This is a genomic window from [Mycobacterium] fortunisiensis (genome assembly GCF_019050325.1).
Taxonomy (GTDB): Bacteria; Actinomycetota; Actinomycetes; order Mycobacteriales; family Mycobacteriaceae; genus Mycobacterium; species Mycobacterium fortunisiensis.
In genome coordinates this window covers 1-44432 of the sequence record NZ_VOMB01000011.1, presented here as the reverse complement: position 1 = coordinate 44432, position 44432 = coordinate 1, and the positions used below count along the sequence as shown (strand labels likewise).

37 protein-coding genes are annotated in these 44432 nt (G+C 68.0%); 17 read left to right on the top strand and 20 right to left on the bottom strand.

Annotated features, from left to right (window positions below; all coding sequences use genetic code 11):
- Positions 1-72: 72 nt before the first annotated feature.
- Both FR943_RS26350 and FR943_RS08525 read right to left on the bottom strand, forming a co-directional pair.
- Entirely contained in the window at positions 73-366 is a 294-nt protein-coding gene (locus FR943_RS26350; protein WP_217156009.1) for a DUF3017 domain-containing protein, read from the bottom strand.
- A complete protein-coding gene (locus FR943_RS08525) occupies positions 363-1235 on the bottom strand; it encodes a bifunctional methylenetetrahydrofolate dehydrogenase/methenyltetrahydrofolate cyclohydrolase (protein WP_217156008.1) in 873 nt (290 codons plus the stop codon). Before FR943_RS08525 ends, FR943_RS26350 begins: the two co-directional genes overlap by 4 nt.
- 38 nt (positions 1236-1273) lie before the next feature.
- Here FR943_RS08525 and FR943_RS08520 point away from each other — a divergent pair, with 38 nt between their 5' ends.
- Positions 1274-2497 (top strand): NADH:flavin oxidoreductase, encoded by a 1224-nt coding sequence (locus tag FR943_RS08520; RefSeq protein WP_217156007.1) that lies wholly within the window; start codon positions 1274-1276, stop codon positions 2495-2497.
- 7 nt (positions 2498-2504) lie between these two features.
- Positions 2505-3419: a diphosphate--fructose-6-phosphate 1-phosphotransferase gene (locus tag FR943_RS08515; protein ID WP_217156006.1), complete on the top strand. Its 915-nt coding sequence runs from the start codon at positions 2505-2507 to the stop codon at positions 3417-3419.
- Here FR943_RS08515 and FR943_RS08510 read toward each other — a convergent pair.
- Entirely contained in the window at positions 3407-5158 is a 1752-nt protein-coding gene (locus tag FR943_RS08510) for a BamB-related PQQ repeat family beta-propellar protein (protein ID WP_217156005.1), read from the bottom strand. The genes FR943_RS08515 and FR943_RS08510 overlap by 13 nt on opposite strands.
- Before the next feature lie 76 nt (positions 5159-5234).
- Here FR943_RS08510 and FR943_RS08505 point away from each other — a divergent pair, with 76 nt between their 5' ends.
- On the top strand, positions 5235-7862 hold the full coding sequence (locus FR943_RS08505) for an FHA domain-containing protein (RefSeq protein WP_217156004.1): 2628 nt from the start codon (positions 5235-5237) through the stop codon (positions 7860-7862).
- A 106-nt stretch (positions 7863-7968) separates the two neighbouring features.
- On the opposite strand, the gene FR943_RS08500 is transcribed toward FR943_RS08505, so the two are convergent.
- Genes FR943_RS08500 through FR943_RS08480 form a run of 5 tightly spaced genes read right to left on the bottom strand, consistent with a single transcriptional unit; the run spans position 7969 to position 12937 of the window.
- Positions 7969-8532 carry a pentapeptide repeat-containing protein gene (locus tag FR943_RS08500; RefSeq protein ID WP_217156003.1) on the bottom strand — a complete coding sequence of 188 codons (564 nt, stop codon included), beginning with the start codon at positions 8530-8532 and terminating at the stop codon, positions 7969-7971.
- Positions 8533-8535: 3 nt separating this feature from the next.
- Positions 8536-9147 (bottom strand): GTP-binding protein, encoded by a 612-nt coding sequence (locus FR943_RS08495; protein ID WP_070945979.1) that lies wholly within the window; start codon positions 9145-9147, stop codon positions 8536-8538.
- Complete coding sequence (locus tag FR943_RS08490) at positions 9128-9493, bottom strand: DUF742 domain-containing protein (RefSeq protein WP_217156002.1); 366 nt, start codon at positions 9491-9493, stop codon at positions 9128-9130. Before FR943_RS08490 ends, FR943_RS08495 begins: the two co-directional genes overlap by 20 nt.
- 34 nt (positions 9494-9527) lie before the next feature.
- Entirely contained in the window at positions 9528-9935 is a 408-nt protein-coding gene (locus FR943_RS08485) for a roadblock/LC7 domain-containing protein (RefSeq protein ID WP_217156001.1), read from the bottom strand.
- Positions 9932-12937 (bottom strand): sensor histidine kinase, encoded by a 3006-nt coding sequence (locus tag FR943_RS08480; protein ID WP_217156000.1) that lies wholly within the window; start codon positions 12935-12937, stop codon positions 9932-9934. Before FR943_RS08480 ends, FR943_RS08485 begins: the two co-directional genes overlap by 4 nt.
- A gap of 329 nt (positions 12938-13266) precedes the next feature.
- Between FR943_RS08480 and FR943_RS08475 the strand changes: the two genes are divergently transcribed.
- Entirely contained in the window at positions 13267-13731 is a 465-nt protein-coding gene (locus tag FR943_RS08475; protein WP_217155999.1) for a tRNA (cytidine(34)-2'-O)-methyltransferase, read from the top strand.
- An 86-nt stretch (positions 13732-13817) separates the two neighbouring features.
- On the opposite strand, the gene FR943_RS08470 is transcribed toward FR943_RS08475, so the two are convergent.
- Together FR943_RS08470 and FR943_RS08465 are read right to left on the bottom strand one after the other, a co-directional pair.
- On the bottom strand, positions 13818-14471 hold the full coding sequence (locus FR943_RS08470; RefSeq protein ID WP_217155998.1) for a nitroreductase family protein: 654 nt from the start codon (positions 14469-14471) through the stop codon (positions 13818-13820).
- A gap of 149 nt (positions 14472-14620) precedes the next feature.
- The gene (locus FR943_RS08465; protein ID WP_217155997.1) at positions 14621-15193 is read right to left on the bottom strand and encodes an XRE family transcriptional regulator; all 573 of its coding nucleotides are present in this window, start codon (positions 15191-15193) and stop codon (positions 14621-14623) included.
- A gap of 294 nt (positions 15194-15487) precedes the next feature.
- On the opposite strand from FR943_RS08465, the gene FR943_RS08460 reads away from it, so the two are divergent.
- Positions 15488-16387: a hypothetical protein gene (locus tag FR943_RS08460; protein ID WP_217155996.1), complete on the top strand. Its 900-nt coding sequence runs from the start codon at positions 15488-15490 to the stop codon at positions 16385-16387.
- Between the two features lie 7 nt (positions 16388-16394).
- Here the strand turns inward: FR943_RS08460 and FR943_RS08455 are convergent, their stop codons facing one another.
- Both FR943_RS08455 and FR943_RS08450 read right to left on the bottom strand, forming a co-directional pair.
- Positions 16395-19679 carry an error-prone DNA polymerase gene (locus tag FR943_RS08455; RefSeq protein WP_217155995.1) on the bottom strand — a complete coding sequence of 1095 codons (3285 nt, stop codon included), beginning with the start codon at positions 19677-19679 and terminating at the stop codon, positions 16395-16397.
- Positions 19680-19710: 31 nt separating this feature from the next.
- On the bottom strand, positions 19711-20565 hold the full coding sequence (locus tag FR943_RS08450; protein ID WP_217155994.1) for a helix-turn-helix transcriptional regulator: 855 nt from the start codon (positions 20563-20565) through the stop codon (positions 19711-19713).
- Between the two features lie 86 nt (positions 20566-20651).
- Between FR943_RS08450 and FR943_RS08445 the strand changes: the two genes are divergently transcribed.
- A complete protein-coding gene (locus FR943_RS08445; protein WP_217155993.1) occupies positions 20652-21425 on the top strand; it encodes an SDR family NAD(P)-dependent oxidoreductase in 774 nt (257 codons plus the stop codon).
- Between the two features lie 80 nt (positions 21426-21505).
- Positions 21506-22438, top strand: a complete 933-nt coding sequence (locus FR943_RS08440; protein ID WP_217155992.1) for a hypothetical protein — start codon at positions 21506-21508, stop codon at positions 22436-22438.
- Between the two features lie 21 nt (positions 22439-22459).
- Here FR943_RS08440 and FR943_RS08435 read toward each other — a convergent pair whose 3' ends face one another.
- From FR943_RS08435 to FR943_RS08425, 3 genes are all read right to left on the bottom strand, one after another.
- Positions 22460-23998 (bottom strand): APC family permease, encoded by a 1539-nt coding sequence (locus tag FR943_RS08435; protein WP_217155991.1) that lies wholly within the window; start codon positions 23996-23998, stop codon positions 22460-22462.
- Entirely contained in the window at positions 23998-24894 is an 897-nt protein-coding gene (locus tag FR943_RS08430) for a universal stress protein (RefSeq protein ID WP_217155990.1), read from the bottom strand. Before FR943_RS08430 ends, FR943_RS08435 begins: the two co-directional genes overlap by 1 nt.
- Positions 24895-24996: 102 nt before the next feature.
- Positions 24997-25866 (bottom strand): MaoC/PaaZ C-terminal domain-containing protein, encoded by an 870-nt coding sequence (locus FR943_RS08425; protein ID WP_217155989.1) that lies wholly within the window; start codon positions 25864-25866, stop codon positions 24997-24999.
- A 69-nt stretch (positions 25867-25935) separates the two neighbouring features.
- On the opposite strand from FR943_RS08425, the gene FR943_RS08420 reads away from it, so the two are divergent.
- Together FR943_RS08420 and FR943_RS08415 are read left to right on the top strand one after the other, a co-directional pair.
- A complete protein-coding gene (locus FR943_RS08420) occupies positions 25936-27972 on the top strand; it encodes an SDR family oxidoreductase (protein ID WP_217155988.1) in 2037 nt (678 codons plus the stop codon).
- Positions 27973-27985: 13 nt separating this feature from the next.
- On the top strand, positions 27986-29035 hold the full coding sequence (locus tag FR943_RS08415) for a nucleoside hydrolase (RefSeq protein WP_217155987.1): 1050 nt from the start codon (positions 27986-27988) through the stop codon (positions 29033-29035).
- Between the two features lie 75 nt (positions 29036-29110).
- Here the strand turns inward: FR943_RS08415 and FR943_RS08410 are convergent, their stop codons facing one another.
- Both FR943_RS08410 and imuA' read right to left on the bottom strand, forming a co-directional pair.
- Entirely contained in the window at positions 29111-30679 is a 1569-nt protein-coding gene (locus FR943_RS08410) for a DNA polymerase Y family protein (protein ID WP_218045446.1), read from the bottom strand.
- 39 nt (positions 30680-30718) lie between these two features.
- Complete coding sequence (imuA', locus tag FR943_RS08405) at positions 30719-31426, bottom strand: DnaE2-dependent mutagenesis accessory factor ImuA' (protein ID WP_217155985.1); 708 nt, start codon at positions 31424-31426, stop codon at positions 30719-30721.
- A 297-nt stretch (positions 31427-31723) separates the two neighbouring features.
- On the opposite strand from imuA', the gene FR943_RS08400 reads away from it, so the two are divergent.
- The 4 genes from FR943_RS08400 to FR943_RS08385 are packed head-to-tail and all read left to right on the top strand — an operon-like array spanning position 31724 to position 35626.
- On the top strand, positions 31724-32023 hold the full coding sequence (locus FR943_RS08400) for a hypothetical protein (protein WP_217155984.1): 300 nt from the start codon (positions 31724-31726) through the stop codon (positions 32021-32023).
- 38 nt (positions 32024-32061) lie between these two features.
- Positions 32062-33690 carry a S53 family peptidase gene (locus FR943_RS08395; protein ID WP_246584930.1) on the top strand — a complete coding sequence of 543 codons (1629 nt, stop codon included), beginning with the start codon at positions 32062-32064 and terminating at the stop codon, positions 33688-33690.
- Positions 33687-34910, top strand: coding sequence for a zinc ribbon domain-containing protein (locus FR943_RS08390; RefSeq protein WP_217155983.1), 1224 nt, complete (start codon positions 33687-33689; stop codon positions 34908-34910). The genes FR943_RS08395 and FR943_RS08390 overlap by 4 nt, the downstream gene beginning before the upstream one ends.
- Positions 34907-35626, top strand: a complete 720-nt coding sequence (locus tag FR943_RS08385; RefSeq protein ID WP_217155982.1) for a hypothetical protein — start codon at positions 34907-34909, stop codon at positions 35624-35626. The genes FR943_RS08390 and FR943_RS08385 overlap by 4 nt, the downstream gene beginning before the upstream one ends.
- Positions 35627-35640: 14 nt before the next feature.
- On the opposite strand, the gene guaA is transcribed toward FR943_RS08385, so the two are convergent.
- The gene (gene guaA / locus FR943_RS08380; RefSeq protein ID WP_217155981.1) at positions 35641-37194 is read right to left on the bottom strand and encodes a glutamine-hydrolyzing GMP synthase; all 1554 of its coding nucleotides are present in this window, start codon (positions 37192-37194) and stop codon (positions 35641-35643) included.
- Positions 37195-37362: 168 nt separating this feature from the next.
- Here guaA and FR943_RS08375 point away from each other — a divergent pair, with 168 nt between their 5' ends.
- The 3 genes from FR943_RS08375 to FR943_RS08365 all read left to right on the top strand — a co-directional run bounded on the left by FR943_RS08375 (position 37363) and on the right by FR943_RS08365 (position 42351).
- Entirely contained in the window at positions 37363-38070 is a 708-nt protein-coding gene (locus tag FR943_RS08375) for a beta-phosphoglucomutase family hydrolase (RefSeq protein ID WP_308170504.1), read from the top strand.
- A 6-nt stretch (positions 38071-38076) separates the two neighbouring features.
- A complete protein-coding gene (locus FR943_RS08370) occupies positions 38077-40440 on the top strand; it encodes a glycoside hydrolase family 65 protein (protein WP_217156011.1) in 2364 nt (787 codons plus the stop codon).
- A gap of 423 nt (positions 40441-40863) precedes the next feature.
- Positions 40864-42351: a catalase gene (locus FR943_RS08365; protein ID WP_217156010.1), complete on the top strand. Its 1488-nt coding sequence runs from the start codon at positions 40864-40866 to the stop codon at positions 42349-42351.
- On the opposite strand, the gene FR943_RS08360 is transcribed toward FR943_RS08365, so the two are convergent.
- Positions 42352-42942 (bottom strand): TetR/AcrR family transcriptional regulator, encoded by a 591-nt coding sequence (locus FR943_RS08360; RefSeq protein ID WP_217155979.1) that lies wholly within the window; start codon positions 42940-42942, stop codon positions 42352-42354. It abuts the gene before it with no gap.
- A 73-nt stretch (positions 42943-43015) separates the two neighbouring features.
- On the opposite strand from FR943_RS08360, the gene FR943_RS08355 reads away from it, so the two are divergent.
- The gene (locus FR943_RS08355) at positions 43016-43897 is read left to right on the top strand and encodes a TauD/TfdA dioxygenase family protein (protein WP_217155978.1); all 882 of its coding nucleotides are present in this window, start codon (positions 43016-43018) and stop codon (positions 43895-43897) included.
- 18 nt (positions 43898-43915) lie between these two features.
- Here FR943_RS08355 and FR943_RS08350 read toward each other — a convergent pair.
- Positions 43916-44432 (bottom strand): phosphate signaling complex PhoU family protein (locus FR943_RS08350; protein ID WP_217155977.1); only part of this gene is annotated, 517 nt, incomplete at its 5' end.

The window sequence follows — 44432 nt, the reverse complement described above, 5'->3', positions numbered from 1 at the left end:
AGCCCACACCGGCATCGGCGGCCTCACCCCTATCGAGCGACTACGCGTTCACAACCTGGCCGGGAATTACAGCTAGCTGGTGCCCAGCGGATCGATGGTCCAGGCGATGTAGAGCACCGCGGCACTGACCGTCGCGGTGGTGACGAAGTCGATGGTCCGTGAGCGCACGACGAGAAGCCCGGCCCGGTCATCGGTCAACATCAACCGCAGCGCCGCGGCGGCACCCACGCCGATCCCGATCACCAGCGCGCCACGGCGCCAGTAGCCCGCCACCACCAAGGCGAACGCCGCGACAAAGAACAGCCCGACCAACAGGATCGGCCACTGCCCGGCAACCACCTTGCGGACGAACTCCTTTGCCGTCACGCCAGTTTCGACTCTTCGAGCTCGACGACGTTGGTCAGCAGGAAGGCCCGGGTCAGCGGACCCACGCCACCGGGGTTGGGCGACACGTGCCCGGCCACATCCCAGACGTCGGGCGCGACGTCACCGGTCAGCTTGCCCTCCACGCGGCTCACCCCGACGTCGACGACGGCCGCGCCCGGCTTGACCATGTCGGCGGTCACCATGTGGGGCACGCCGACCGCGGCGATGATGATGTCGGCCTGACGGGTCAGTGCGGGCAGATCGCGGGTGCCGGTGTGGCACAGCGTGACGGTGGCGTTCTCGGAACGACGGGTGAGCAGCAGCCCCATCGGCCGGCCCACGGTGACGCCACGGCCGATCACCACCACGTGAGCCCCGGCGATCGGTACGTCGAACCGGCGCAGCAGGTGCACGATGCCGCGCGGGGTACACGGCAGCGGCGCTTCTTTCCCGAGCACCAGCCGGCCCAAGTTGGTCGGATGCAGACCGTCGGCGTCCTTGGCCGGGTCGATGCGTTCCAGGGCCGAGTTCTCGTCCAGGTGCTTGGGCAGCGGCAGCTGCACGATGTAGCCCGTGCACTCCGGGTTGGCATTGAGCTCGTCGATGGTCTCGTCGAGCTGGGCCTGGGTGATGTCGGCGGGCAGGTCGCGGCGGATCGAGTTGATGCCGACCTTGGCGCAGTCGGCATGCTTGCCGCGCACGTAGGCCTGCGAGCCGGGATCGTCACCGACCAACACGGTCCCGAGCCCGGGCGTGCGGCCCGCGGCGGTGCCGCGAAGACTGCCCTCGGTCAACTTCGCGACGCGCTGCTTGAGGTCGACGAAGATCTCGTCGCGCGTGGCCTTACCGTCCAACACAATCGCACCCACGCATGTCATTGTGTCAGGTCGCATGGCAAGCTCGATCTATGAACACTCAGCCCAATGTGTTCACTGATGTTTTCAGTGAGGCCAAGCTCGGCCCGGTGACGTTGCGGAACCGCATCATCAAGGCCGCGACCTTCGAAGCGTCCACCCCGGATGCGCTGGTCACCGAGGATTTGATCAACTATCACCGGCTGCCGGCGGCCGGCGGCGTCGGCATGACCACCGTCGCTTACTGCGCGGTGGCCCCCGGTGGCCGCACCGACGGCTGGCAGATCTGGATGCGGCCCGAGGCGGTGCCCGGGCTGACCAAGCTCACCGAGACCATCCACGCCGAAGGGGCGGCGATCAGCGCCCAGATCGGCCACGCCGGCCCGGTGGCCAACTCGCGCACCAACAAGGCCCCGGCCCTGGCACCGGTGCGGTTCTTCAACCCGCTGTCGATGCGGTTCGCCAAGAAGGCCACCATCGACGACATCCGGGAGGTGACCGAGGCGCACGCCAACGCCGCGCGGCTGGCCATCGACTCCGGATTCGACGCCGTCGAGGTGCACCTCGGCCACAACTACCTGGCCAGCTCGTTCCTGTCGCCGCTGATCAACCGCCGGACCGATGAGTTCGGCGGCTCCCTGGAGAACCGGGCGAAGGTGGCCCGCGGCGCGGTGCGGGCGGTACGCGACGCGGTCGACAAGCACGGCGACCGCAAGATCGCCGTCATCGCCAAGCTCAACATGAGCGACGGTGTCCGCGGCGGCATCCCGATCGACGAGTCGCTGCAGACCGCCAAGTGGCTCGAGGAGGACGGTGGGCTGGATGCCATCGAGCTCACCGCGGGCAGCTCCCTGGTCAACCCGATGTACCTGTTCCGCGGCGGCGCGCCGGTCAAGGAGTTCGCGGCGAACTTCAAACCCCCGATCAGCTGGGGCATCCGGATGAGCGGCCACAAGTTCTTCCGTGAATACCCCTACCACGAGGCGTATCTGATGCGCGACGCCGAGAAATTCCGCGCCGAGCTGACGATGCCGATCATCCTGCTGGGCGGTATCACCAACCGCGAGACGATGGACCGGGCGATGGCCGCGGGCTTCGATTTCGTCGCGATGGGCCGCGCGCTGCTGGCCGAACCGGACCTGCTCAACCGGATCAAGGCCGAAGACGTCAAGGGTTCGGTCAAATCTCTGTGCACGCACTGCAACAGCTGCATGCCGACGATTTACAGCCACACGCACTGCGTGGTGACGGGAGCTCCGGACTCACTCGTGAGCTAATTGGGGCATGGTCGGCAACCACCCCAGCGACACCATGGTCACCTACCGCTACGTGCGGGTGGGCCTGGTGGCGCTGGTGGTGTTCCTGCTCTGCTCGCTGGCGCTGACCTGGGCGGACACCTGCCCGCAGGGGTCCATCAGCGCGTTCTTCTATACCCGCACCCATTCGGTGTTCCTGGCCGCACTCTGCGCGATCGGCATCTGCCTGATCGCCTACAAGGGCAGCCGGATCGGCGAGGACGCGCTGCTGAACTTCGCCGGGTTCATGGCGTTCATCGTGGCGCTGGTGCCCACCGGCCCCGGCGACCTGTGCCGGCCGTGGCTGCCGACCGTCGCCGACCCGTTCGGTGCCGTCGCCAACAACATCGCCGCGTTGTTCGTGGCCGTCGCCGCCGGCACCGGCATGTACCTGGGGCTGCAGCGGTGGCGCCGCCCGCAGCAACCGCCGGTGGCCTCGGCACCGTCGTGCGCGCAGGCCGCCACGCTGTGGAAGACCATCGCCACCGCGTTGCTGAGCGTCGAAAAGTGGTTTCCCGCAGCACTGTTGGTCATCGCCATTGCCGGGGCACCGATGATGCTGTGGGGCTGGTTCGCCGACCACGCACACGTCATCGCCGCGGTGGCGATGTTCCTGGCGATCACCCTGGTCGCGGTCTACCACGCGTGCTACGCCCGGGCCGCGGTGCGGGCCCGCCTGGCCCGGTTCTACGCCACCATCGCCGCCCTCATGCTGGCGGCCATCGTGGCCGGCCTGGTGCTGCTCGCCGTCGGCTGGGACTTCGGCGTGATCACCGTCGAACTCGCCCTGACCGTGCTGTTCGCGGTGTTCTGGGCCGTGCAGACCGCCGACGTCTGGGACGCTCAGGATCGCTATCCCGAGGAGTCCGTGCCCACCCTGGCCGACCCGCGTCAGCCGGTGTAGCCGTCGATCAGCAGCGTCTTGTCGTCACGGCGCAGCACCAACGCTGCGCCCGGCGCCGGGACGAAACCCTCGACCGATTCGACGGGCAACGCAGCGGTCTGGGCGCAGGTGTTCGCGTCGAAGGTGCGCAGCGAGCCGGGGACTGCGGGTCCGCCGTCGTCGGCGAGGACGAACCGGTCACCGAACGACAGGTAGGCCAGCCCACTGCCCTGACCGAGCAACCGGGTCTGCGTACCCCGAACATCCTGCGGGCCAACACATCTCTGCTTACCGTCCGCGCCGTACACCATGAGCTGCCGGCCCCCGTCACGACCGGAGAACACGAAATCGTCCGACGGCCCCACTGACGGTTCGGCGGCACCACGCTCAGGCAACGGCGTCACGGTGCGATCGGCGACGTTGACATAGGAAATCCCACGCGGGGCCCCGGCCCCGGCGAACTGCACGAAGACACCCACCGCATTGGCCGGCGTCGCGACCGCACCCGCATCGGGCCCACCGCTGAACAACTGGCTGTCCCAGACGGTTTCACCGGTCGCCGGATCCAGCGCGAGCACCCGGATGGCGACCCGCTGCTCGGCCGGGCACTGCAGCACCGACACCAGCCGGGACCGGGTGTCCACCGCGCGCGGCGGAAAATCACACTCCGGGTGCGGGGCCGGCACCGTCCACATCGGCTGACCGGTGCGGGTGTCGAAGCGCGACCACACCCGGCCGTCGCGGTACACCACGAACGGCGCGTCCAGGTTGTAGCCGGGCGCCTGCGACAACGCGTACATCATCGACTCGTCGGCATTGGTCCACAGTTGCTCGCCGGTGACGGCGTCGAGACCCACCAGCCCCTTGTCCAGCAGGGCCAGCACGGTGGCCCCGTCGTCGAACACCCGCATGCCGTTGACCGCCACGCTGCCCGGCCCGGTCCGGGCGAAGTGCCAGCGCTCGGCTCCGTCGGCGCCGTACGCGGTGATCCGGTGGTCCCCGTAGACCACGAATCCGGCACCGGCAGCGGCGATCTCACGAGTGGGCTCGAACCGGTCGCCCTCGAACGCGTCGGGCACCGACACCGTGAACGTGCGCTGCCCGATCCCGCCGGGCAGCGCCGGGACGTCGGTAGCTGCCGCCGTCGTCGCATCAAGGTAGCGCCCGTCGTCACCGGCGCGCCACGCGCCCACCGTCACCACCGCGGCAACCACCACCGCGATCGCTGCACCGATCCCCAGCAACTTCGCCGCGGCACGGTCCAGCCGGCCGAAGGCCCGCGCGGCCAACAACGTCAGCACCGCACCGCCCAGGCACAACCACCACGACGCCAGCCCGGCCGGCAGTGCCGCGGTGACCGGCGCGGTGTCCATCGCCGTGCGGTAGAACGCCGGAATGCCCTGGCTGAGATAGGCGATGACCAGCACTGCCGCCACCGCCGCCGTCCCCGCCGGAGTCGCGACCAGATCACGACCGGTACGGCCACGCCACACGCTGTAGAGCAGCGCCGCGATCACCACCACCGCGATCACCACGACGACCAGCGCCATCCGGTTCGGCAGCGCGTCACCCCAGCGGTGCAGGCTGATCACATACCAGGCACCCTCACCCCAGCTGCGGGGCGCCACCAACCGGGCCCACACCGCCAACAGCGCAGCCCACACCAGCAACACCACTGCCGCCCCGGCCAGCACGACGCCGACCGGCCGGAGCACGCCGAGCACCCGGCCGACCATCTTCTGCGCCCTCTCAGAACCCATGTGAGCCATCGTCACACGCCGCGACACCCCCGCAACGGCCGAGCCCCGGTGAGAAGTACCGATAGAGTTGAGCGCGATGAGCCCTGCGCTGACCGTTCGTTACGACGGATCGACCCGTACCTTCGCCCCGGGCAACGATGTCGTCATCGGCCGAGATCTTCGGGCCGACGTCCGCATCGCCCACCCCTTGATCTCGCGTGCCCACCTGGTGTTGCGCTTCGACCAGGGTCGATGGGTGGCCATCGACAACGGCAGCCTCAACGGCATGTACGCCAACGGCCGCCGGGTGCCCTCGATCGACATCCACGACGGTCAGGTCGTCAACATCGGCAACCCCGACGGTCCACAGTTGACCTTCGAGGTCGGCCGGCACGAAGGTGCCGTAGGCCGCACCCCGACCGCGGCGGTCCCGATCGGCAACCGGCCCAGCACCAGCTGGCCCACCCAGGCCCCGACTGCCGGGCGGCCGCCCTATGGCCAACCGCCGGCCCCGCAGCGTCCCGGCTACTCGTCCGGACCTCAACCGCGCTACCCGACCGCCCCCGCCGGCTACCCCAGCGGCCCGCAGCGCGGCTACCCGAGCGGACCACAGCCGCATCAGTCCCAACCGGTGCGCACCCCGGCCCCGACCCCCGCTCCGGCCTCATCGTCGCAGGCACCCACCACGATGGGCCCGGCTGCCGCGCGCGGCAGCAGCGAGGCCGGCGGCAACATCGCCACCAGCATGCTCAAGATCCTGCGGCCCGGGCGCCCCGCCCCGGCGCCGGCGGGTGCGGTGAAGATCGGCCGCGAGACCGACAACGACATCGTCATCCCCGACGTGCTGGCCTCGCGGCATCACGCCACGTTGATCCCGATGACCGGCGGCACCGCGATCCGCGACGAGCGCAGCATCAACGGCACGTTCGTCAACGGCACCCGGGTGGATTCGGCTGTCCTGCACGACGGTGACGTGGTCACCATCGGCAACGTCGACCTGGTGTTCTCCGGTGGCACCCTGGTGCGCCGCAGCGAGACCGAGGCCGACACCCGCACCGGCGGGCTCGAAGTGCGTGCGCTGACGTGGACCATCGAAGGCAACAAGACGCTGCTGGAGAACATCTCGCTCGACGCCCGGCCGGGCATGCTGACCGCCGTGATCGGCCCCTCGGGTGCGGGCAAGTCGACGTTCGCCCGACAGGTCGCCGGCCTGACCCATCCGACCAGCGGCACGGTCACCTTCGAGGGCCACGACGTGCACGCCGAGTATGCCTCGCTGCGGTCCCGGATCGGCATGGTGCCGCAGGACGACGTCGTACACGGTCAGCTCACCGTCCGACAGGCCCTCATGTACGCCGCCGAGCTGCGGCTCCCGCCCGACACCACCAAGGCCGACCGCGAACAGGTCGTCATGCAGGTGCTCGAAGAGCTCGAGATGACCAAGCACCTCGACACCCGCGTCGACAAGCTCTCGGGTGGCCAGCGCAAGCGCGCCTCGGTGGCGCTGGAGCTGCTGACCGGGCCGTCGCTGCTGATCCTGGACGAGCCGACCTCGGGCCTGGACCCGGCGTTGGACCGCCAGGTGATGACCATGCTGCGCCAGCTCGCCGACGCCGGCCGCGTGGTGCTGGTGATCACGCACTCACTGACCTACCTCGACGTGTGCGATCAGGTGCTGCTGCTGGCACCGGGCGGGAAGACCGCGTTCTGCGGGCCGCCCGACCAGATCGGCGAGGAGCTCGGCACCACCAACTGGGCCGACATCTTCAGCTCCGTCGCGGGCGACCCGGAAGGTGCCAAGCAGCGCTACCTCGCCAAGCACGGCCCGCCGCCGCCGAAGCCGCCCGCGGAGAAACCGGAAAGCCTCGGCGAACCGACCCACACCAGCCTGTTCCGTCAGCTCTCCACGATCGCCCGCCGGCAGGTCCGGCTGATCGTGTCCGACCGCGGCTACACCGCGTTCCTGCTGATGCTGCCGTTCATCATGGGTGTGCTGTCGTTGTCGGTACCCGGTGACGTCGGGTTCGGTCTGCCGGTACCGGCCATCCAGGGCGGCGAGGCACCCAACGAACCGGGCCAGATCCTGGTGATGCTCAATGTGGGCGCGATCTTCATGGGCACCGCACTGACCATCCGGGCCCTGATCGGCGAACAGGCGATCTTCCGCCGCGAGCAGGCTGTCGGCCTGTCGACGACGGCCTACCTGATGGCCAAGATCGCGGTGTTCGCGGTGTTCGCGGTGCTCCAGTCGGCCATCGTCACGGTGATCACGATCCTCGGCAAGGGCTGGGGACCGGGCGCGGCGGACAGCGGCGCCTTCATCAGCGGCCGCAACCTGGAGTTGTTCATCGACATCTCGATGACCTGTGTGGCCTCGGCTATGGTCGGCCTGGCGCTCTCGGCACTGGCCCGCTCGGCCGAGCAGATCATGCCGCTGCTGGTGGTGACCGTGATGAGCCAGTTGGTGTTCTCCGGCGGCATGATCCCGGTGACCGACCGCATCGTGCTGGATCAGCTGTCCTGGATCACGCCGGCCCGCTGGGGTTTCGCGGCCTCGGCATCGACCATCGACCTGACCCGCCTGGTGCCGCCACCGTTGCTGCCTGCCGACTCGCACTGGAAGCACACGCCGTCGGTGTGGCTGATCAACATCGGCATCCTGCTACTGCTCTGCATCGTCTACACCGGCTTCGTCCGCTGGCGGATTCGGCTGAAGGCCGCCTGATTTCCCGGCCGTTGTCACGCTAGCGTGACGCTCGCCGTCGACAGCCACGCCAGCGTGACAAGCGGCCGGACCCGCCCGCCCGACGAGCCGGCCCGACGAGCAATCCCTACCCGCCGTGGACGTCGAGACCGTGGGCGGCGGCATAGGCCAACGCCTGGGCGATGTCGACCTTGGCGCCACGCACCTTCGCGGTGGTCCAGAAGGTGGGGTCGACGCGGGCACCGCGCAGATCGGCCTCGTCGAGCTTGGCGCCCTGCACCCGTGCGCCGGTCAGATCCGCCTGCCGCAGCACCGCTTTGCGCAGATCGGCGCCCACCAGGCTGACCTCACGCAGCCGGCAGTCCGACAGGTCGACGCTGCGCAGATCGCAGCCGCCCAGCACCGCCAGGGTCAGATCCGATTCCACGATTTTGATCGGCCGCAGCCGGCACTCGGTGAAGGTCGATCCCAGCAGGCTGCAGTTGATGAACGTGCTGTGCCACAGCGTGGCCCGGCGAAAGGTGCAATTGCGGAACGCCGAACCGGAATGATGTGACTCGGACAGGTCCACCCCGCTGAAATCACATTCGGTGAACACCACCCGTTCGGTACGCGACCTGCTCAGGTCCTCGTCACGGAAATCTTCGCCGACGAACTCGCGATCCGTCCAAGCGGTTTCGTCCGCGGCCACGCCTCAGCCCGGCAACGCGCTCATCGTGGTCAGCGAGTACTCGGTGACGGCGATCAACGCGGCCTTGGCCGAATTGCGGTCGCGGGCATCGACGGCGACCACCGGGATGTGCTCGGGCAGCGCCAGCGCCTTGCGCACCGCCTGGGTGGGATGCTTTGGCGCGTCGTCGAACTCGTTCACCGCGACGATGAACGGCAACTTGCGGGCCTCGAAGAAGTCCACCGCGGCGAAGCTGTCCTGCAGGCGACGCACGTCGACCAGGATGATCGCGCCGATGGCGCCGCGCACCAGGTCGTCCCACATGAACCAGAACCGTCGCTGCCCGGGGGTACCGAACAGGTACAGCACCAGATCCTCGTCCAGGGTGATGCGGCCGAAGTCCATCGCCACCGTGGTGGTGCGTTTGTCCGGTGTGCCGTCCAGCGCGTCGACGCCCTCGGAAACGTTGGTGACCAACGCTTCTGTGCGCAACGGCATGATCTCGGAGACCGCGCCCACGAAGGTGGTCTTCCCTGCGCCGAACCCGCCAGAGATGACGATCTTCGTCGAGGCCGCCCCACGCCTGGGGGCGCCGCCGGCGGAGGCCGAGCGGGGTTCAGAGTGCTCGTAGGCCACGCAGGGTCCTTCCAATCAATTCGCGGCGTTCGTCAAAGCTAGCCGAATCATCAAGGGTGGCTTGCACCCGGAGATAACCCTGCGTCACCAAGTCCCCGATCAGCACGCGCGCCACGCCGAGCGGGAGAGATAAATGTGCGGCAATCTCGGCAACGGATGGGCTGCCGGTGCACAACTCTACGATCTGCGCCCGCACATCGCCGCCAGACCAGCGAGGTTCGCGCGGCGTGTCGAGTTTCTGCACCGGCGCCTCCAGCGGAAGGTGCACACGCGAATCGGTGCGGCCGGCCGTCAATGTGTACGGCCGCACCAGACTGGGTTGATCGGTGGAATCCGGTTGGTCCACAAGCACCTCGCGTTGGGCAGAAGGGAGCGGGGACTCAGGACGGTTGCGGTGTCCGGCGCGAGGACTGCACCACCGCACCGACCCGTTCGACCAGGATGGCCATCTCGTAACCGACCTGCCCGATGTCGCACGACGGGGTGGTCAGCGTGGCCAGGTTGGAGCCGTCGCCCACCCGCATCAGCAGCAGGTAGCCGTTCTCCATCTCGACCACCGACTGCATCACGTGGCCGCCGTTGAACAGCTGGGAGGCACCGGTGGCCAGGCTTGCCAGACCGGAGGCGACCGCGGCGAGCTGGTCGGCCCGCTCGATCGGCATGTGTTCGCTGGCGGCCATCAGGAGTCCGTCGGCCGAGACCAATACGGCATGGGACACCCCGGATACTTCGCGGGCGAACTTGGAAACCAGCCAGTCCAGGGAGTCGCGCTGGGTCGGACGGGTCATTCGGTATCGGTTCCTCTGGTCTCTCGGGCATGCGATCGCCCGGCGTGCACGCCTCCGAAGAGGTTGCTGGTGCTCGCTCGGACAGCCTCAGGATCACGCGGTGTGAACGCCGCGAGATTGCCGCTGTCAGGTTCGCCTGCCGATGCTACCGCCTCGAAGCTGTCGTCGTTACGGTGCAGGCCACCGTTGCGGTGACGGCCGTTGCTCTCGCCGGCGGCGGAGGCCGCCACTACAGCTGCAATGCCACCCGGCACCAGCCGGGCGCCCGGTGTACGCATCGGCAGGCCCTCGTCGGTGCGCTGCTCAACCGGCGCATCCTGCGCCGCCGCGGCCACCGACCAGCCCTTCTCCCACACCGTCTTCCAGTCCAGGTCCGCGCTGCGCACATGGGTGGTCGGATCGATCTCGAACTCCGAGACCATGGACTGATAGATCGAGTCGCCCTCGGCGTCGGCGCTTTCGGCCTGCGGCGCGGCGACGGACTCGGCGGGTGCGTCGGATGCGTGGTCGGCTTCATGGGCCGCACCGTTCACACCGCCGTGGTCAGCGGCGCCATTGAGCGCGCCGTTGAGTGCGCCGTTCAGACCGCTGTGGCCGTTGACCCCGTTCACGCCGTTGACCGTGTTACCGGCGACCTGCCCCCGCGACGCGAAGAACGACGAGGTGTTGGTGGGCGAGGGGCGGGTGGGCTCTGCCTCTGGCTCGGCCTCCGCTTCGGCCTCCGCAGCGGCGGCATCGGCCGCTGCCGCTGCGGCTTGGCCCTTCGCCGCGGCCGCGCTCTCCTCGGTGTGCACCGGCCACTGCTGCGGCCACTCACCGACCGACTCCTCCGCCGGTTCCTCGGCAGGCTCGGGTGTCGGCTCGGGTTGCGGTGCCAGGGTGCCCGGCAGCTCCGAGATGCCGCTGGCCCCCGGGTTGCGCTGCGGCAACAGGTCGAACCCGAGGTCGGCACCATTGCGGTGCGGCTCGGCGGGCTCGGATCCGAACCCTGCGGTGTCGGCGGGATCAGTGTCCAGTGACAGCGCGGTGGAGATCCCGGCGTGGGCATCCACCGGCATGCCATAGGGAAGGTCATCGGCCGGTGCCGCGGGCTCGAATCCGTCCCGTGCCAGCAGCGCGGCCGGGACGTACACCCCCGCGGTGGTACCCGAGCTCGGCTCTTCGGCGATGGTGCTGCGCAGCCGGACCACCAGACCGTGTTGGGTGGCCAGTCGCCCGACCACGAACAGGCCCATGTGCCGCGCGGTGTAGGGATTGACCTCACCGCCGGACTGCAGACGGGTGTTGGCGACCCGCAGGTCGGCCTCGGTCATGCCCAGGCCGACGTCACTGACCTCGATCACCAGGGCGCCCTTGGCCGCGTGCACGGCCGACACCCGCACCTGCGAGATCGGCGGTGAGTACCGCAGCGCATTGTCGAGCAGTTCGGCCAGCAGGTGGATCAGGTCACCGGCCACCGCGCCGGTGACCTCGGCGTCGGCCACGGACGCGGTGACGACGCGGGTGTAGTCCTCCACCTCGGAGGCGGCCGCGTTGATGACGGTGGCCAGCGGTACCGGTCGGCTGTGCTCACGCGCCAGCTTGGATCCGGACAGCACCAACAGGTTGGCGCCGTTCCGCCGCATCCGGGCGGCCAGGTGGTCGAGCCGGAACAGGCTCTCCAGGCGCTCCGGGTCGTCCTCGTTGCGCTCCAGCTGATCGATGAGCGAGAGCTGCTGGTCGACCAGAGAGCGGCTGCGGCGCGACAGCGTCTCGAACATGTCGGCGACCTGCAACTGCAGTTGCGCCTGCTCGCCGGCAAGGAACACCGCCTGCTCGTGCAACTCGTCCACGGCGTGGGCGACCTGACCGACCTCTTCGGTCGTGTGCACGGGAAGCGGGGTCACCGGCACGAGTTCACCGCCGGCGCGGACCCGTTCGATTTCCTTGGCCAGGTCCTGGTGGGCCACCTTGAGGGCGCTGTCCCGCAGGGTGCGCAGCGGGCGCACCAACGAGCGGGCGACCAGCAACACGATGACCATGGCGCTGATGATCGCCGTGGCCACCAGGATGGCGTCCCGGATCGCATCGTTGCGGGCATCGTTGGCCTGTGCATCCACCGCGGCCGGGATCGCCGTGGTGGTGTCCTCGATGATTCGCCCGGCGATCTTGTCGGTCGCCTCCAGCGACGCCAGCAGCTCGGGGTTGCCGACGAGCGGGACGCCGGGGTTGGACATCATCGCCATGCGCTTGACCATCTCGGCGCGCAGGGTCGCGGCCTCTTCAGAACCGCCGCCGAGCACCTTCGTCAGCGCGGCCACGGTCGACGGTTCGGTACCGGCCATCGTGATCATCGATGTCCGCAGCAGCGGCTCGGGCTCGCTGCCGCCGGCGTTGACCATCATCCGCTGAATGGCCACCTGCCCACGGGCTCCGACCGCCCGGGCCAACGCCTCGACCTTGGCCTGGACCGCCTGCTGATTGCTGTGCACCGAGCCAGTGATGGCGGCTTCCCCGGTCAGCAGCAGCGGACCGTAGTCGATGATGCGCTGGCGCAGATCGATCGAACCCGACATCACCGCGTCGATCAGCTCCTGGCCCTTGCCCAGCAGGGTGCCGACGGCCTGATCGACGTCTTCGAGCACGTCGGTGGATTCTGCTCGCTGCTGCAGATCGGTTTTGCGCGAGTTGAAGGTGGACATCGCGGCCTGACCGTCGCCACCCTCGGTGGCTGCGGTGAGAACGCCCTCCATGGCGGCCATGTAGTTGTCGATGACCGGGATCAGTTCGGCACGATCGGCGGCCAACCGTAAGTCCCCGGCGGCGCCGGCACTGGCATAGATGCGCAGGCCACCGAATGTCAGGGCCAGGATCAATGGCACGACGACGATGGCGAGGACTTTCCGGCTGACCGGCCAATTGGCCGGTGACCAGCGCGATGGGCGCTTGGCCGGAGCCGATGGGGTCGGGGAGAATTCGACGAGGGTGCCGTCAGCCTGTTTCAGCTGCGTAAAGGCAGTCATCGGCGCCCAACCGCACTACCGGCTGGGTGGCCGCATTTCACTCGTGGGGCGTGATTCATAAGACTTCCTGCTATTTCCGCCCACGCTGGGGCGGGCGTCAAACGCCTTGGCAATTGCACGAGTATGACAGCAGCCATCGAGCGTTTCCACAATTCTTACAGAACAGACAGAGTTCGTGACCGGGCCGTAGCGCAGTTGTGTGGTAATCGAGCAAACCGCGACGTGCTTGCCGAAACGGGAGTGTTTCTCGGCGTCGATCCGCGAGCGGTTTCCGCCTGCGCGGGCATCCCGAGTGGCCCGCGGGCCGACGTTCGTACGATCATCGTCGAATGTTCCGGGTGATGTTCTTCTCTCCCCGCATCGCACCCAACACCGGCAATGCGATCCGGATGGTGGCCGGTACCGGGTGCGAACTGCACCTGGTGGAACCACTGGGCTTCGACCTGTCCGAACCCAAACTGCGCCGAGCCGGCCTGGACTACCACGACCTGGCATCGGTCACCGTGCATGCCGATCTGGACGCGGCCTGGCGCGCGGTACTGCCGGCCCGGGTCTACGCGTTCACCGCCCACGGGGCGACCTCCTACACCGACGTCTCCTATCAACCCGGCGATGTCCTGCTGTTCGGCCCGGAGCCCACCGGGTTGGATGCCCAGACCCTGGCCGATCCCCACGTCACCGCGCAGGTCCGGATCCCGATGCTCGACGGGCGACGGTCGCTGAATCTGTCCAACGCGGCCGCGGTCGCGGCCTACGAGGCCTGGCGTCAGCACGGGTTCGCCGGCGCCGTCTAGTTACGCCGCGGGCGTGGGCCGGCCAGCGGCCACGCGGAGAATCTCACAGAGAGTTCATACTCCGGCTTCACACTTTGGACGCCGGCTCACCAGCTGTCCCAGTGCGAGAACTGCTCGGCCGGAAGACGCTTGGCCTTCTTGAAATCGGTACCCACGGTGTAGGCGATCGGGAACAGGCCCGCCTGGGAGTACTGATCGAACGGAATCCCCAGCACCGCGGCAGCCTGCTTCTCGCCGTCACCGAGCAGGTGCAGCGTCGTCCAGGCCGACCCCAGGCCACGCGAGCGCAGCGCCAGCATGAAACTCCACACCGCGGGCAGCAGGGAACCCCAGAACGATGCGGCCAGACCCGCCGGCGCGCCGTCCACGCGTCCCTCGAGGCACGGGATCAACAGCACCGGGGCCTTCTCGAAATTGTCCGTGAGATACCTTGCGGAACTCCGCACGGCGTCCTGTTGCCGGTCACGGATGTCACCGCGCTCGGGCGCGGGCAGGTCCAGGTACGGGTTGGCGTTGGCCCGGTAGATGTCGGCCAGCGCCTTCTTCTTTGCCGGGTCCTCGATGAAAACCCATTGCCAGCCTTGGGCATTCGAACCGGTGGGGGCCTGTAGAGCCAGGTCCAGACACTCCATGAGCACCTCGCGGGGCACCGGCTTCTCGAAGTCGAGGCGTTTGCGCACCGAGCGGGTGGTGGTGAGGAGTTCGTCAACGGTCAAGTTCAGCGTCGAATCGGCGGTCATGGCGCGAGACTACCCCCGCCCGCCGACCGCCGGGTGAACTCACCGGCAGTTTGCTGCGGTCAAGCCAAACCTCGTGCGCCGCAGCACAATCCAGCTAACGAATGAATGTTGCGTGCCGCCGCCGACACCGACGGCGGCACCCGCGCCGATCAGCCGGCGTTTTCGGTCACCAACACTGGGTCCCAGCCGCTGACCTGCGACTCGTCGGAGGACTCCTCCTCGGCCGGGGTCGGGACGGCGTGGATACCGTGATCGTCGCCGGGCAACCCGCCGAGCGCAGCGATGGTGTCGCGGATCTTGGCGGCTTCGGTGTCGGTCGGAGTTGCGCCGGCCTCAAGCTCGTCCAGCAGGCCGGCCCGCAGACCCGCGCCGTTGGCCACCTCGTGTGCCGACAGCTTGGCGTGCACACGGGTGACGTAGATCTGCTGCCCCAGAGAGGAACCCGGAGCCGCGGCGGCATGGGCCATCAAAGAGTCATACCGCTGACGGACCCCGCTGAGCGCCACGATGACCGCGGGCGACGGCCGGTCGCTGCCGGCTGCATCAGTCAGTGCGGCCCGCAGCTTGCGCAGACCGGACAGCACGACGTCGGCGCGCTTGTGGAACTTCTTGTCTTCGGGGAAGGGCAGGGCGTCGATCGCGGCCGAGTACATGTGCATCGCCGCTTCCGACAGACTGACGATGACCGCCGAATCACCTTCCAGTGTGGCTTTTTGTCCCACGGGGCCTCAATTCTGCAGCGAGCGGATCAATAGACGCCGATGACACTAGCGGTTTGACCGCGCCCCGTCATCGCTAGGGGCACTTGAAGAATCGTGAAAAACAGGGTATGCGGATTGCGATAGCTTCCAGCCGGTCACACCCGCTGGTGAAGGTGGCCCTACGCTGAACGCCGGTACGGTGGCAGGCTTGGCCGACGGGAGGTCGACATGGCCGGACTAACTGAATCGACAAGGGCCGCTGAGCCTTCAGGATCCTCCGGGCATCCATCTTCAGGGCACCCGCCGAACAACCACGTGCTGACCGACACGACCGAGCCGATTCCGGTGGCCGGAAACGACCGCAAGCCGGCCGCCAGGGTGACGCCGGCCGACGCCAGGGCCGGGATCGGTTGGCTGGTGTGCGGCGGCGTGGGCAGCCTGGTCATCGGTGGATACCTGCTGTTCGGCCCCGGCGCGGCCGGCACCAAGGCCGAGTGGTTCTTCGGCGGTGTGGTCTTCGTCGTCGTGATGGTGACGATGTGGCTGACCCTGACCATCCAGCGCCAGGCCCGCTACGACATCGCCCAAGCCGACGAACGGCTGCGCCGCGAGCTGGCCGCCGCCGACGAGCGCTCGGCGCTCGAGCTCGCGTTGACGCAGAAGTGGCATCGGGCCGAGCTCGAATCTCAGCAGAAGCTGCATCATGCCGAGCTGGTGGCGCAACAGGCACTGGCCCGGATCGAACGCAACAACCTGCTCGAACAGCTGCAGAAGCAGGCGATGATCGAGGTGTCACGGGCGGTGGGTGCGCACACCCGGATGCTGGCCACCCTGTGGACCGAAGCGGCGACGCAACTGCGCAACCCTGATCGCGATGAGCGGGAGACCGCGATGAACGCGATCTTCGAGCAGATCAGCCAGGTGGTGAACGACGTTTCGGTCGAGCTGGACAACGCCCACCTGCTCAGCCAGGACGATCGTCTGCAAGAGGCGCTGAACCGAGTCAATGACGCAGTGCTGATGGCGATTCAGGTTGCCGAAGAGCTGCATGTCGACGTGGTCGAGGGGCACACCCCGGATTCCAACCCCATTCCCGCCGTCCAGCGGCTGCTGCACGAGCGGGCCACCGCGGCCCGGCGGCTGGCCTGGTCGCTGCTGCGAACCGGACTGGAGGACACGACGTCCGGCAGCGCGACGTTCGACAGGGAGGGCTGAGTTCGGCTCAGCGGAAGTCGCGGGACCGGGAGCCGACCCGCAGGTCGAGCGGGCCCATCCGGTCGGCGATCACGGTGACCGCGCCGGTGGCGTTCTGCACGATGCCGCGCACCACCAGTGCCGGTGCCGTCTGCGCCAGCTTGCGGTAGCGCGCCCACACCCCGGGCGCGCACAACACATTGACCATTCCGGTCTCGTCTTCCAGATTCATGAACGTCACCCCCTGCGCGGTCGCCGGACGCTGCCGGTGAGTGACCGCACCGGCTATCAGGATTCGGGTTCCGTCGACGACGCCCAGCAACTTGTCGGCCGGGATCACCCCCAGCGCGTCGAGGTCGGCACGCAGGTACTGGGTGGGGTAGCTGTCCGGCGAGACACCGGTGGCCCACACGTCGGCGGCCGACAGCTCGAGTGCACTCATCCCGGGCAGCGCCGGAACGTGCGAGGAGGACCCCACCCCGGGCAACCGGTCCGGTCGCTGGGTGGCCGCCGCACCGGCCGCCCACAGCGCCTCGCGCCGGCTGACCCCGAAACAGCCCAGCGCACCGGCGGTGGCCAGCGCCTCGGTCTGCGGTACCGACAGCTGCACCCGATTGGTCAGGTCGATCAGGGTGGTGAACGGCCCGTTGGCATTTCGTTCGTCGACCAGGCGCTGGGCCAGCTCGTCACCGATGTGGCGGACACTGCCCAGCCCCAACCGCACATCCAGGCCGCGGTTCTCACAGGTGGCGTATGCCAGGCTGGCGTTGACATCCGGGCCGTGCACCGTCACCCCGTGCCGGCGTGCATCGGCGACCAAGGACTGCGGTGAGTAGAACCCCATCGGCTGGGCCCGTAGCAGGGCCGCACAGAACGCCGCCGGATGGTGCAGTTTGAACCACGACGAATAGAACACCAACGACGCGAAGCTCAGCGAATGACTTTCCGGGAAGCCGAAATTGGCGAAGGCTTCCAACTTCTCGTAGATCCGCTCGGCCACCTCGCCGGTGATGCCGTGCAGCTCGGCCATCCCTTCGTAGAACCGGCTGCGCAGCCGTCGCATCTTCTCGGTGGACCGTTTGGAGCCCATCGCCCGGCGCAACTGATCGGCTTCGGCGGGGGTGAAACCCGCACAGTCGACCGCCAATTGCATGAGCTGCTCCTGGAACAACGGGATACCCAAGGTTTTCCGCAGTGCCGACTCCATCGACGGATGGTCGTAGGTGACAGGTTCCAACCCGTTGCGTCGCTTGATGTAGGGGTGCACCGAACCGCCCTGGATCGGGCCGGGCCGGATCAGCGCCACCTCGACCACCAGGTCGTAGAACTCCCGCGGTTTGAGCCGGGGCAGGGTGGCCATCTGCGCTCGGGACTCCACCTGGAACACCCCGACCGAGTCGGCCTTCTGCAACATCGCGTAGACCGCCGGTTCGGACAGGTCGAGCTTGGCCAGGTCGACGGCGATGCCCTTGTGCTCGGCCAGCAGGTCGATGGCGTAGTGCAGCGCCGAGAGCATGCCCAGACCGAGCAGGTCGAACTTCACCAAACCAATTGCTGCGCAGTCATCTTTGTCCCACTGCAGCACACTGCGGTCGGCCATCCTAGCCCACTCCACCGGGCACACGTCGGCGATCGGACGATCACAGATCACCATGCCGCCGGAGTGGATGCCGAGGTGACGCGGCAGGTTGGCGATCTGGGTGGCCAGTTCGATCACCGGCTGCGGGATGTCTTCGGCTTCCGGAGAGTCCGGACGGCCGTTCCACCGGCTCAGCTGCTTGCTCCAGGCATCCTGCTGCCCCTGGGAGAACCCCAGCGCCCGGGCCATGTCGCGGACCGCGCTGCGTCCGCGGTAGGTGATGACGTTGGCCACCTGGGCGGCATAATCCCGGCCGTAACGCGCGTACACGTATTGAATGACCTTCTCGCGCAAGTCGGATTCGATGTCGATGTCGATGTCGGGTGGCCCGTCTCTGGCCGGAGACAGGAACCGTTCGAACAGCAACTCGTTGGCGATCGGGTCGACGTTGGTGATCTTGAGCGCATAGCAGACCGCCGAGTTGGCGGCCGACCCCCTGCCCTGACACAGGATGTCGTTGTCGGCGCAGAACTTCGTGATGTCGTGCACCACCAGGAAATAGCCGGGAAACTTCAGCTGCTCGATGATCCGCAGCTCGTGCTCGATCTGTGCGTAGGCTCGGCCGGCCCGCCCCGGCGACCCGTACCGCTCGGCCGCCCCCGCCATCACCAACTCACGCAGCCAGCTGTCCTCGGTGTGCCCGGCCGGCACGTCGAACGGTGGCAACTGCGGAGCGATGAGCGCCAAACCGAAGGCACACTGTTCACCGAGATCTGCTGCGGCCTCGGCGATCTCGGTACCGAACCGACGGGCCATCTCCGCCCCCGAGCGCAGATGCGACCCGCCCAACGGGGCCAGCCAGCCCGCCGCGGTGTCCAGCGAGTTGCGGGCCCGGATCGCGGCTATCGCCATGGCCAGCCGACCTCGATCGGGTGCGGCGAAATGTGCACCGGTGGTGGCCACCACGTTGAGCCCGAACCGCGGGGCCAGCCCGGCCAGGACGGCATTGCGCTCGTCGTCGCAGGGATGCCCGTGATGGGAGAGCTCGATACTGACCCGGTCCGCCCCGAACCGATCCACCAGATCGGCCAGCGCGACAGCGGCAGCCTCCGGACCACCACGGTAAAGCGCCTGGCGGACATGACCTTTACGACATCCGGTGAGGATCTGCCAGTGCCCGCCCGCAGCTTCGGCGAGGGTGTCGAAATCGTAGCGGGGCTTACCTTTCTCTCCACCGGCCAGGTGCGCCCTGGAGATCTCCCGGGACAACCGCCGGTATCCCTCCGGCCCCCGGGCCAGCACCAGCAGATGCGGCCCGGGTGGATCGGGCTCCTCGGTGCGGGGGACGTTGGCCAACGACAACTCGGCGCCGAACACTGTGGCCACGTCCAATTCCCTGGCCGCCTCGGCGAACCGGACCACACCGTAGAGGCCGTCGTGGTCGGTCAGCGCGATGGCCCGCAGGTTCAGCCGGGCCGCCTCCTCGACCAACTCCTCCGGTGTGCTCGCGCCGTCGAGAAAGCTGTACGCCGAATGCGCGTGCAGTTCGGCATAACGTATCGCGGTACCGGATCGATCGAGTTCGGGCGGCTCATAAGCCCCGCGCTTGCGGGACCAGGCCGGGCCGTCCCCGCCGTCGCCGTCGGGTTCCAGCGGCAGACCGGAGCGGCGCGGCTTGCCCGTAAGGACCCGCTCCATCTCCGACCAGCTCGGAGGCCCGTTGTGCCAACCCACCCCGCCAGTGTATCGAACAGTTGTTCGATGGCTAGCTGGGTGCGCCCAAGTGCTGCGTGCCGACCACCGCCAGCAGTCGCATGGCCTCCTCGGCGGGCGAACCCGGCTCCGGTGTGTAGATGACGACGCGCTGATCCCGGTCGGCGATGTCGAGCACATCGCAGGCCACCGAGACCGGGCCCACCACCGGATGCGCGAATGTCTTGCACAGGGTGGGCCGTGCGACCACTTCGCGGGCCTCCCACAGCTGCGCGAATTCTTCACTGCCGCTGAGTAATTCAGCTATCAGCTCAACTGTCTCCGGATCGTCGGGGTAGCGCGCCGCGGCGGTCCGCAACTGCTGGGCACAGGTGCGGGCGAATTCGTCGGAGTCGGACACCCCGTACAACCGTCGCCCGTCCGGTGGCCGCGGTCCCAGGAACGCGCGACGCACCAGATTGCGGTCTCGGCGCGACAGCGCCGAGAAATCTTCCATCAGCGCGCAGGCCAGATCGTTCCAGGCCAGCACTTCATACGTCGCCGAAATCACGATCGCCGCAGCCTGCGGTAATCGCCGCAACAGATCCAGGAGGCTCTGTCGGACCACGCGCGGCGGCCCGGTCGGCCCCTGCCGTTCGACACCCGCCAGCACGTACAGATGGGTGCGCTCGGCATCGGACAACCGCAGCGCCCGGGCCAGGCCCTCCAGCACCTCGCCCGACGGATGCGGCGCCCGGGCCTGCTCCAACCGGGTGTAGTACTCGGTCGAGATGTAGGCCAGGTGGGCCACCTCGTCACGGCGCAGTCCGGGAGTACGCCGACGTGGCCCCGCCGGCAGACCCACATCCGCGGGCCTGATCCGCTCCCGCCGGCTGCGCAGGAACACCCCGAGTTCTCGCTTGTCCACGACCCCGATTCTCCGGTTCCGCGCGGCGATAGCCAGGTATCGCCGCTACCTGGATCCGAACTCCGCAACCGCACACGATCGCTGTCATGACCGAAATCAGCACCGGCCTGCTTGCCGGCAAGATCGCCTTCATCACCGGAGCGGGCCGCGGTATCGGCGCCGCCGCGGCCCGACTGTTCGCCCGGGAGGGCGCCACGGTGCTGCTGGCCGCCCGCACCGAGCACGAGCTCAAGACGGTCACCCAGCAGATCCGGACGGCCGGCGGCACCGCCGACTACGTGGTCTGCGATCTGGCCGACGGCGACAGTGTGCGCGCCGCGGTGGCGCGCACGGTCGAACTCTGGGGACGCCTTGACATCGCCTTCAACAACGGCGCCACGATCCAGCCGCCGGGGCCGCTCGACGAGGCGACCGAAGCCGACTTCGACCAGGTCTACGCGGTCAACCTCAAGGGGGTGTGGCAGTCGCTGGCCGCCGAGGTCGCCGCGATCCGGGCGACTGCGAAAACCGGTGCCGTCGTCAACACTTCCAGCATCGGCAGCCTGCACAGCAATCCCGAGCTGCCGGTCTACGGCGCGATGAAACGGGCCGTCAACAGCCTCACCGAATCAGCGGCGGCCACCTACGGCCCCGAGGGGATCCGGGTCAACGGGATCGCCCCGGGCACCACGCTCACCGAGATGATCCAGGCCTGGGAATCGGCGAGTCCCGGCGTCATCAACAGCCTGGTGGCCGACTGCCCACTACGCCGCGCCGCGCGACCCGAAGAGATCGCCGAGGCCGCGGCCTGGCTGCTCAGCGACCGGGCGTCCTACGTCACGGGGGTGACGCTGCGCGTCGATGGCGGCACCTGGGTGTGAGGCGATCCTTTCGCGCTGCGGCAATCACCACCGGAACCCTACGATGCTCTGGGCTGGGGAACGGCGATGAGAGGACGGCGATGGCGGCAACGAGGTACCTCGGTTACGTCGGCGGTGTGGCAGTGGCGGTCGGCGTCGGCGCGACGATCGCCGTGGCCGGCCAGCCCGCCGCCCATGCCGACTCCGGTGACGGCGCCGCCAAGGACTCGGCCCGCACGTCACAGCACGTCAAGGCCGGGCCCAAGCGCGCGGAGACCAAACGGGCCAAGCCGCTCGCGAAATCCAAACCCGCACTCGACAAGCAGGCCGGCAAGTCCGCGAACGCGGTGGCCAAGGCGGTGACCGCCACGCCCAAGCACAAGCCGAGCGCCGAGGAGTTCGAGGCCGAGCAGGTCACCAAGCTCAAGAATCTGTTCGCACCGAAGCGGACGACAGTGCCCGAGCCCAAGCCAGAAACTGAGCCAGCGCCCAAGAGCGCCGCCTCGCCGAAGCTGAGCGCGGTGCAGACACGGTCCGACACCGTCGACGCCCAGACCGAGACGCCGGCCGAGACCCCGTGGAATCCCAATCCATTCCGTGCCGACGACCCGGACCCGACGGACTTCCCGGACGCGATCATGAGCCTGCGGCAGGCGCTGCTCACCGCTTCGCCGGACGAGCTCGATCCGTTCGTCCGGGAAGCTACCGAGCAGATCTACCGGGGCAGCCAGATCGTGCCGTGGGTCAACGCCGTGATCCCGATCGGCAAGATCATCGAAGATCTGGCCCCGGCCATGGGCGACACCCCCGACGCGCGAGCTGCCCGCCAGATCATCATCAACGAGTTGATCAAGACCACCCCGCCGGGCTCGTTCCTGTACTACGGCTATGACATTGCCGCCGATCTGCTCAACCTCGAAGTGCCGGGCCAGGCGCTCAAGGAACAGGCCGTGACGACGGTGTGGGACCTGCTCGACCCGTTCGAGCTCGCGCACAACTTGGGCGAGTCCGGCATCGGCAACGCGGCAGGCTGATCGGCTGTCGCGGCGGCGCGCCTACTCCACCAGTGCCGGGGTGTCATGCCGCAGGGTCTCGCCCTGGAAGAACGCCGGGCTGCGGGTCCGCCAGATCAACATGAGCACCGCGCCGAGGATCAGCACACCGAAGCCGATGTAGAAGACCAGACCGATGCCACCGATCGCGGCACCGCTGCCGTTCTCCGGATTCATGCTCTCGCCCACTGCGATCACGAACACCGCGGCCAGCATGATTCCGCCGAGCAACGGGAACAGAAACTTGAACACCACATTGTGGACGTTGGTGAACAACTCGCGGCGGAAGTACCAGACACACGCGAACGCCGTGATGCCGTAGTACCAGCAGATCATGATGCCAAGGGCGGCAATGGTATCCAGCAGTGCACTCTCGGACAGCAGGCTCACCACGCTGTAGAACACGCCGGTGACCACGCCCGCGGTGACGGTCGCGAAGCTGGGAACCAGATAGCGCGGGCTGACCTCGGCGAACCGTGACGGGAATGCCTTATAGGCCCCCATCGCCAGCATCGCCCGGGCCGCAGGTAGGAAGGTGGTCTGCAGACTTGCCACCGACGAGGCCAGGATCGCCAGGAACAGCAGCGGCCCGGCCCAGGTGCCCAGCACCGGATCGGCCAAGGCGGCGAACACATTCTCGGCGTTGTCCGGATTGCCCAGCCCCAGATCGGTTTCACCGACGCCCGCGTACATCATCACCGCCACGGCGATCAACAGGTACGTCGCCAGGATCGACAACACGCACAGCAACCCGGCCCGGCCCGGAACCTTGGTCGGATCCTTGGACTCCTCCCCCAGCGTCAGGCAGGTGTCCCAACCCCAGAAGGCGAAGATCGATCCGGTCACCCCAACCACGAAGGCGCTCAACGCAAGCCCGCTGAACGGATTGAACCAGTCCAGGTCGAAAGACAGCCCGACGGGTGCATCACCGCGGCCCACGTGCACGAACGCCATCACCGCGAATGCCAGCAACACCACCATCTGGAAACCGACCATCACATACTGCACCCGCTCGCTGGTGGTGATACCGCGGCTGGCAATGGCGGTGGCGATGGCGATGAACACCAGGGTGGTGCCGATGTTGATCGCCTTGTTGTCGGCCAGGTCGGCGATCGCATGCTGGTCGGTGACCTGAGCGATGAACAGGTAGAAGAACTCCACCGCGATCGCGGCGAGGTTGGACAGCACGATGATCGAAGCGACCACCATGCCCCAGCCGCACATCCATCCGACGTAGGGCCCAAATGCCTTGGTGGACCAGGTGAACGACGCCCCGCAGTCGGGCGCCACCGAGTTCAGCTCCCGGTAGGCGTAGGCGGTCAGGAACATCGGGATGAACCCGGCGATGAAGATCGCCGGCATCTTCAAGCCCACTGCGGCGACGATCAGCCCGATGCTGGCGGTCAGCGTATAGCCGGGCGCCACACACGAGATCCCAAGGATCGCACCCGAGAACGTGCCGACCTTGCCCGCGGCCAAGCCTTTGGAGACCAGGCCCGCTGAGTGCTCGGCAGCCTCGAGTTTGCGATGGGACTCGGTCATCAGTGATCCTCACCGTCCTTGAGTTCGTCCCGAGGTACCACCACCATCGGCACGTCGAGCACCCGCAACATCTTGGCCGCGGTGGAACCGAGGAAGATCCGCCGTGGGGCGCTGAGCCGGCTCGAACCAACCATGATGACGTCACCGTCATGCCAGCCCAATGCCTCCACGGCGGCCTCGACGGTGGGGCCGTTGGCGATGGTGGAGGTCACCGGAAAATCGGCCGGCAGTTCACTTCTGGCGGTTTCCAGTGTGCGTTCGGCGTGGGCGAGCGCATGTTCCCGGATCGCCTCGGTGTCCCCGCGCAGGGATCCGAAGGCCGGATCGAGCGCGACCAGGGACACCAGTCGCAGGGGGACGTCGGCGGCCCGGCTGACCCGTACCGCCGTCTTGAGCAACAGTTCCGAGCCCTTGCGTTGGCCGATGGCGCAGGTGATTTCGCGTATCCGCGCCACCGTGGAATCGCGTGTCCCCCGTGGCGCCACCGCGACCGGCAGCGGTGCGGAGTGCAGCAACTCGTTGACCACCGAGCCGAGGGTGAAGCTGCCGACCAATCCCCCGCCGGCACCGCCGACCACGATCGCTGTCGCGTGCAGCCGCAGCGCTTCGCGGATCAGACCATTGGCGAACGACTCGTCGAAGCTCAGATGTGTGTGTGCCACAACGTCGTCGGGCACCATCGCCAGCGCGTCGTCCAGCCAACCTTGGGCCTGCCCGGCAAGGACGTCCTCGTATCCGCCTTTGGGGACACTGCCCGGCGGAGCGGTGTCCGGCGGTAGCACGATGCAGATGTTGATCTCGGCGCCCAATGTCCGGGCGAACCGCACTGCGAGAGCCAACGCGTCAGCGCCACCGGGGGTGGCCAGATACCCGACGACCAGGTTTGTCTGCGTCATCCGCCACCACCCGTTCCGCACCACCTCGTGCTCGTCGTGTTCGATCCTGTCAACCGACCCCGTGATGTGCAGCGCTTCTACGAAATTGGTGCGGCGGCCGGATCAGGACGAATATTCGGCCGTGCCGTCCTCCAGGACCAGCCGGGCATCGCTGCCGTCGGGCGCGCAGGCCTCGGTGCGGAACACCGCCCGGCCCGGTTCGGTTCGCCAGATCGACGTGGTCAACCTCTCGCCCGGGAACACCGGAGCACTGAAGCGCGCCGCCACCGCATGCACTTTGGTGGCGTCACCGCCGCCGAGCGCGGCGACCAGTGCCCGCCCGGCCACCCCGTAGGTGCACAGGCCGTGCAGGATCGGCTTGGGGAAACCCGCCAAATTCTTGGCGAACCACGGATCGCTGTGCAGCGGGTTGCGGTCGCCGGACAGTCGGTAGATGAGGGCCTGGTCCTCGCGGGTGGGCAGCACCACATGCGCGTCCGGTTCGCGGTCGGGAATCTGCGGGGCCGCGGGGCGCTGCCCCGGCTGCCCACCGAATCCTCCTTCGCCCCGGATCACCACCGTGGTAAGGGTTTCCGCGACGATCTCACCGCCGGCCGGGTCGGTGCCGACACCTTTGAGCATGACCACCGCGTTCTTGCCTTCGCCCTTGTCCTGGATGTCGACGACCTCGGAGACGACGGTCAACTTCCCGGCCGGCGGCAACGGCCGGTGCAGCCGGATCTCCTGGGAACCGTGCAGCAGCATGCTGAAATTGAAGCTGCCGATCTTGGGCGCGGCCGGGAACGCCGAGCAGGCGATCACGGCATAGGTGGGCAGCACCTGCTGCTCGATCTCATGGCTGTTCTCGGTGGTGAACGCCAGGTCATCGGTGCCCGCGCCGACGCCGAGGGCGTACAGCAGGGTGTCGCGGTCGGTCCAGTCGAACTGGATCGGGTCGGTCTTCTCGCCGATGGCGTCCGGATTGAGGGGCATGCGTGCCGACGATAGTTGAGTCGGTTGCCCTTGTTGACGTTTGCCCGAACTCGGGCCACGATGGCTCGCATGCGCTATATCGTTACCGGCGGTACCGGGTTTATTGGCCGTCGAGTGATCACCCGGATTCTGTCGACCGAACCCGCCGCCGAGGTGTGGGTGCTGGTGCGCCGCCAGTCGCTGACCCGGTTCGAGCGTCTCGCCCAAGATTGGGACGAGCGGGTGAAACCGCTGATCGGAGACCTGACCGTCGCTGATCTGGGTCTATCGGACACCGATGTCGACGAACTGGGCGACGTCTCGCACGTGGTGCACTGCGCGGCGATCTACGACATGACCGTCGGCGAAACCGAACAGCGGGCCGCCAACGTCGAGGGCACCCGGGCGGTCATCGGGCTGGCCCGGCGTCTGGGCGCCACGTTGCACCACGTGTCCTCGATCGCGGTGGCCGGCAACCACCGGGGCGTGTTCACCGAGGACGATTTCGACGTAGCCCAGGACCTGCCCACGCCGTATCACCAGACCAAGTTCGAGGCCGAACTGCTGGTGCGCTCGACGCCGGGCGTGCGCTACCGGGTGTACCGCCCGGCCGTCGTGGTCGGTGATTCGCAGACCGGTGAGATGGACAAGGTCGACGGCCCGTACTACTTCTTCGGCGTGTTGGCCCGGTTGGCGGCGCTGCCCAAGTTCACGCCGATGATGCTGCCCGACTCGGGTCGGACCAATGTCGTGCCGGTGGACTTTGTGGTCGACGCGATGGTCGCGCTCATGCACGTCGAGGACAAGGATGGCGAGACATTCCACCTCACCGCGCCGAACACCATCGGACTGCCCGACATCTACCGCGGGGTGGCCGCCGCGGCGGGGCTGCCTCCGCTGCGCGGCTCGCTGCCGCGGGCCACGGCGGCACCGGTGTTGCGGGCCCGGGGACGGGTCAAGGCGGTGCGCAACATCGTCGCCACCCAGCTGGGCATTCCGGGCGATGTGCTCGACGTGGTGGAGCTGCGGCCCACCTTCACCGCGGACAACACCACCGCCGCGCTGCGCGGTACCGGGATCGCGGTACCCGAATTCTGCACGTACGCCCCGAAACTGTGGCGGTACTGGGCTGAGCACCTCGACCCCGACCGGGCCCGTCGCGACGATCCGGCCGGCCCTCTGGTCGGCAAGCACGTCATCATCACCGGCGCCTCCAGCGGCATCGGCCGGGCCTCGGCCATCGCGGTCGCCGAACGCGGTGGCTGCGTCTTCGCCCTGGCCCGCAACGGTGCAGCGCTCGACGATCTGGTCGCCGAGATTCGCTCGTCGGGTGGGCAGACCGGCGGCGAAATTCACGCATTCACCTGTGACGTCACCGATTCAGCATCGGTCGAGCACACCGTCAAGGACATCCTCGGCCGGTTCGGCCATGTCGACTACCTGGTGAACAACGCCGGCCGGTCGATCCGCCGCTCGGTGGTGAACTCGACCGACCGGTTGCACGACTACGAACGGGTGATGGCGGTCAACTACTTCGGCGCGGTGCGCATGGTGCTGGCGCTGCTGCCGCACTGGCGGGAACGCCGGTTCGGCCATGTGGTCAACGTGTCCAGTGCCGGCGTGCAGGCCAACAGCCCGAAGTACAGCGCCTACCTGCCGTCCAAGGCCGCGCTCGACGCCTTCTCCGAAGTGGTCGGCACCGAGACCCTCTCGGATCACATCACCTTCACCAATATCCATATGCCGCTGGTGAAGACGCCGATGATCGCGCCGTCACGCAAGCTCAATCCGGTGCCACCGATCTCGGCCGAACACGCTGCGGCCATGGTGGTGCGCGGCCTGGTCGACAAACCGGCCCGGATCGACACACCGTTGGGCACTGTCGCCGACATGGGCCACTACCTGACCCCGAAGCTGTCCCGACGCGTGCTGCACCAGTTGTATCTGGGCTATCCGGATTCGGCGGCCGCCCGCGGACTGACCCCCGGGGCCCCAGCAGACGCGGCCGACGCTCCGCAGCGTCATCCCAAGCGGCCGACGCGCAGCCGGCGGACCGTTCGGGTCCCGCGTGCGGTGGTCCGACCGGTCAAGCGGGCCGTGCGCTTGGTCCCCGGCGTGCACTGGTAACCGATCCGGTCCTATGGTTGGCGGCGTGACGCTGCCCGTGTTCGCCGACGTCGACACCGGTGTCGACGACGCCATGGCCCTGGCGTATCTGCTGGCCAGCCCTGAGGCCGAGCTGGTCGGTGTCGCCTCGACGGCGGGCAACGTTCCGGTGCAACAGGTCTGCGCCAACAACCTGGGGCTGCTGCAGCTGTGCGGGGCGACCGGGATCCCGGTCTCCAAGGGGGCCGAGCAGCCGTTGAGCGCACCGTTGCGTACCGCCGAGGACACCCACGGACCGCAGGGCCTGGGCTATGCGCAACTCCCGTCCGGCGGCGAGGCGCTCACCGCACACGATGCCGCCGAAGCCTGGGTGCGGGCGGCACGCGCCTACCCGGGCGAATTGATCGGGCTGGCCACCGGACCGCTGACGAACCTGGCGCTGGCCATGCGGATCGATCCTGCCCTACCCACGCTGTTGCGCCGCCTGGTGATCATGGGCGGGGCGTTCGATTACCGGGGCAACACCACACCGGTATCGGAGTGGAACATCAGCGTGGACCCGGAATCTGCCGCCGAGGTGTTCAGCGGGTGGACCGCGGCCTGGAGTCCTGACGACGCCGCTCATGTGCCAATTGTGCTGGGCCTCAACCTCACCGAGAACATCGCGATGACGCCGGCGCTGCTGAACCGGCTGGCCGACGCGGCCGGGGCGTCGTCGGCACCGATGAGTGTGCGCGACGAGCGGGGCACCCGGTCTACGACGGACAACCCGTTGATCCGGGTGCTCGAGGACGCCATGCGGTTCTACTTCGAATTCCACTTCGACACCGGCGACGGATACCTGGCCCACCTGCACGATCCGCTGGCCGCCGCGGTGGCACTGGACCCGGAATTGGTGGGCTGCCGGGAGACCACCGTCGATGTCGAGTTGACCGGCGCTCTGACCCGCGGCATGACGGTGGCCGATTGGCGCGGGCACTGGGGCCGCCCGCCCAATGCCCTGATCGGCACCGAGGTGGACCCGGTGGCGTTCTTCGACCGGTTCATCAGCCGAGTGGGTGCCTTCGCGCGGCGCCTGGCCTGAGCCGGGCTGACCCAACGTGAACATGATGGCCAAGATTCGGCGCAATCTCGCAATCGTCTTCACGTTCGACGGCTCTCACTCATAAACACCCTCCAGATACCACCGGCGCTGCCGGTAGCACAGCAGCAGCGCCAGGTCATCGGCGCCGCCCTTCTCGTCGCCCCCCAGCAAGACCTGAACTCGCGCGGTGCGCCCGGCCCCCCGGTTCCCCGGGTCCCACCACCGCTCGTCGACCGGCCACGGCCCCGCCCACCACCGCAGCCGACCATCGCGTCGGCCGGTTCCGGTCAGCCTGATCGGATCGGCCGAGAACAACCCGCGACTGGTGACCCGCACCGGATTTCCCTGTCCGTCGAGAAGTTCCACCGGGTCATCCAGCAGTACGGTCGGCGAGGGTTCGGGCAGCTGGCCGGGCCAGGGCTGACGCGGATCGGCTCGGGGCACCTGCTCATCCCCCAGCGGAGTGAAGGTGATGCGCTCGGCCGGGCCTCGCCCGCCGCTGAGCACCGGCACCTGCACCGCCTCCGGACCGAGCAGCCCCTGGACCCGCAGCAGCGCCCGCCGGGCCCGCAGCCGATCCTCCTCTCCGAGACCACCCCACAACGGCAGTTGCAGTGCCGCCGCCGACACCACTTCCACCGGCCGCAGACGCAGCACCGTGACCGGCGCGGTGGGGCGCTCACAGGCACCGCGATTCCGGGTACGCCGATTCAGCCAACCGTCCAGTTGCCAACGGACCCGGTCGGCAGTGGCATCCTCGGTCAGCGGTTCGGCACACCGCCAAACCCGCTCCAGTTCTTCACCATTGGCGGTAACGGCGTGGATCGCCAACCGGGTGCACCCCACCCCGGCCCCCTCCAGGCGACGATGCAGATCGCCGGCCAGCGAGCGTCCGGCGAAGGCCGCGGCGTCCACTCGATCGATCGGGGGGTCGCAATTCAGCACCGCATCCAGTTCTGCGACCGGATCACGCCCGGAGGGGCCCCGGTCCGGCTCCCCGCAGGCGAACCGGTGCGCGGCCACCGCGTCGGCGCCGAACCGGGAGGCAACATCGGTGCGGGACAACTCCGCGAACTGCCCCAGGGTGCGGATACCCATCCGCCACAACAGATCTGCCAGGTCCTCACGGCCGCGGACGGACAAGGCAGGTTCGGTGGCCAACTGCCGGATCGACAGCTCCGACAGGAATGCCGCGTCGTTTCCGGGTTCGACGATGCGGCCCGCCCGCGCTGCGAAGACCGCGGTGGGAAGCTGATCGGCGACACCGACCTGGCATTCGGCTCCGGCCGCGGCGACGGCATCGATCAATCGTTCGGCCGCAACCGGTTCGGATCCGAAATACCGCGCCGCACCGCGCACCGAGAGCACCAGCAGCCCGGGGCGCAGCACCTCGGCGCGCGGCACCAGATCATCGACCGCCGCGATCACGTTCTCGAAATGGCGAGCGTCCCTGGCCGAATCGGCGGTGACCACATGCACCTGCGGGCATCTGGCCTGAGCTTCACGCCGACGCAATCCACGCCGTACCCCGCCGGCACGCGCCGAGGCCGAGCAGGCGATCACCCGGTTGGCCAGGGTGACCGCGACCGGAGTCGTCGATGCCAAACCTGCCGCCGTCGCCGCGGCCACCGCCGGCCAGTCCATACACCAGAGGGCCAACACCCTGGAATCCACCGGCACGAGTTATCCGCCTGCCGCACAAGCCGGCCCGATGCCCCGGCCCCGGGCACGCATGGCCAGCCGGACCCGGCCGATCCGACCACGGCCGGGCGCCGGGGCATCCTGGCCCGCACCGGTCACCTCATAGCCGCACACCCGTGCCTCCAACCGTGCTGCCGTGCCCTGCCAGTCCCCGTCGGTGATCAGCAGGGTGCACCCTTTCTGCCGGGCCCGCGCCACCATCACCCGAGCCCGACTCGGCGGCACCGAGCGTCCGCCGAGGCCGAGCACCACCAGATCCATCCCGTCCATCAGCACCGCGGCCACCTCGACGGGGTCGGCACCGGGATCCGGAATCACCGCGAGCCGGCTCAGATCAGCGCCCATCTCCACCGCCGCCAGCAGACCGACATCGGGTTGGCCGACGATCACCGCATGCCCGCCGGCCGCCGTCACCGCGGCGACCATGCCCAACGACAACGACCGGGCACCGGCGGCCACCGCAACCGACCCCGGCGGCAGCATCGCCGGTAGCTCCTCCGGCAACTGCTCGACCAGGGTTTCATCGGGCGGCAGCAAAGTTTTCGGCGACGGAACCGCAGCGCCCGGCCGCGGCCCGTCCCGATGCGCCGAACCCACCTTCCCCGAAACCGAGGCAATCTTGCGCCGGAGGTGTTCGACCTGTTCAGAGCGGGTGAGCTGACGCAAATTCAGTTCTGCCACAGCAGTCACAACAACACCTCCCGCATCAGCCGGCTATCCTCATTTTCGAATATATGTTCGATGGCTCGAGTAAACACCCACCCCCCGACAGCGTCAAGCGGCGAGCAACGCCCACCACCACGCGAGGCCGAGTCCGGGGTCATGCACTCTGCGGCCGTGCGGGCCTTGGGTTAAAGTTCGGTCACCAGAACCCGCTTCGGGAAGGGGCTGGGCCACGATTTGTGTTGCAAGTAGTGGGAATCCACCGCGATTCGCCGAAGGCCACGCTCTGTAACGATCCCTCGGGGGACAGTGAGGACACGCATCATGAAGTCAGGACAGTTGGCTCGCCGGATCACCGTCATCGCAGGCGGTGCGGCGGTCATCGGGATGATTTCGTTCACCGCGGCGTGCGGTACCGAAGAGGAGAAGGGTCCCGAGACCACCACGCCCACTACCACCACGCCCACTACCACCACGACGACGACCACGACCACGCCGGCGACTCCTGTCCCGCCGCCACCGGTCGAACCGACCGAGAAGTCGATCAACCCCACCGGCGGCAACCTGTTCACCCCCGGCGTGAAAGCGCCACCGGCACCGACAGCCATGCCCGGCGACAACTGAACCGGAGGCACAACGTCGGCCGTCTACCCCGCCCTCCGATGAACATCATCGGAGGGCGGGCACTGTTTGCACCGATATCGGCACTGATCATGCTCGGCGCCCTGCTGGTCTCTGACCTGCGCCCGCCCCCCGGGGAACCGATGTACGGTCCCACCAGGGTCACCGGACCGTACGCCCAATTGCTCGCTGCCTCAACTGATCTCGGCACTGCCGACAGCGGACCGGTACAGCTCACGGTCACCTTGAACGGGTCCGGACGTCCGGTATCGCTGTTGGGCTGGGCCGCGGACCACGCGCTGTCGGTCCGGTGGCGGCCCGGTGACCGCTGGGCGATCGTCGACGGTGAACCGGCCCGGATGGCCGAGGCTTTCGGGGTCGAGATCCATGACTACCGGGGCCGGCGCGGCCAGGAGTTCTACGCTTCCCCGCAGCAGCCACCCGTCCCCGAGGCGCTGCGCGCCGAGATCGGCGAAGTCAGCCGGATTCTCGGCTACACGCCCTACCGCATGTCGGCGCCCGATCTGCACCACCTGCCTCTCGATGTTCCCGACCGGGGCCTGACCCCGCAGAGCCTGCTCAACACCTACAACCTGCGTGGGCTGGCCGATCAGGGCTACACCGGCAAGGGCGCCACCATCGTGATCTTCGCGTTCGACGGTTTCGATCAGGCCGACCTCGACACCTTCGCCACCACGTTCAATCTGCCCCGGTTCACCCCCACCGTCGTCGGCGGGCAACCCAGCGCACCGCGTGGCGAGACGACGATGGATCTGCAAGTCGCCCATGCCATCGCCCCTGATGCCCGCAAGGTCGTGGTCAACGCCCGGCCGACCGTGCAAGGCGACGGCGCCTACGAAAAGATCGGGCAGCTGCTCGAAGCCGCGGACCGCGAGTTTCCCGGCGCGGTGTGGAGCTTCTCGATCGGCTGGGGCTGCGACAAACTGCTCACCGCCGCCGATCTCGCGCCGGTCCGCTCCGCGCTGAGCGCCGCACATGCCCACGGCACCACAGCTTTCAACGCCAGCGGCGACCTGGCCGGCTTCGAATGCCGCGGCGGCCAGGACTGGTCTTCCCCACCCGGGCCCGACGACGTCGGCCTGGATTCGGTGGCCTCGCTGCCCGAGATGACCAGTGTCGGCGGCACCACCCTGTCCACCGATGCCGACGGCGGATGGCTGGCCGAGCAGGCCTGGTTCGACGTCCCGCTGTCGCAGGGCACCGGCGGTGGGGTGTCGGCACTGTTCGACCGCCCGGACTGGCAACGCGGGCTCTCCGCGCCCGGCGGCACCGACGAGGCGGGCGCCCAGAAACGCCTCACCCCTGACATCTCGGCTGTCGCCGATCCGTTCACCGGCGTGAAAATCGTTCTCAACGGCCAACTTCTGGTCGGCGGCGGTACCTCACAGGCCGCCCCGCTGTGGGCCGGGATCGCCGCGGTGATGAACCAGTACCTCAGCACCAACGGCGGCCGGGCCATCGGCGACCTCAACCCGATGCTGTACCGCATCGCCCAGGGCGCCCCGCTACCCGCATTCCGGGACATCACCCTCGGCGGGAATGCGGTGGCCGACGCCGGCCCCGGTTTCGACCTGGCGACCGGGCTCGGCACCCCCGACGTCGATCACCTCGTCAAGAATCTTCTTGTCCTGCAGAAGGCGAGACCATGACCGATACCCCTGACGACACCCCCGACGGCAACGTCGATGTGCCCACCACCGAGTGCCGGGTCTGCAAGATCGAAGTCCCGCACGGCCAGTTCTGCGGCTACTGCGGCGTGCACATCGACAAGAAGGCCGCCGACGGCCCGGAATGGTTGCGGCTGAGTACCTCTTGCGTCGCCCCCGACGAGCACCTGCTGCGCCCGTCGCTCGCCAGTTCGCTGTTCCCGCACCTGTCGCACCGCTCCCGGGCTCCGTTCCGGATCGGCATGCTGGCCCTGCTGGCCGGGTTGGTGGCGTGCGCACTGCTGCGGCTACCCGCTGCCCTGATCGCCGTCGCCGCACTGGGGTTGCCGCTGCTGTTCCTGATCTATCTGCACGAGTCCGACGCCTTCGACGACCTGCACCGGGCCAACCTGGCCCTGACCATCGTGCTGGCGATCCTCCTGGGCGTCGGGTGGGTGCTTCTCACCGGGCAGATGATGGCCAAGTCCTACGGGGTACCGCTCGGCATGGGGGTGAGTGGATTCCGGATCCTGCGCAACGGGTTGGGGATTCCGCTGGGCGGGGCGATCCTGATGCTCGTCCCGGCCATCGCGGTCCGGCTACTGCGGCCGTCGAGCCGGGAAGCTTTGGACGGATTCATGTTCGGGGCCCTCGGCGCCACCACGTTCACCGCGGCCGCGACCCTGACCCGGCTCGCACCCCAACTCACCACCGGGATGGTGGCGCGAGACCGCCCGATGGGCAGCTTGATCGTCGAGGCCGGCATCCGCGGGGTGGCCGTGCCGCTGACCGCGGCGGCACTCGGCGGTCTGATCGGTGCGGCACTGTGGTTCACCCGCCCCGCCACCAAGGCCGACAAGCACGTCGGCTGGGTGCGACTGGTCATGATCTGCTGCGCGTCGTCGGTGCTGGTCGTCTACGCCGGGCTGGGCCTGGTCGACGTCTCCCGGGTCCCGCAGTGGGTGCAGTTGGCCGCACATCTGGCCGTCACGGTGGTGGCGCTCCTGGCGCTTCGGATCGGATTGCACCTGGCCCTGCTGCACGAAGCCCAGGACGAGTACGCCGCGGATCAACCCATCCTGTGCCCGCGGTGCGGAAACATCGTGCCGGACATGGCTTTCTGTGCGCACTGTGGGGCGGCCACCCACGCGTCGTCGCGCTCCTCGCGGTCCGCACGTCGTGAACATCGCCCGGTGCGTGAGCCAGGGACCGACGTCGGATGACCACGTTCTTCCCCGGCTACGCGGTACCGATTTCCACCGGCGAAACCCGCACCATCCGTCGTGTCCCGGCCGTCAAGCTGGTGGCGATCCTGGGCACCGGTGTGGCCCTGGTGGCCGGTGTGCTGGTCTGGATCTCGGGGTCGATGAGCAAAGCGCCCGCCCGGTACATGTGTCCACCGGACTGTGGGCTGCCACCCACCGGCCAGGCGGTGACGATCAACCCGGTGTTTACCGCGCCCGACGGCAGCTTCTCGGTCTCCTACCCAGCGGCCGCATCGGCGTACAAGGTGACCACCGACCCCACCGGGGTGACGGCGGAATTCCAGGCCGGCGACGGCGGCATGCTGCAACTGTTCAGCCGGCCCGCCGCCGGGCGCAGCGCCGAGGACATCGCCAACACCCTTGTCGCCACGACCTTTCCGGACACCAAGACCGACTACCTGATCCCCAACGCGATGGTCGGCTACCAGCCTGGTTACGGTCTCGTCGCCGACGCCTGGCCGCAGGGCTCCACCAGCAACTACATGCGGATGAGGGTCATCGTCATGGTCGCGGTGAAGAACGACCTGGCGCTCATCGCCTCAGCCGTCGGACCCTACCGCGAATTCGGCCCCGATTCGGGTGCGAGCAAGCCATCCGGGGCCAATCTCCAACTGGCGCTGGACATGGGCAAGTACGTCAACAGCTTTCACTGGCGGGGAGACCCCACACGCTAAGTCCGGGGCGCTGATCACTCCCACTCGATGGTGCCCGGCGGCTTGCTGGTGACATCCAGCACCACCCGGTTGACCTCGGGCACCTCGTTGGTGATCCGCGTCGAAATCCGTTCCAGCACTTCGTAAGGCACTCGGGTCCAGTCCGCGGTCATGGCGTCTTCACTGGACACCGGCCGCAGCACGATCGGGTGGCCGTAGGTGCGTCCGTCGCCCTGTACGCCCACCGAACGCACGTCGGCCAGCAATACCACCGGGCACTGCCAGATCTGTTGATCCAGACCGGCGGCAGTGAGTTCCTCACGGGCGATCGCGTCGGCCCGGCGCAACGTGTCGAGCCGATCTGCGGTCACCTCACCGACGATGCGGATGCCCAAGCCCGGTCCCGGGAAGGGTTGGCGGGCAACGATTTCCTCGGGCAGGCCGAGTTCGCGGCCCACCGCGCGCACCTCGTCCTTGAACAGCAGCCGCAGCGGCTCGACCAGTTTGAACTTGAGGTCGTCGGGCAGCCCGCCGACGTTGTGATGGCTCTTGATGTTGGCCGTGCCGGTGCCGCCGCCGGATTCCACCACGTCGGGGTACAGCGTGCCCTGCACCAGGTACTCGATGTCCGCCTCGCTGAGGGTGTCGCGCACCGCACCCTCGAAGGCACGGATGAACTCGCGGCCGATGATCTTGCGCTTACCTTCCGGGTTGGTCACCCCGGTCAGCGCCTCCAGGAAGCGGTCGGCGACGTCGACGGTCACCAGCTTGGCGCCGGTGGCGGCGACGAAGTCGCGCTGCACCTGGGCCCGCTCCCCCGCCCGCAGCAGACCGTGGTCGACGAACACACACGTGAGCCGGTCGCCGATGGCACGTTGCACCAGCGCGGCGGCCACCGCGGAATCGACACCGCCGGACAGGCCGCAGATGGCCTGGCCGTCACCGATCTGGGCGCGGACCGCCTCGATCAACTGGTCGGCGATGTTGGCCGGGGTCCACGTCGCACCGATGCCGGCGAACTCGTGCAGGAACCGGCTCAGCACCTGCTGGCCGTGCGGGGAATGCAACACCTCGGGGTGGTACTGCACACCGGCCAGGCGGCGGGCCCGGTTCTCGAAGCCCGCGACCGGGGCGCCGGCGCTGGAGGCGACCACCTCGAATCCCTCCGGTGCGGCGGTTACCGCGTCGCCGTGGCTCATCCACACCGGTTGGTGGGCCGGCAGGTCGGAGTGCAGGTCGCCACCGGTGACGTTGACCTCGGTACGGCCGTACTCGCTGGTCCCGGTGTGTTCGACGGTGCCACCGAGCGCCTGGGCCATGGCCTGGAAGCCGTAGCAGATGCCGAACACCGGAACATCCAGATCGAACAGCGCCGGGTCCAGCCGCGGCGCGCCTTCGGCATACACACTGGCCGGGCCGCCCGAGAGCACGATGGCCTGCGGATCCCTGTCCTTGATCTCCTCGACCGTGGCGGTGTGCGGGATGACCTCGGAAAACACCCGCGCCTCGCGGACCCGGCGCGCGATCAGCTGGGCGTACTGCGCGCCGAAGTCGACGACGAGGACGGGACGGGGAGATGGTGAAGCCACCGCCACAGTCTAATGGGCAGGTCAGCCAGTGCTCGACGCGGCGGAAACCACAGTCGGTGGCACCGATCCGAATGCTGCGAGAAAGTCATTGCCGAAGCCGTGTTTGATCCCACCACTCTGACGCCGATTACGCATGATGGAGGAGACGTCGGCGAAAGCGAGGACGCTGTGCTCGGACTCCCTGAGCAGATCACCGCGTGCCTGTTCGACCTCGATGGGGTGTTGACTGATACCGCCAGCGTGCACAAGAAGGCCTGGAAGGCCATGTTCGACGACTACCTGCGGCAGCGGGCCGAGCGCACGGGTGAGCCGTTCGTCGCGTTCGACATCGACGACGACTATCTGCGCTATGTCGACGGCAAACGCCGCGAGGACGGGGTCCGGTCGTTTCTGACCAGCCGCGAGATCGAGCTGCCCGAGGAAGACATCGAGGCGCTGGGCAACCGCAAAAACGCGGCCTTCCACGAAACCCTGCAGAAGGACGGGGTCCAGGTGTTCGACGGCTCACGACGCTATCTGCAGGCGGCCGCCGACGCCGGGCTGCGCCGGGCCGTGGTGTCCTCCAGCGCCAATACCGAGGAGGTACTGAGGATCACCGGCTTGGACAGATTCATCGAACAACGGGTGGACGGAGTCACGATGCGCAAAGAACACATCACCGGCAAACCGGCCCCGGACAGCTTCCTGCGCGCGGCCGCACTCCTCGGCGTCTCGCCCGCGCACGCCGCGGTGTTCGAGGACGCACTGGCCGGGGTCGCCGCGGGCCGGGCCGGGAAGTTCGGTTTCGTGGTCGGGGTGGACCGGGTCGGGCAGGCCGAGCAACTGCGCCGCGACGGCGCCGACGTGGTGGTCACCGACCTGGCGGAGTTGATGTAGCGCATGATGATCACCCACGAGGCGTACCCGGTGGAACCGTGGCAGGTGCGCGAGACCCGGTTGGACCTCAACCTGCTGGCGCAGTCCGAATCGCTGTTCGCGTTGTCCAACGGTCACATCGGGCTGCGCGGCAACCTCGACGAGGGTGAGCCGTACGGCCTGCCCGGGACGTACCTGGCCGGGTTCTTCGAAGTGCGCCCACTTCCCTACGCAGAAGCCGGTTTCGGCTATCCCGAGGCCGGCCAGACGGTCGTCGACGTCACCAACGGCAAACTGCTGCGGCTGCTGGTCGACGACGAACCGTTCGATGTGCGCTACGGCGAGCTCATCGACCACGAACGCACGCTGGACCTGCGTGCCGGGACCCTGCACCGCAGTGCGCACTGGCGCTCCCCGGCCGGAAAACAGGTCAAGGTGCGCTCGACCCGGCTGGTGTCCTTCGCCCACCGCGGGGTTGCCGCCATCGAATACATCGTCGAGGCAATCGACGAATTCGTCCGCGTGACAGTGCAATCCGAGCTCGTCACCAACGAGGATCAACCCGAGACGTCGGCAGACCCACGGGTCTCGGCCGTCCTGACCCACGCCCTGCACGCCGTGCACCACGAGAACACCGACAGCGGAGCACTTCTGGTGCACCGCACGCTCGGCAGCGGCCTGATGATGGCGGCCGCGATGGATCACGATGTCGAAGTTCCGGGTCGCGTGGAGGTCAGCACCGACTCCCGCGACGACCTGGCCCGGACCACCGTCATCTGTGGGTTGCGGGCCGGGCAGAAGCTGCGCATCGTCAAGTACCTCGCGTACGGCTGGTCGAGCCTGAGATCGCGTCCGGCCCTGCGCGATCAGGCGACAGCGGCCATCACCGGGGCGCGCTACAGCGGCTGGCAGGGGCTGCTGGACTCGCAACGCGCCTATCTCGATGAGTTCTGGGACTGCGCCGATGTGGAGGTCGAGGGTGATCCGGACTGCCAGCAGGCGGTGCGGTTCGGCTTGTTCCACGTACTGCAGGCCAGTGCCCGCGCCGAGCGTCGCGCCATCGCGGGCAAGGGTTTGACCGGCACCGGCTACGACGGCCACGCCTTCTGGGACACCGAGGGTTACGTGCTGCCGGTGCTGACGTACACCAAACCCCAGGCCGCGGCCGATGCCCTGCGCTGGCGCGCGTCCACGCTGGAGCTGGCCCGGGAACGCGCGGCCCTGCTCGATCTCGAAGGCGCCAGTTTCCCGTGGCGCACCATCCGGGGCGAGGAATGCTCGGCCTACTGGCCGGCCGGTACGGCCGCCTGGCACATCAACGCCGACATCGCGGCCGCATTCGAACGCTATCGCATTGTCACCGGCGATGATTCGCTGGAGCGGGAGTGCGGCCTGGAGGTGTTGGTCGACACCGCCCGGCTGTGGATGTCGCTGGGCCATCATGACCGCCACGGGATCTGGCATCTGGACGGGGTCACCGGCCCCGACGAATACACCGCCGTGGTGCGCGACAACGTGTTCACCAATCTGATGGCCGCGCACAACCTGCGGACCGCCGCCGACGCGTGTACCCGCCATCCTGATGCGGCCTACGCGATGGGGGTGACCACCGAGCAGACCGCGGCCTGGCGCGACGCCGCCGACGCCGCTCACATCCCCTACGACGAAGAGCTGGGCGTGCACCCGCAGTGCGCGGGGTTCACCACGCTGGCCGAATGGAACTTCTCCGACAACACCTCCTATCCCCTGCTGCTGAACGAACCGTACGTGCGGCTGTACCCGGCGCAGGTGCTCAAGCAGGCGGACCTGGTGCTGGCCATGCAGTGGCGGAGCCACGCTTTCACCCCGGAACAGAAAGCCCGCAACGTCGACTATTACGAGCGGCGCACCACCCGGGACTCGTCGCTGTCGGCGTGTACTCAGGCGGTGATGTGCGCCGAGGTCGGGCATCTGGAACTGGCCCACGACTATGCCTATGAGGCCGCCCTGATCGACCTGCGCGATCTGCACCGCAACACCCGCGACGGCCTGCACATGGCCTCGCTGGCCGGCGCCTGGACCGCGTTGGTGGCCGGTTTCGGCGGGTTGCGCGACGACGAGGGCGTCATGTCACTGGACCCGCACCTGCCCGACGGGATCTCCTGCTTGCGATTTCGATTGCGCTGGAAGGACTTCCGGGTAACTGTCCAGGCCGAGCACGAACAGGTCACCTATACGGTGCGCGACGGACCTGACCACACGCTCACCATCCGACACGCCGGGGAAGATCTTGCGCTCAACACCAATGCGCCGACCACTGTCCCGGTCAGCCCGCGTCAGCCGCTGCTGCCTGCCCCACCGCAACCTCCGGGACGCGAGCCCGCGCGTCGTCGTGGCGGCTCTGCGCACTGATGTCGCCGACGTTTTCACGCACTGCCACGGCAGGTTTAGGCCAGGTCCGGTCCGGCTAGCCAATCAAACAGGAACCTCCCCTACCAGATCAGGAGGTCATCATGGATCTGACGGGACACCACCACGCGTTGAAGTTTGCCGGCCTCATGGCGGGATTGGCGACCGCGGCCGCCATCACCGCTGCACCCGGCGCATCCGCCGATCGGCCCAACTGCGTGAACCAGGGCAGTGATGTCGGTCCGGGTGGCCCACCGACGTGCGAGACAACGCCGCCGGTCATCAGCGCCACGCCAGGCCCCACCCAGGGACCGCGGAACGGGCCCTACGGGCCGGGGGGAAGCACTCCACCGATCGGTTAGCCCGCGCCCGGTTCGGGGTATACCGACCACACCAGTCACGGCGGTGGCGTTGCCGCGCGCGGAGATGCCCCCGCCGAACAGAGAAAGGAGCGACGGGGTGACCGGTACACAGCCCAAGCCGACAACCACCGACGCCGGGATTCCGGTGTACAGCGACGAGCATTCCCTCACGATCGGTCCGGACGGCCCGATCCTGCTGCAGGACCACTACCTGATCGAGCAGATGGCGATGTTCAACCGGGAGCGCATCCCGGAGCGTCAACCACACGCCAAGGGCGGCGGCGCCTTCGGTCACTTCGAGGTGACCCACGACGTCAGCGCCTACACCAAGGCCGCAGTGTTCCAGCCGGGCGTCAAAACCGAGACGCTGAACCGGTTCTCGACCGTGGCGGGTGAACGTGGCAGCCCAGACACCTGGCGTGACCCGCGCGGGTTCGCGACGAAGTTCTACACCACCGAGGGCAACTTCGACATGGTCGGCAACAACACCCCGGTGTTCTTCATGCGTGACCCGTTGAAATTCCAGCAGTTCATCCGCTCGCAGAAGCGGCGAAGCGACAACAACACCCGCGATCACGACATGCAGTGGGACTTCTGGACGCTGTCGCCCGAATCGGCACACCAGGTCACCTGGCTCATGGGTGACCGTGGCATCCCGAAAGACTGGCGGCACATGAACGGCTACTCCAGCCACACCTACAGCTGGATCAACAAAGCCGGGGAGATCTTCTGGGTCAAGTACCACTTCATCACCAACCAGGGCATCGACTTCCTCACCCAGGAGGAGGCCGACCGGATGGCCGGCGTCGACGGCGACGCCCACCAGCGTGATCTGTACGACTCGATCGAGCGGGGAGATTTCCCGAGTTGGACGTTGAAGGTGCAGATCATGCCGTTCGAGGAGGCCAAGGACTACCGGTTCAACCCGTTCGACCTGACCAAGGTGTGGCCGCACGGCGACTACCCGCTGCACGACGTCGGCACGTTGACGCTGGACCGCAACGTGACCGACTACCACACCGAAATGGAGCAGGCCGCGTTCGAGCCGAACAACCGGGTGGCCGGTACCGGTCTGAGCCCCGACAAGATGCTGTTGGCCCGTGACTTCTCCTACGCCGACGCCCACCGCCACCGGCTCGGGACCAATTACAAGCAGATCCCCGTCAACTCACCGAAGGTGGAGGTGCACAGCTACTCGAAGGACGGCGCGATGCGGATCAAGAACGTGACCGATCCGGTGTACGCCCCGAATTCGTACGGTGGCCCGAAGGCCGATCCGGCGCTCACCGGCGAATCGCTGTGGCATGCCGACGGTGACATGGTGCGCGCCGCCTACAGCCTGCACGCCGAGGACGACGACTGGGGGCAGGCCGGGACGATGGTGCGCGACGTGCTCGATGACGCGGCGCGGGCCCGGCTGGTCTCCAACATCGCCGGGCACCTGTCGAAGGGCGTCTCCGAGCAGGTCCTGGAGCGGGCCTTCGAGTACTGGAAGAACGTCGACAAACAGCTCGGCGAGAAGGTGGAGTCGGCGGTCCGCAACGGCGGCTGACTAATCCGGCCGATCCGCGGCGGCACCGGGGCGCAGGATCCGCGCGATCTCGGTGCCGACCGCGGCGCGTACCTCGTCGTCGCCGATCGGGTCGAGCCCGGTCGCCGATGTCAGGAACGATTGGAACAACTGCCAACCCAATTGCAGTGCAACGGCATTGGCGACGGCCAGCCGCCCCTCTCGTTCGTCGCCGAATTGCGGTAGCACCTCGTCGAGCAACCGGGTCACCCCGGGGAATCGGGTCTGCAGTTGGCCGATCGGGTAGCCGTCGAGCAGCGCCCGGGCCATCACACGCGTGTGCCGGTCCATGTTCTGGTCGATTTCGTCGACCGGACCGTCGCCGTCGAGCAGCGCAGTGAGCCGGCCGCCGAGGTGCTCGAGGACGGCGCCGACCAATTGCTCCTTCGTGCCGAAGTGCCGGTAGATCAGCCCGTGGTTGACGTTGGAGCGGGCCGCGATGTCGCGGATCGACGTGGCCGCGACACCGCGTTCGGCGAACAGTTCGGCCGCCGCGGCCAACGCTGCCGCCACCACCTCACCGCGGCCCACCGGGCCGGAGCCGACCTTGGCCGGCGGCGTGGGTGTAGTCATGCGGTTACACTAGCCCACATGCACATGTAGTCGTTTGACTACATAGGTTCCCACCAGCGAAAAGGACATCCCGATGACCGCTCCCACCAGCACTGACCTCACGGTCGAGAAACTCGGCAGCCGGATCGGCGCCCGCATCGACGGGGTGAAACTGGGCGGCGACCTCGCTGAGGCCACCGTCGCCGAGATCCGGCGCGCGCTGCTGGAACACAAGGTGATCTTCTTCGGCGATCAGCATCACCTCACCGACGAAGCGCAGCACGCCTTCGCGCGTCTGCTGGGCAAGCCCGTCGGCCACCACGCCCTCAAACAAGAGGACGCCCCGATCATCACCCCGCTGGATTCCGACTACGCCAAGGCCACCCGCTGGCACACCGACGTCACGTTCGCGGTGGACTATCCGGCCATCTCGATCCTGCGCGCGGTGACACTGCCCGCCTACGGCGGATCGACACTGTGGGCATCGACGGCGGCCGCCTACGACCGGTTGCCCGCACCCCTCAAACACCTCACCGAGAATCTGCGGGCCGTGCACAGCAACCGGTTCGACTACGCCGCCGTCGCCGCCTCGGCCCTGTCCGCCGAGCAGCAACAGATGCGATCGGCCTTCGAGAAGCCCGACTTCCGCACCGAACACCCGGTCGTGCGGGTCCACCCGGAGACCGGTGAGCGCACGCTGGTGGCCGGTGACTTCACCCGCGGCTTCGTCGGCCTGGACAACCATGAGTCAGCCACCCTGCTGGAACTGCTGCAGCGACGAATCACCATGCCGGAGAACACTGTTCGCTGGAGCTGGAGCCCTGGTGACGTCGCCATCTGGGACAACCGGGCCACACAGCACCGGGCCGTCGACGATTACGACGACCAGCGCCGGGTCATGCACCGCGTCACCCTGGCCGGTGACATTCCCGTCGATGTGCACGGCGAGCCCAGCCGGGTGATCAGCGCGGGCTGACCGAACGGGCCGGAGAGCTCAGGCCAGCTTCTTGTGCAATGGACGCCCGCCGGTCGCCTCGAAGATCACCCGCTTGCCGATCTCGACGGCATGGTCGGCGAACCGCTCGTAATAGCGGCCCAACAAAGCGACGTCCACAGCCGAACACACCCCGTCGTCCCAGTGCCGGTCCAACAGCAACGTGAACAGGTGGCGGTGTTCGGCATCGACGGCGTCGTCCTCGTCCCGCAAGCGCGCCGCGGCGTCGGGGTCACGCGAAACCAGCACCTCCTGCGCGGTCTGCGCCAACCGCACGGCCTGTGACCCCATCGCCGCGAAGCTGGCCCGCACCTCGTCGGGCAGGGCGCAGTCGGGGTGACGCAACCGGGAGATGTCGGCGACGTGCACGGCCAGTGCGCCCATCCGGTCGAGGTCGGCGGCGATGTGCATCGACCCGACCACGGTCCGCAACTCGCTGGCGACCGTGACCGCGCTCACTGAAATTCCCCACTGACGCTCATCGAAATTCCCCATCCGTGTGGCTCCGCCGAGAAGG

Excerpts from the sequence above, each read along its gene's own strand:
- FR943_RS08520 (WP_217156007.1), top strand. The coding sequence starts at position 1,274 with ATGAACACTCAGCCCAATGTGTTCACTGATGTTTTCAGTGAGGCCAAG.
- FR943_RS08515 (WP_217156006.1), top strand. The coding sequence starts at position 2,505 with ATGGTCGGCAACCACCCCAGCGACACCATGGTCACCTACCGCTACGTG.
- FR943_RS08510 (WP_217156005.1), bottom strand. The coding sequence starts at position 5,158 with ATGGGTTCTGAGAGGGCGCAGAAGATGGTCGGCCGGGTGCTCGGCGTG.
- FR943_RS08505 (WP_217156004.1), top strand. The coding sequence starts at position 5,235 with ATGAGCCCTGCGCTGACCGTTCGTTACGACGGATCGACCCGTACCTTC.
- FR943_RS08485 (WP_217156001.1), bottom strand. The coding sequence starts at position 9,935 with ATGACCCGTCCGACCCAGCGCGACTCCCTGGACTGGCTGGTTTCCAAG.
- FR943_RS08480 (WP_217156000.1), bottom strand. The coding sequence starts at position 12,937 with ATGACTGCCTTTACGCAGCTGAAACAGGCTGACGGCACCCTCGTCGAA.
- FR943_RS08475 (WP_217155999.1), top strand. The coding sequence starts at position 13,267 with ATGTTCCGGGTGATGTTCTTCTCTCCCCGCATCGCACCCAACACCGGC.
- FR943_RS08470 (WP_217155998.1), bottom strand. The coding sequence starts at position 14,471 with ATGACCGCCGATTCGACGCTGAACTTGACCGTTGACGAACTCCTCACC.
- FR943_RS08445 (WP_217155993.1), top strand. The coding sequence starts at position 20,652 with ATGACCGAAATCAGCACCGGCCTGCTTGCCGGCAAGATCGCCTTCATC.
- FR943_RS08440 (WP_217155992.1), top strand. The coding sequence starts at position 21,506 with ATGGCGGCAACGAGGTACCTCGGTTACGTCGGCGGTGTGGCAGTGGCG.
- FR943_RS08435 (WP_217155991.1), bottom strand. The coding sequence starts at position 23,998 with ATGACCGAGTCCCATCGCAAACTCGAGGCTGCCGAGCACTCAGCGGGC.
- FR943_RS08430 (WP_217155990.1), bottom strand. The coding sequence starts at position 24,894 with ATGACGCAGACAAACCTGGTCGTCGGGTATCTGGCCACCCCCGGTGGC.
- FR943_RS08425 (WP_217155989.1), bottom strand. The coding sequence starts at position 25,866 with ATGCCCCTCAATCCGGACGCCATCGGCGAGAAGACCGACCCGATCCAG.
- FR943_RS08420 (WP_217155988.1), top strand. The coding sequence starts at position 25,936 with ATGCGCTATATCGTTACCGGCGGTACCGGGTTTATTGGCCGTCGAGTG.
- FR943_RS08415 (WP_217155987.1), top strand. The coding sequence starts at position 27,986 with ATGGTTGGCGGCGTGACGCTGCCCGTGTTCGCCGACGTCGACACCGGT.
- FR943_RS08410 (WP_218045446.1), bottom strand. The coding sequence starts at position 30,679 with ATGGACTGGCCGGCGGTGGCCGCGGCGACGGCGGCAGGTTTGGCATCG.
- FR943_RS08400 (WP_217155984.1), top strand. The coding sequence starts at position 31,724 with ATGAAGTCAGGACAGTTGGCTCGCCGGATCACCGTCATCGCAGGCGGT.
- FR943_RS08395 (WP_246584930.1), top strand. The coding sequence starts at position 32,062 with ATGAACATCATCGGAGGGCGGGCACTGTTTGCACCGATATCGGCACTG.
- FR943_RS08390 (WP_217155983.1), top strand. The coding sequence starts at position 33,687 with ATGACCGATACCCCTGACGACACCCCCGACGGCAACGTCGATGTGCCC.
- FR943_RS08385 (WP_217155982.1), top strand. The coding sequence starts at position 34,907 with ATGACCACGTTCTTCCCCGGCTACGCGGTACCGATTTCCACCGGCGAA.
- FR943_RS08370 (WP_217156011.1), top strand. The coding sequence starts at position 38,077 with ATGATCACCCACGAGGCGTACCCGGTGGAACCGTGGCAGGTGCGCGAG.
- FR943_RS08365 (WP_217156010.1), top strand. The coding sequence starts at position 40,864 with ATGCCCCCGCCGAACAGAGAAAGGAGCGACGGGGTGACCGGTACACAG.
- FR943_RS08360 (WP_217155979.1), bottom strand. The coding sequence starts at position 42,942 with ATGACTACACCCACGCCGCCGGCCAAGGTCGGCTCCGGCCCGGTGGGC.
- FR943_RS08355 (WP_217155978.1), top strand. The coding sequence starts at position 43,016 with ATGACCGCTCCCACCAGCACTGACCTCACGGTCGAGAAACTCGGCAGC.